This is a genomic window from Streptomyces sp. E11-3 (assembly GCF_046540415.1).
Lineage (GTDB): Bacteria > Actinomycetota > Actinomycetes > Streptomycetales > Streptomycetaceae > Streptomyces.
The window spans coordinates 1646611-1704281 of record NZ_JAZGRL010000001.1 but is presented as its reverse complement, the minus strand read 5'-3'; the positions used below and the strand labels follow the sequence as shown (position 1 = coordinate 1704281).

Sequence of the window (57671 nt, the reverse complement as noted above, 5' to 3'; positions counted from 1 at the left end):
ACTGCGCCTCGGCCGGTCCTTCCTGACCGAGGCCGCCGCCACGGGTCTGCCCCTGGCCTACGAATTCGTCGACCCCGCCCTCGCCCCGTACGTGGCCGACACGGTGTCCTGGGCCGCCATCGGCGCGCGAACCGTCGCCAGCCAGCCCCACCGCCACCTGGCCTCCTGGCTTCCCATGCCGGTCGGCATGAAGAACTGCGTCTCCGGGAGCACCGACACCGCCATCGCCGCCATCCAGGCCGCCGCCCACCCGCACACGCTCCCCGCCGTGTCTTCCGACGGCCGCCTCACGACCCTCCACAGCACCGGAAACCCCGACACCCACCTGGTACTCCGCGGCGGCCCGACCCCCAACTACGACCGGAAGAGCGTCGCGGGCGCCCGCTCGGCCCTCGCGGCAGCCGGTCTCCCCGAGCGCGTCGTCGTCGACGCCTCCCACGGCAACAGCGGCAAGGACCACAACCGTCAACCAGCCGTCATCGCCGACCTGGCCCAGCAGATCACCGACGGAGACCACTCGCTGGCGGGCGTCATGATCGAGTCCTATCTGTCCGACGGCGGACAGGATCCGGCGACGGACACACTCCGCCCCGACCTCAGTGTCACCGACCCCTGCCTCGGCTGGTCCCGCACCGCCCCGCTGCTCGACACCCTCGCCTTGGCATCCCGCCTCAGTACCCGAGTACGTCAGTGAGCGGCAGGCACGGCGGCGGTCGGCACGGCGGCGGTCGGCAGCGTGAACCAGACCGCCTTGCCCGAAGCCGTGGGGCGATGTCCGCATGCCTGGCTCAGGGCGCGGATCAGCAGCAGGCCGCGGCCGTGCTCCTGCCACGGGTCCGGCTCGTCGGCGGGGCCGGGCGCTGACAGATTGCCCGGCGGCGCCGGGTCGGGGTCGTGCACCTCGACCCGGCAGCCGGTCGGGAGGAGTTCGATCACCAGCTCCAGCGGCGTCGCGTCCGCGGTGTGCTCGACGGCGTTCGCCACCAGTTCGGCGGTCAGGAGCTCGGCGGTGTCGCGGTCGGCGGACCCCTCGCACTCGGTGAGTGCGGTGCGCACCAGGCCGCGGGCCACGGGCACGGCGGCCGGGGTGTGGGGGAGCGCGATACGCCAGGAGGCGGGCGCGACGGCGGTGGGGTGCAAGGCGGGTCCGTTCGGGATGCAGGCTGTCCTGCGTTCAACTTTACGAATGGTAAGGCGCCCTCCGTAGAGGCTGTCGTCGGGGTCCCCTGAGGGCCTGTGGCGCCAGGTGGGGACCTCTGGCGGGTTTCACCCGGGTCATCGCGTTATCGCGCACGCGGGTCGGTGCGCACTTGAGTACGCGTGCACTCGGGATATCGCGTGGATGTCGCACGGGTATCGCGTACTCGTGACGGCAGTCACAGACCGGTGATACGTTGCTGTCAGGGGCCGCGGCTCCTGGACGTACAGGTTCGCCCCCGACCCCTTCCCGAAGGGCCGAAGGAGGCCGCACACCATGAGTCCCTTCACCGGCTCCACACCCCGCACCCCGAAGTGGCAGCACATCCGGCTCACCGTCGACGACGCCTCGGTCGCCACCGTGACCCTGGCCAGGCCCGACCGGCTCAACGCGCTGACCTTCGGCGCCTACGCCGATCTGCGCGACCTGCTCGCCGAACTGTCCCGCGAGAAGTCCGTGCGTGCCCTGGTGCTGGCCGGTGAGGGCCGCGGCTTCTGCTCGGGCGGCGACGTGGACGAGATCATCGGCGCGACCCTCGCCATGGACACCTCGCGTCTGCTGGACTTCAACCGGATGACCGGGCAGGTCGTCCGCGCCGTGCGGGAGTGCCCGTTCCCCGTCATCGCCGCTGTGCACGGGGTCGCCGCGGGCGCGGGCGCGGTCCTCGCCCTGGCCGCCGACTTCCGGATCGCCGACCCCTCGGCCCGCTTCAGCTTCCTGTTCACCAAGGTCGGGCTCTCCGGCGGCGACATGGGCGCCGCCTATCTGCTGCCCCGCGTCGTCGGGCTCGGGCACGCCACCCGGCTGCTGATGCTGGGCGAGCCGGTGCGCGCCCTGGAGGCCGAGCGGATCGGCCTGGTCAGTGAGCTGACCGACGAGGGCCGCGCCGACGAGCGGGCCGCCGAGCTGGCCAGCCGCCTCGCCGAAGGCCCGGCGCTCGCCCTTGCGCAGACCAAGGCGCTGCTCACCGCCGAACTGGACATGCCGCTGGCCGCCGCCGTCGAACTGGACGCCGCGACCCAGGCCCTGCTGATGCACGGCGAGGACTACGCGGAGTTCCACGCGGCGTTCACCGAGAAGCGTCCGCCCAAGTGGCAGGGCAGGTAGCCATGAGGGTGGCGGTCATCGGCGGCGGCCCCGGCGGGCTGTACGCGGCGGCGCTCCTCAAGCGCCTGGACCCCGAGCGGGAGATCACCGTCTGGGAGCGGAACGCCCCCGACGACACCTTCGGCTTCGGTGTGGTGCTCTCCGACGAGACGCTCGGCGGCATCGAACACGCCGATCCGGTCGTCTACGCCGCGCTCCAGGACGAGTTCGTACGCTGGGACGACATCGACATCGTGCACCGCGGCCACCGGCACACCTCGGGCGGCCACGGCTTCGCCGCACTCGGTCGCCGCCGCCTGCTGGCGATCCTGCACGAGCGCTGCCGACAGCTCGGCGTCGAGTTGCGCTTCCGTACCGAGGCCCCGCCGGCCGCCGAACTCACCACCACCCACGACCTGGTGATCGCCGCGGACGGCGTGCACAGTGCCACCCGCGAGGCGCACGCCGAGGCCTTCGGGCCGCGCGTCGAGGAACACCGCTGCCGCTATATCTGGCTGGCCGCCGACTTCGCCTTCGACGCCTTCCGCTTCGAGATCGCCGAGACCGAGCACGGCGTGATGCAGCTGCACGGCTATCCGTTCTCCGCCACCGAGTCCACCGTCATCGTCGAGATGCGCGAAGAGGTGTGGCAGGCCGCGGGGTTCGCGGAGCTGGACGAGCGCGAGTCCGTCGAGCGCTGCGCCAAGATCTTCGCCGACGCGCTCGACGGCCGCTCGCTCAGGTCCAACGCCTCCAGCTGGATCACCTTCCGCACGGTCGTCAACGACCGCTGGTCAGACGGTCGTACGGTGCTGATCGGCGACGCCGCGCACACCGCCCACTTCTCCATCGGCTCCGGTACGAAGCTCGCCGTCGAGGACGCCCTGGCCCTGGCCGCCTGCATCGAGGAGCAGCCCACGCTGGCCGACGCACTCACCGCGTACGAGGCCGAGCGTCGCCCCGTGGTCGCCTCGACGCAGCGCGCGGCCCGCGCCAGTCTGCAGTGGTTCGAGGAGATCGCGCGCTACACCGACCAGCCGCCCCGGCAGTTCGCCTTCAACCTGCTCACCCGCAGCCGCCGCGTCACCCACGACAACCTGCGGCTGCGCGACGCCGCGTTCACCGAGGCCGTGGAGCGCGAGTTCGGCTGCCCGGCCGGTACGCCCCCGATGTTCACCCCCTTCCAGCTGCGCGAACTGCGGCTACGCAACCGCGTCGTGGTGTCCCCCATGGACATGTACTCCGCCACCGACGGGGTGCCGGGCGACTTCCACCTCGTGCATCTGGGCGCCCGCGCCCTGGGCGGCGCGGGCCTGGTCATGACCGAGATGGTGTGCGTCAGCGCCGAGGGCCGCATCACGCCGGGCTGCGCCGGGCTCTACACCCCCGAGCAGGCCGACGTCTGGAGCCGTATCGCGGCGTTCGTCCACACCCAGGCGCCGGGCACCGCCATCGGCGTCCAGCTGGGCCACTCGGGGCGCAAGGGCTCCACCCGCCTGATGTGGGACGGCATCGACGAGCCGCTGCCACACGGCAACTGGCCGCTGGCCGCCGCGTCCCCGATCCCGTACCGGCCGACCAGCCAGACACCGCACGAGCTGACCCGCGACGGACTCACCGAGATCCGCGAGCAGTTCGCGGCCGCGGCCTGGCGCGCCGCCCGCTGCGACTTCGACCTCCTCGAACTGCACTGCGCCCACGGCTATCTCCTGTCCGGCTTCCTCTCCCCGCTGACCAACAGGCGCACCGACGGCTACGGAGGCTCCCTCGAAGCCCGGCTGCGCTTCCCGCTGGAGGTCTTCGACGCCGTACGGGCCATCTGGCCGGACCACAAGCCGATGACGGTCCGTATCTCCGCCACCGACTGGGCCGAGGGCGGTACGACGGCCGAGGACGCCGTGGAGATCGCGCGGGCCTTCGCCGTGCACGGCGCCGACGCGATCGATGTCTCGACGGGCCAGGTCGTCGCCGACGAGCAGCCTGCCTACGGCCGTTCGTACCAGACCCCGTTCGCCGACCGGATTCGCAACGAGACCGGCATACCGGTGATCGCGGTCGGCGCGATCTCCTCCTGGGACGACGTCAACTCGCTGATCCTGGCGGGCCGCACCGACCTGTGCGCCCTCGCCAGGCCGCACCTGTACGACCCGCACTGGACCCTGCACGCGGCGGCCGAACAGGGCTACACCGGAGTCGACTGGCCGCGGCCGTACCAGGCAGGGCGCAGGCCCCCGCAGACCGGCCGCACGGACGCCCCGAAGCCGCGCCTCACTCTGGACGGCTCACTGTGAGGTGAGTCGTACGAACTCCGCCCCCGCGTCCCGCAGCCGCTCGTGCAGCCGGGCGAAGACCTCTGCCGAGCGCTCCCCGGGCCACCCCTTGGGCAGCAGCTCGGCAGGCAGCCCCGGGTCGGCGTACGGCAGGTGCCGCCAGGAGTCCAGGGCCAGCAGATAGTCCCGGTAGGCGTCATCAGCCGGGGTGTCATCGCGCGCCTCCCAGGAGCGCAGCACCGGCTCCTGGCGGTCCAGGAACCGCTCGTGCAGCTCGGCGATGGCCGCCAGGTCCCACCAGCGCGCCACCGCGTCCGCGGTCGCCGTGAACCCCAGGTGCGCGCCGAGGAACAGGTCCACATACGGGTCGAGCCGCAGCCGCCGCAGGGTGTGCCGGGTCTCGTCGTACAGCCGGGCGGGCGCGATCCACACGCCGGGTGCCGCCGTGCCGAAGCCGAGCCCGGACAGCCGCGAGCGCAGGATGTGCCGCTTGCTGCGCTCGGACTCGGGCACCGAGAACACGGCGAGCACCCAGCCGTCGTCGAGCCGCGGCCGCGCGTCGGAGTAGATGCGCCGGTCGCCGTCGTCCAGCAGCTGGCGGGCGTCGTCCGACAGCGCGTACCCGGCCGCCCCGCGCTCCGTACGCTCCGGCACCAGCAGCCCGCGCCGCTTGAGCCGGGACACGGACGACCGTACCGACGGCGCGTCCACGCCGACCGCCGCGAGCAGCCGGATCAGCTGGGCCACCGGCACCGGGCCCACCGGCTCGCCGGACGCGGGCGAGCGGCGGCCGTACGCGCCGTAGTAGGTGACGATCAGGGATCGTGGAGTGTGCTGGTCTGCCACGAGATCACTTTAGATCGCCAGGCGCGGACACCCCCGCTCACCTGGACTCGCGTAGCCGGAACCGCTGCAGCTTGCCGGTGGGCGTACGCGGCAGGGCGTCCAGGAACACGATCTCGCGCGGGCACTTGTACGGCACCAGCTCGGCCTTGACGAAATCGCGCAGCACCGCGGCCATGGCGTCGGTCGGCTCCACCGAATCGCGCAGCACCACATGCGCCACCACGATCTGCCCGCGCAGCTCGTCGGCGCGTCCGACCACCGCGGCCTCCCGTACGTCGGGGTGGCGCAGCAGGGCCTCCTCGACCTCGGGTCCTGCGATGTTGTACCCGGCCGAGATGATCATGTCGTCCGCGCGGGCCACATAGCGGAAGTAGCCGTCGGGCTCGCGTACGTAGGTGTCGCCGGTGATGTTCCACCCGTCGCGTACGTACTCCAGCTGCCGCTCGTCGGCGAGGTAGCGGCAGCCGACCGGGCCGCGCACGGCGAGCAGCCCCGGCTCTCCGTCGGGCACCGGCGCGCCCTTGGTGTCCACGATCCGCGCCTGCCAGCCGGGCACCGGAACCCCGGTCGTGCCGGGACGGATCGCGTCGTCGGCGGCGGAGATGAAGATGTGCAGCAGCTCGGTGGCCCCGATGCCGTTGATGATCCGCTGACCGGTCCGTTGCCGCCAAGTCTCCCAGGTGGCGGCGGGCAGGTTCTCGCCCGCGGACACACAGCGCCGCAGACTGGAGACGTCGTACGCGTCGATCTCGTCGAGCATGGTGCGATAGGCGGTCGGCGCGGTGAAGACCACGGAGACCCGGTGCTCGGCGATCGCGGGCAGCAGCTGCTTGGGGCCCGCCTGTTCGAGCAGCAGCGCGGACGCCCCCGCCCGCATCGGGAAGACCACGAGCCCGCCGAGCCCGAAGGTGAAACCCAGCGGCGGACTGCCCGCGAAGACGTCGTCGGGCTCCGGCCGCAGCACATGCCGCGAGAAGGTGTCGGCGATGGCCAGCACATCGCGGTGGAAGTGCATACAGCCCTTGGGCCGACCGGTGGTCCCGCTGGTGAACGCGATCAGCGCGACATCGTCGGCCGCGGTGTCCACGGGCGTGAACGGCTCGGGCCGCCGCGCGGCCAGCTCCCGCAGGTCGTCAGGTCCTTGTCCGCCGAAGGTCGTGACACGCAGCCCTGGCACCGCGGCCTTCGTCAGGTCCCCGACATCGCGTACGTCGCACAGCGCGTGGCTGACCCGCGCGATCTCGCAGACCGTGGCCAGCTCGGCGGCGCGCTGCTGGGCCAGTACGGTGACCGCGACGGCCCCCGCCTTGAGCACGGCCAGCCAGCAGGCCGCCAGCAGCGCCGTGGTCGGCCCGCGCAGCAACACCCGGTTTCCCGGCACCACGCCCAGGTCCGCGGTGAGCACCTGGGCGATCCGGTCGACCTGGCCGCGCAGCCGGCCGTACGTCCACTGTTCGCCGGAGGGGGTGTGGAAGACGGGGCGGTCCGCGCCGAACCGTTCCACGGTGCGGTCCAGGAGCTCCGCGCCGCAGTTCAGCCGGTCCGGATACGCCAGCTCGGGCAGTTCGAAGACGAGCCGGGGCCACTGCTCCGCGGGCGGCAGCTGGTCCCGGGAAAACGTGTCGGCGTGGGCCGAGGTCGTCAGCTCCATGTTCGCCCCTTAGGTGTGGTGGGGTCGCCCATCGAGCGTATCGTGATGGTGACGGCAGTCAACAGTTCGCGATACGGAGGGGGCGTCGATGTCGGCATTCGCGCTGGAACCCAAGGAGCGGGCCTGGTGTGAGGAACTGCGTACCCTGGCCGCCGAGCGCCTGTATCCCCTGGCTGAGCAGGGAGAACCCGGACGGATTAACCGCCCGCTGGTCGAGGCGCTCGGCGAACTGGGCCTGCTGTCAAGGCTTTTCACTTCTCCGTCGCTCGACCTCTGCCTGATGCGGGAGTCCCTCGCCTATGCCTGTACGGAGGCCGAGACCGCCCTCGCCCTCCAGGGGCTCGGTGCGCACCCGGTGTACGCCCACGGCTCACCCGAGCAGCGCGAGCGCTGGCTGCCGGGGGTCACCGCGGGCCGCGCGGTGGCCGCCTTCGCGCTCAGCGAGCCGGGTGCGGGCTCGGACGCGGCGGCCCTGGCGCTGGCGGCGGAGCCGGATGGGGCCTCCGGCTGGCGGCTGACGGGCGACAAGTCCTGGATCTCCAACGCTCCCGAGGCCGACTTCTACACCGTCTTCGCCCGTACGACACCGGGCGCGGGCGCGCGCGGCGTCAGCGCCTTCCTGGTCCCGGCCGACCGCCCGGGACTGACCGGCACCGCGCTCGACATGCTCTCGCCGCACCCCATCGGCACCCTCGCCTTCGACGCGGTCCCGGTCACCCGCGCGGACCTGCTGGGTGAACCCGACCGGGGCTTCCGGGTCGCGATGGGCACCCTCAACCTCTTCCGCCCGAGTGTGGGCGCCTTCGCGGTCGGCATGGCCCAGGCTGCCCTGGACGCGACCCTCTCCCACACCTCTGAACGTCGGGCGTTCGGCGGCCCGTTGAAGGACCTCCAGTCCGTCGCCCACCAGGTCGCGGAGCTCGCCACCCGCACCGAGGCCGCCCGCCTGCTGGTGTACGCCGCGGCCGCCGCGTACGACCGGGGCGAGGAGGACGTACCCAAGCGCGCGGCGATGGCGAAACTCCTGGCCACCGAGACCGCCCAGCAGGTGGTGGACGCGGCCGTCCAACTGCACGGCGCCCGCGCCCTGCAACGTGGCCACCTGCTGGAACACCTCTACCGGGAGGTCAGGGCGCCGCGTATCTACGAGGGCGCCACCGAGGTCCAGCGCACCATCATCGCGAAGGAGTTGTACGCATGAAGGAGTTGTCCGCATGAGCGTGAAGGAGACGTCCGCATGAGCCTGGAGCGCGTGAACCCCACCGAACTCTCCCCGCCCACGGGCTTCTCGCACGCCGTCACGGCCACCGGTTCGCGCCTGGTCTTCCTCGCGGGCCAGACCGCACTCGACCCCGACGGCAAGGTCACCGGCGAGAGCCTCCCCGAGCAGTTCGAGACGGCACTCACCAACCTGCTCACCGCCCTGGCCGCGGCGGGCGGGACCCCGCAGGACCTCGCCCGCGTCACCGTCTACGCCACCGACGTCGCCGACTACCGCACCCACGCCCCCGAACTCGGCCGCATCTGGCGCCGGTTGGCGGGCCGCGACTATCCCGCGATGGCGGTGATCGGCGCGGTCCGCCTGTGGGACACCCAGGCGCTAGTGGAGCTGGACGGGGTGGCGGTACTGGACTGATCCCGCGCGGGGCGTCCGAGCGTCACCTCGTGACCGGCACCCCGGGGTTGGTCAGTCCCCTCCCGCCGGTGACCGTGTTGTCGTCGGTGATGGTGACGGGGCAACTGTCCTCGGCGTAGTTGGTGACGTTGATGGCGTACTGGTCGGGTCCCGAGGCGCCACGGAGGTCGGACCTGTTGCCACGGAAGGTCGCGTTGCAGCCCCAGCCGCGTTGGACCTCATGGGTCTGGAAGCCGTCGTTGGTGGTGTTCTGGCCGGTGTTGTCCGCCACGAGGACGTCGTTGCCCTTGATGTCGACCCACGAGTCGTCGTAATTGGCGCCGCTCAGGCCGCTACCGTCGAAGGTGTTCCCGATGATCCTGGCCCCGGTGGTGCCCTCCTTGATGTCGATGTTCTCGCCGCCGATGTCCGGGCCGAGCGTGTTGTTCTCGATGAGGATGTTGTCGCTGCGGTCGCCCGTTCCGCCCGCGCTGCCGACGTAGACGCCCTCGCCCATCCCGCGGCCGTTGTTGCCGGTGTCGTAGATCGTCGAGTTCGTGAGGGAGCCGTCCGAGCTGGAGTTGCGGAAGTGCACACCCTCCATGTCAAGGCCGTGCACGGTCACCGCCTCGATGTGGACGTGGTCCGCGTCGTCCAGCATGATCCCCTTCTGGCCTCCGGTGACCGTGAACCCGCTGAGGTTCCAGTACGAGGCGCCGTCCAGGTGGAGCCCGTAGCCACCGCTCGCCCTCAGCACGGCACCGGCAGAACCGGTGAGCGTGATGCGCTCCGAACCCCTGCCGGAGACGGTGGCGTCGAAGTTGCCCCGGTAGGTGCCGTCGGCGAGCCGGATGGTGTCGCCTGGCTTCGCGGCGGCCAACGCGTCCTTCAGGTCCGCCGCGTCACTGACGTGGATGACGGCTTCGGTCCGCGCGGGTACGGCCACGGACGCGGGCCCGGCGGCGAAGAGCGCGCCCGCGCCCAGCAGCGCGGCCGCGGAAACGGAGGTGATCCGGTGTCGGTACATGGGACTCCCTGGTCTACGGGTCGGTGATCGGTGATCGTGATCGGGCGGAACGCGGCGGCAGGGGTCGCCGGGTCGCCACGCCGCGTCAACGGGCGGCGTCGGTGACCATGCTGGGCGAGGAGGCCCCGGTCGCGAGCCGACGCGGCGCGCCGGTGCCGTCGGCCGGGACGGACCAGATGTCCGATGAGCCCTTGGCGGCGGTCGGGACGGCGTAGGCGACCGTCGAGTCGTCCAGCCACGCCGCCTGGTCGTCGACGCTGCGGGTCTCGGCCAGCGGAGTGTCGCGCATCGTCTTCAGGTCCAGGACGTGCAACCGCCAGGGATTCTCGGCCCCCGCACGGACACGCTTCTTGTAGGCGATGCGGGTGCCGTCGGGCGAGAGCGAGGGACACTCGACGTTCTCGCGCAGCGTGCGGGCCGACCAGGTCCTCATATCGCCTTCGACCAGGTACGTCTTGCCGCGGGTCGACACGGTCGCGTAGAAGCGGTTGTCGTCCCGACTGAAGGTGATGCCCCAGTAGTTGACGTCGGGGGCGCTGTAACGCTTCTTGCCGATCGAGAGCTGGATGGTCTCCATGTTCTTGATCAGATAGCCGGTCCTGGTGTCGAGGATGCCGCTGCGGGTGGAGAACGAGGAGCCGGCGTACGAGTCGCCGCTGACGAAGACGGTCCAGGAGACCATCCGTCCGGAGGGGGAGACCCGGGCCCGGTCGGGGGTTCCGCCGAAGGTGACGGTGCGTTTCGTCCGCAGTGCGCGGTCGAAGATCACGGCCTGTGTCCTGGGGGGTATGCCCGGTTTGGTGGTGAGGCAGACGGCGCTGCCGCCACTCGCGTAGAAGCGTCGGCACGTCAGGCCGGTCGCCTTGCGCCCCTTCGCCGTCTGGGCGGCGATCGTGCCCTCGGCGGTACGCAGATACAGGCCGGGGGTGCTGTCGAGGGTGAGGCCAGGGGACCTGGGGGCCGCGGACTCCTTCCGGTCGGCGGCGTGGACGGTGTACACGACGGCGATCGTGGCCAGCACGGCGGCGCTGACGGCCACGGCTGTGACGCGGGTGCGCGGGGACAGGGCAGAGGTCATCGGGACTCCGGGAGGGATGCGGGCAGCAGCAGGCAGGCGGTCAACAGGGCGGCGGCGAGGGCGGCGGAGGCGAGCACCAGGGCCGTGTGCATGCTCCAGACCGTCCACGCGGCACCGAACAGGACGGAGGCGAGCAGCCGGCCGATCGCCTGTCCGGACTGCAGCAGCGCCATCCCGCCCGCCCGCTGCTCCTTGGGAATCACCGGGCCGCCGAGCGCCATCAGGACGCCGTCGGTCGCCGCGTAGAACACGCCGTGCAGAAGCAGCACGGACAGGGTCAGCGGCCAGCCGGTGATGGAGGACAGCAGCAGCAAGTACGCGCCCAGCAGGGCCAGATGGCCGAGCAGATACGGGACGCGGCGGCCGATCCGGTCGGCGGCCCGGCCGACGGGTACGGCGAGCAGCAGATAGACGGCCGCGCTGCCGAGCGCCAGGAGCGGGAAGTAGGCAGCGTCCAGGGCGAGTCGCTTCTGCAGGACGAGGTAGAGGAAGCCGTCGCCGACGGACACCAGACCCAACAGGGAGGCCACTGCCAGGATGCGGCGGAAGGCGGGGGTGGCCAGCAGGCGCAGTGTGGACCTCAGGGTGGTGGCCGACCTGCCCGCTGCCGAGGGTGCCGACTCACGGCCCGGGACGAACGCGTACAGGAGCAGCACGCCGAGCAGGCCGAAGCAGAAGCTGACCACGAAGACCGCGTCGTACGCGTCCGCCGTCACCCAGAGCAGGGCGAACGCGATGAGGGGGCCGAGCAGGGCGCCCGTCGTGTCCATCGCGCGGTGCACACCGAAGGCGCGGCCGAGATCGCGTTCGTCGCAGCTGATCGAGATCAACGCATCGCGCGGAGCCGTACGTACGCCCTTGCCGACGCGGTCAGCGGCGAGCGCCGTGGACAGCGCGGGGGTGGAGCCGCCGGCGAGCAGGAGCCCCAGCCTGGAGGCCGCGGACAGGGCGTAGCCCGATCCAGCGACGAGCTTGTGGCGCCGCCAGCGGTCCGCGATATGTCCGCCCGCGAGTCGCACGAAGGCGGTGACGCCGTTGTAGAGCCCGTCGAGGAAGCCGAACTGGAGCGGGCTGAGCCCCAGTCCGAGGACGAGGTAGAGGGGGAGGACGGCGGTGACCATCTCGGAGGAGATGTCGGTGACCAGGCTGACCGCGCCGAGTGCGACGACCGTGGAGGCCACGCGCGTGTGTCCGGTGGTGCGTCCGGGCGACCGGGGCGCGGGCTTACGCGGTGGGCTGCCCCTGCCGGTGGCGAGGTACATGGAGGCTCCTGGTGCGCGTCCACCGGTGTGCCCGCCGCGGCCGCGGCAGGACGCGGACACACCGGTGGACGCTGGTCAGTGGGTCAGTGGGTCAGTGGCAGGAGTAGGTGGGGCTGGTGTCGAGGACGGTTCCGTCCGTCTCGACGAACTGCGACCGGAAGCCGGTGTCGGTGAAGTTGAGCTTCACGACACCGAACTTGTCCCAGATCCGCTTCAGGCTGTTGTCCTGGACGGTGTCGCCGGGACCGTAGAGGTCCTTGCCGCCCGCGCCGCCGAGTACCTGGACGATGCCGTCCGGGTCGGCCGTACCGTCACGGGTCTGTGGGGCGAACCGCTCGTAGTGGTGGTCGTGCCCGTTCAGCACCAGCTCCGCGTCGGCACCTTCGAGGAGGTCCCACACGGGCCTGCTGACCGGGACGTTGCCGTGGCTGCCCGAGCTGAACAGCGGCTCGTGCCAGTAAGCGGCCACGCACTTCTTGCGGTTGGCGGCGAGGTCGGCCCTGAGCCAGTCCAACTGCTCCTTCTCGTCGAAGCGGTTGGAGTTCAGCGCGACGAAGTGCCAGTTGCCGTGGTCGTACGAGTACCACATCTTGCCCTGGGGCGTCGCACGGTCCCCGAAGTACTCCCGGTAGGCCTTCTCGTCCCGGTTCTCCCAGTCGTCGTAGGACTCGTGGTTGCCGGGAACCGGGTGGGTTCTGTCCTTGAAGCGCCCCCAGGACTTGTCGTAGTAGGTGCGGAAGTCCTCGATGTGGGCGTCGTCGTACTGGTTGTCGCCCATCGTGATGTAGAACGCCGGATCGATCGCCTCGGCCCGGGCGGCGGTCTTGAAGTGCTGGCAGCCGGATTCCCCGCGGTCGCACTGGTCGGCGATGTCTCCGGCCCCCACGACGGTGAACGCGCCTACCGGATCCGGCGGGTCGGAGCCGCCCGTGCCGTAGACCTCGACCTCGAACAGCGAGTAGCCGTAGTCGGTGCCGCGCGCGGTGCCGTACACCCGCAGATAGCGGCCGCTGCCGCTGAGGCCGGCCCACTCGTCGGTACCGCCGTCACCGGACGTCTCGTTCGCCAGGCGGGTCCAGTGGGAGCCGTCGGCCGACAACTCGATCCGGTAGTCGGTCGCGTAGGCGGCCTCCCAGGTGAGTTTCACCTTAGAGACGGTGGAACCGGCGCCGAGGTCGATGCGGATCCACTGCGGGTCGGAGCCCTCCGCGCTGGCCCAGCGGGTCGATGGGTCGGCGTCGACGGCCTTGTCGGGTGTCAGGTCTCCGTTCTCGTCGGATGACGAGGACGCGGGCCTGCCCCGCGAGATCAACTCCTCGTCGCCGCCGCCTGGTTCGGTCGGTTCTGGGCCGGGGCTCGGGTCGTCCTCGATGTGGAACCTGTCGCCGTAGACGTGCCAGGTCAGCGGGGTGTCCAGGGCGAGGTTGCCGTTGTTCAGGAAGACCCGCTGGGCGGTGTCGACGCGGCTGGTGTCCTCGTGCGCGGCCTCCTTCTTCATCTCCTCCACCCGCGCGTCGAGGAACGCGTGCAGGTACGCGGTCTCGTCCCCGCCGTCGGCCGGGGTGTCGGCGCTGCCGCGGGCGTCGGCGCGGATCGCGGCGAAGCCCGAATCGCCGTGCATGACCAGGGTGTCGTAGTAGGCGAACTGGCCGAGCTCCCGCAGCCCGTCGCTCTTGGCCCGGGAGACGGCCGGGTCGAAGTAGACGCGGTCGCGCTCGTGTTGCTGTGCCGCCTGGAAGGCGGGGGTCTGCGCGGCCTGCTCCCACGCGTCGGTGAAGCCGGGGTCGAGACCGTCGTGCGAGTCGCTGCCGTCGACCTCGCGCAGGGCGGGCAAGTAGGGGGCGAGCGGGTTGTCCGGTACCTGGTCGGTGTAGTACTCGACGAGTTCGAGCATGTCGTGGGTGCCGGAGCAGAAGCCCACGATCCCGGCCGTGTAGCCGCGGCCGTCGCCGATGTCCTCGATGTAGTCGTACTCACCGCGCCAGTCCAGCGTCGAGTTCTCGGCGCTGGAGACGAGTTGCAGGGCGATCTCCTTCTTCACCGGATCATCGAGACCGGTCGGCTCGGCGGCCTGACTGACCGTCAGCGCCACTACGGCGGGGACGGCGGCGAGCAGCGTCGCCAGGGCGATCCGGAACGGCTTGCGCCGGTGGCGGCGCCGGGGCCGGGACGGTGGGGGGTGCCATCTCAGAGAGGGAAGGGGCATGGTCGTCTCCCGACTGTTAGGAACCTTTCCTTTCTATTGGCGTCTGTGGCGGCACGCAAGAGTCGGGACAGAAGAAACGCGAAGCCCCTGCTGAGCGGCGACTCGGCGGCGTGACGGAAACGAGACCTGACGCTACCTAGCGGTAACAAGCCAGTGCGTGCGAGATTCCGCCATGCCACCGGCCGGCGGCCCGCCCCACGTCCCCACGCCACACCGTCATGGGTCTCTCCGCATGTCCGATTCCGGACCCATGGCGTGGCCGAACAATGGAGTTCGCCGTGTCCGGATTTCGCACCACCCGTATGTCAGGATCCCGCCAGAGACGGGTCCGGCCCAGACGGGCCGCCTGGCGCCGTGCCGCCCTCGGGCTCTCCGTCGCGCTCGCCGCCCTCGGTACGACCGTCACCGGCGCCGGGGCAGGCACCGCCGCCGCGAGCCCCGGGTCCGGGCCCACGGCGATCGTGTCCATGGGCGACAGCTACATCTCCGGTGAGGCCGGCCGCTGGCGGGGCAACAGCCTCACCAACAGCGGCAGCCGGAACGGAACCGACCGGGCGTGGACCGGCAGCACCTACGACGCGAGCCAGGTGTACGGGCCCACCGCGGCCAACGGATGCCACCGCTCCGACTCCGCGGAGGTGCACAGCGCCACCGGGACGACCCAGGCCCTCATCAACATCGCCTGCTCCGGCGCGACCACCCGGAACGTCTTCAGGGCCGCGAGCGGCGGCCAGGCGTACAAGGGCGAGGCTCCGCAGGCGGACCAGCTCGCGAGCATCGCCGCCGCGAACGACGTCAAGGTCATCGCTCTCTCGATCGGCGGCAACGACCTCGGTTTCGCGTCCATCATCGAGAAGTGCGCGAAGGACTACATCATCTGGTGGTCCTACTGCCACGACGACCAGCAGCCGGTGGTCGACGCGAAGATGGACACGGCGATGGCGGATGTCGGCAAGGCCATCGACGAGATCCGCGCGGTGATGTCCGGCGCCGGCTACTCCGCCTCCGCCTACCGCATCGTCCTCCAGTCGTACCCGTCGCCCATCCCGCGCGGCAGCGAGAACCGCTACTCGGAGAGCGGCTGGTCGCGGGTCAGCACCGGCGGCTGCCCGTTCTGGAACAAGGACTCCGACTGGGCCCGGGACTCGCTGGTCCCGCAGATCGCCGACCGCCTGCAGGCGGTGGCCACGGCCAAGGGCGCCCAGTTCCTGGACCTGCGCGACATGCTCCAGGGGCGTGAGGTGTGCGCCACGACAAGCCGCCTGGTGACCGCCGACCAGCCCCCGTCGGCGACGACCAGCGAGTGGGCCCGCTGGATCGACAGCAACGAGACGCAGGGGCCGGTGCAGGCGTCCATGCACCCCAACTACTACGGCCAGCTCGGCCAGGGCCGCTGCCTGTCCCTGATCTACGCCAAGCCGACCGGCGACTACGGCTGCCGCAACACGGCGGGGTCCGGGCCCTCGGGGATGTATCTGACCGCCGTGTCCTGAGCGGTCCAGCGTCCTGAGCGGTCCGGCGTCCTGGGCAGTCCGGCGTCCTGGGCGGTTCGGCGTGTGATGGACATTGGTGTGTGCCACACAGTATTGTGTCTCTCGTGACCGTAGAAGAGCTCACCCTTGGCCAGGCCCAGGAGCTGCGTCGCGGGACGGTCGTACTGGCCTGCCTGGCACTGCTCCGCAGGCCGCAGTACGGCTACGCGCTGCTCGAGACGCTCAACGACGCGGGCGTCACCGTCGACGGCAACACCCTCTACCCCCTGCTGCGCCGACTGGAGAAGCAGGGCTTGCTCACCAGTGAATGGAACACGGACGAATCCCGGCCGCGGAAGTTCTACCGGGTCAGCCCCGACGGCTCCCGGGTGCGCGCCGGCCTGGAGCGCGAGTGGCAGGACCTGGTCGCCTCGATCTCACGACTTACCAAGGAGAAGGAATGAGCACGAGCACCCTGACCGAGCGCTACGTGTACGAGGTCGTCCGGCGGCTCCCGGCCGACCAGCGCGATGACATCGGCGACGAGTTGCGCACCACGATCGCCGACACCGTCGAGGCCAGCGGCTCGGCCGACCCGCGCTCGGCGGAGCGCGAGGTGCTCAGTGAGATGGGCGACCCGGTGCGGTGCGCCGCTCGTTACGCGGACCGGCCGCTCGCGCTGATCGGGCCTGACCTCTACCCGACGTATATCCGCCTGCTGGTGATGCTGCTCAGCTCCGTGCTGCCCGTGATCACCGTGGGGCTTGTGCTGCTCGAGGCCGTTGACTCGGGCGACCTCGGCGCGGCCATCGGCACCGGCGTCGAGACGGTGTTCACGCTCGGCGCCCAGATGTTCGCCGGGCTCACGCTGGTGTTCGCTGTGGCCGAGCGGGTACGCGGCCGGGACGGCATGACCCTGCGGACCCGCCCCTGGACCCCCGACGACCTGCCCGAGATCCGGCGGCCGGACAAGGGCGGCGCGGTGCTGGCCGGTGCCGGGGCGGTGTGGGACGCGCTGCTGTTCGGCCTGATCGTCTGGCAGCACACCGCGAAGCCCTATCGCCTCGACGGCGACGGGGAGCGGATCGAGCTGCTCGACCCGGCCCTGTGGTCGGGCTGGATCTGGCCGGTCCTGTTCGGCCTCGCCGCTCTCGTGGTGGTCCAGCTGGCCCGGGTGGCCCTGCGCGGCTGGACCGTACCGCTGGCGGCCGCGTACACCCTCGCCCAGGCGGTGTTCGCGCTGCCGCTGGCCTGGGTCCTGTACCGGCAGGACTTCCTCAACCCGGAGTTCCTGGCCGACACCAACAAGGACTGGTCGACGCCGGGAGAGGTGGCCACCGCCGCGGCGCTGATCGTCGTCGCCTCCGCGGTGAGCGGAGCGGTCAGGGCGTTCCGCGCGGCGCGCGGCTGAAAGACAGGCCCTTCGTCGTCGGGGTGTTACAGCAGGGAATCCCTGATCCGGTTACGGTCGACCTTGCCCGTGGAGGTCCTGGGCAGCGGCTCGTCCACCGTCTCGAACACGCTGGGGATCGCCGCGCGTACGGTGCGCTCCGCGCAGTACTGGCGCAGCGCCAGCGGATGTACGGAGCCGGGCTCGGCCAGCCGCAGCCGCGCGTGCAGGCGGTGCCCGGCAATCGGGTCGGGGAGCGCGATGACCGCGGCCTCGACGACATCCGGGTGTTCCAGCAGGATGCTCTCGACGCTCTGCGTGCTGATCTGGAAGCCCCGCACCTTCACCATGAAATCGGTGCGCCCGAGCACGCTCAGCGAACCGTCCTCGTGCCGGGTGGCCACGTCGCCGGTGCGGTAGTAGACGAGGCCGGGGACACCGTCCGGATGCGGGCCGAACTTCTCCCCGCTCGGCACGTTCACGTAACCCGCCGTCTGGAACGGGGTGTTGACGAGCAGCTCGCCCTGCCCCGATCCGGTCAGCGCCCGCCCGTCGTCGCCGGTGATCAGCCAGCTCACGCCGGGCAGCGGGCGGCCGATCGGCAGCGGGGCGCGGACCGGCTGGTCGCGGCGTACCTCGTACAGGAAGCTGTTGTTCGTCTCCGTACAGCCGTAGTTGTTGTACCAGCGGGCCTTGGGAACGACCGGCGACAGCGCGTCCATCACCCGCGCGGGCATGCTCTCGCCCGCGAAGATGATGTGCTCGACGGTGTGGAGCGGTCCGCTCTCGGCCGCCGCCTCGGCGAGAAGCTGGAACAGCAGCGGCACGCCCTGGATCACGGACACCGAGTGGCCGACGACCAGGTCACGCAGATACGTGGCGGATGTGCCCCGGTCCGGGTCGGCCAGGACGACGGTGCCGCCGTACGCCAGCGTGCTCCAGACGTCCAGCAGACACAGATCGAAGTTGAGGGGCGCGTAGTTGAGGACGGTGGTGCCCGTCGTGATCTGGAAGGTCTCCGACGCCCACGCGGCGAACCGGGTGACCGCCCCGGACGTCAGCGGAACGATCTTCGGCAGTCCGGTCGAGCCCGATGTGGTGAGCATGAAGCCGGTCGCGTCGTCGGCGACGGCGGCCGGTGCCAGGTGCTCGTCGGCACTCGCGGAAACCGCGGCCGGGTCCACCACCCGGTCGACGAGCGGGCCCTGGTCAAAGCCGAGTACGGCGGCACATCCGGCCTGCTGGTACAGCTCCTTCAGCGGGGTGTCGGGCAGTTCACCGGAGGGCAGCAGGAAGCTGCGCCCGGCCAGCAGGCAGCCCAGGGCCAGGGCCACCGTCTCCGGCGACTTCCGTACGTACAGCCCGACCGGGCGGCTGGCGTCCGGGGCGGCCGACTCCACCTGCGTACGTATCCGGGCGGCCATGGCGGACAACTCGCCGTAGCTGACCGCGCGGTCATCCCAGATGAGTGCGGGCACCGACGGCTGGGCGGCCGCGCGCTCGGCGAACACCGCCGCGAACGAGCGGGTCATGGCTGAGCCCCAACGGCTGCCGCGCGCTCGGCCGTGGCCAAAATCGTGCGCACCGAGCGGAAGTTCCTGCTGGCCAGTTCGCGGTCGGGCAGGACGATGCCGTACTGCTTGGACAGCCAGCCGACGATGTGCAGCACACCGAGGCTGTCGATCACCGCGGTGGCCAGCAGGTCGTACTCCGGGTCGAGGTCGCCGGTGTCGACGCCGGGCAGGAACCGCTCGACGACGAAGCGGGCGATCTCCTCTTCACACAGGGGCGGTGTCGCCGCTGGTGCGGTGTGGGGGCCGTCGGGCATGGTGCTTCCTTCCGCGGGTCCGTGACGTCGCCGCACTCCGATACGCCGTCACACGTCGATACTTCGTCACACTTCGATGAGCGTGCAGAACCAGTGCATACCCGGGGCCGCGACACCCGCGAGTGCCACGAGATCCCCGAGCGCCAGGTCGCCGTCCTCGATGTGCCGCCACAGGCAGATCAGTTGGTCGGCGGCGCCTATGTGGCCGAGTTCGCGGGCCAGTTCGGCATTGGTGCGCTCGATGGGGATGCCGACCGCGTCAGCGGCCTCCCGGATCGCCTGCTGGTTGTCGTTGAGGTAGATGAGACGGGCGAGTTCCGAACGGTCTCGCCCGGCACGGGCCAGCGCCTGGTCCACCACGTCCGCGAGCCGCCCGTTGATCTCCTTCACGAAGCCCTGGAAACGCTCGGGGTCCCGGTCGAAGTGCCGGTAGACCCCGACCATCGGGTCCATGTGCAGATCGCTCTGGCCCGCGGGCGGCACGGGAGCGGCACAACCGCCGAACTCCAGGCGGAACAGATCCGCGAACTCGGGGTTCGTGAAGCGTGCCGACGACAGTCGGCGAAAGCGTGGGTGGCCGCGCCGCAGGACGGCCGCGACGGCGCCGTCACTGGCGACGGCGCCGTTGAAGTCCATCCGGTTGGTGTGTGCCTCGCTGAGCACGTTGACCAGGGTCACCAGCACGGTGTCCACGTCCGGCGAGAGGGCCATGGCACCCGCCGCGTGGTCCAGTGCCATCGCCCAGGCGGCACACGCCTGGGTGAACAGGACGGTGGGTGTGCCGTGTGCGCCCAGCTCTCTGGCCACGGCCGCCGAGGAGTCCCAGCCCAGATACTCCGGAACGTCGGAGTTGCCGACCACGATCAGATCCACGTCGGCGACGGCGAGGTCCGCGTTCTCCAGGGCCTCGCGGGCCGCCTGCGCCGCGAGGCCGGTCGCGGTGACGCCGTCGGCCGCATGGTGATAGGTCTCGTATCCCAGGCCCATGACGACCTCGGGGTCGGGCACATACGTGCCTACCGTCTCGGCGACGCGGCGCCGTTCACCGAAGGCCATGCCCGTCGCGAGGATGCCCATCTCCACTGAGGTGCCCACTTGTCGTCCCTTCACGGCGTGTGGTCCTACGCCGACAGCACTTTCTCCAGGCCCAGCGCCCAGTTGAGCAGTCGCTCGTCGCCGCCGTGCCGGGCCACGCACTGGAGCCCGAGCGGCAGCGCCCCCTGCGGGCGGGCGGTGGGAACGGTCAGGCAGGGCAGTCCCGCGCCGCTCCACGGCAGGGACATCACCGAGTCACCGGCGCTGTCCAGGCCGAGGGGGGCCGGACCGGTGGCCGCCGGGGTGATCCACAGGTCGACGCCGTGCTCGTCGGTGGACGCCGCGAGACGCTCGCAGAACGCGTCACGCTGCTTCAGCGAGCTGGCGTAGTCGGACTCCTGGGCGCCCTGGCCCTGGCGGATCGCCTCCGCGGTGCGCTCGTCGTAGAGCTCCTCGAAGCGGCCGAACCAGTCGGCGTGGGCCCGGGACAGCTCGTAGAGGTTGACCACGAACAGCTCGAAGGCGTCCTGCTCCAGGTTCTCGAACATGGGGACGCGCACGATGTCGTACCCCGCCGTGCGCAGCGCCGCCACCTGCTCGTCGTACGCGGCCTTGGCCTCGGGCTCCGCGAAGCTCAGATAAGGGCCGTCGGGGATGCCGAGCACCGGCCGGCCGGAGACGGCCCGGGACGGCTGCCAGTCGTCGCACAGGGCCGCGGCGGCCAGCGCGGCGTCGGCGACCGTGGCGGTGAGGGTGCCGAGGGTGTCGTAGGTCGGCGATGTGGGGATCACGCCGTCCAGCGGGATACGTCCGTGGCTCGGCTTGAAGCCGACCACTCCGCAGTACGCGGCGGGGCGGATGAGCGATCCGATGGTCTGGGTGCCGATGGCGAGCGGGACCATGCCCGCGGCGACGGCCGCGGCCGACCCGCTGCTCGTGCCGCCCGGGGTGTGCTCGGGGCGGTGCGGGTTGCGGGTCGGGCCGGGCGCGGTGACGGCGAACTCGCTGGTCGCGGTCTTTCCGGCGATCAGCGCCCCGGCCTTCAGCAGCCGGTCCACGACCGTGGCCTGCGGGCCATCGAGTACCTCAGGCGGCAGCTTCGAACCGGCCCTGGTGGGGAGCCCGTCGACCCGCACGATGTCCTTGACGCCGACCGGTACGCCGTACAGCGCGGGGCGGTCATCCGGCTCGGTACCGCGGGCGGAGAGCTCCTTGGCCGCGGTGGACAGCCGGTCCGCGCGGTCGGGCTCGGCCACGAAGGCCCGGACCGTGTCGTCCACCTGGGCGATGCGCTCGTTGGTCTGATCCGCATACGCCTGCGGGTCGGTCGCACCGGAGCGGAGGCCTTCGGACACGCGTACCAAAGACGTGGGCAGAACGAGATCTTCCATGGTTTCCCTCATGTGTGTGCCGATCGGTGAACCGAGGCCGTCACCGCTGCTGATGTCTGTTTCCCATCGCCTTGCTCTTGGTCACGACGGCCCCCCACAGGGCGACACCCTTGATGACGAGGCGCGGGGTGCCCGGCTTCCCTCCTCCGCCGCGGGCGGCGCGCTTCCCGAACAGGCCGAACAGGCCGAAGCCCTTGACCTTCACCTCGATGTCGTCGGGCACGACGATCTCGGTGCCGCCCCACAGGGCCACCGCCCAGAGTTCGGTGTCCTGGTTGCTGAAGCGGGCCTCGGTCAGGTCGAGCCGGCCGCCGCCGAACATCGACCAGGAGAGGAACCTGGGCGGCAGGACCCACTCGCCCTCGCGCTCGTACCCGCCGAACACACCCAGGGCGAAGCGGGAGGTGGGCTCGCGGTCCACCACCAGTGCGTCTCTGGGGCCGGGTTCGGGCAGGCCGCGGCCCGCGATCTCGAGTTCGGCGTGGGTCTTGGACTGGTAGACCTCGGCGATCCGCTGCTCCACCTCGGCCAGCTCGATCCGCCCGTCGGCGGCGGCCGTCCGTACCCGGTCGGCCACCCGGTCGCGGTCGTGGTCGGAGGCCAGCAGCTTGCGCGTGGCAGGCTCGGCGTACTCGGTCATCGGTCTGACTCTCCCGTGTCCCGGTTACTCGCAGCGGCCAACTCACCTGACTGCGTTGATGGTTCGGTGCGGACCTCGTCCGGCGTGCTCTCGGGTGTGCTCTCCGGCACACCTTCCGACACGCTTTCCGACACGCCTTTCGGAACGGCGGTGGACGCGGGCAGCGCCTTGGCGGCCGACGGGGGCGGAAGTTCCTCCACCTCGGTCAGCGGGGTGTCCAGTACGTCGAGGTGGCGCCGGCCGAAGTGCAGTGTGATCGCCAGCAGGGTCATGGCCGCGGCCAGGATCAGTACGGCCTTCTCCACCCCCGCCGCGTCGGCGAGAATGCCCGCCGCCAGCGGACCGATCCACTGCACGCCCTGGAAGCAGAACCGGCTCGTCGCCGCGACCCGGCCCAGGTAGGCGTCCGGGACCAGCCGGACCTCGTACGACTCGGTGACGACGTTCATCGGCACCATGCTGGTCATGCCGACCATCATCACCAGACCGATCTGCCAGGGCTGGGGGACCGCCACCACGACGGCGAAGCTCGCCACGAAGACCCACGAGGAGAGGTGCAGCACCCGCCGCGCGCCCAGCTTCTGCATCAGCCACGGTCCGGCGACGGCTCCGATGACACCGCCGGCGACCGCGAGCGAGGTCGCCATACCGACCGCGGTGGGCCCGCCGCCGCGGTGGTGGATGAGCACGATGAACAGCAGCGTGAAGCCCTGCGCGACGGTGTTGAGGAGAGCTCCCCAGATAATCGTGAACAACAGGTAGTTACTGTTCTTGATCATGCGCAGGCCGTCGCCCATGTCCGAGGCCAGGCTGGGCCGCGGCTCGTCGCCGGTGTGCCGGTCCGGGCCGAGCGGCCGACGGATCAGCAGGGAACTCACGGTGACGAAGAGGAAGGACAGGGCGTCGAAGAGGAACGGAATCCACCGGGCCATGGAGTACAGCAGGCCGCCGAGTGGGGCGCCGATCAGCTGGGCGACCATGTCGCGGCCCATGCTCTGCGCCGTCGCGTTGGCGACCTGCTCCTTGGGCACGACCCGACGCAGCACCGGCATCGAGACGCCGATCTTCATCCCGGCCGCGAGCCCGCTGACCAGGGCCATCGCATCCAGCGCGATGATCGACGGATCGCCTCGGTACACCAGCAGGGCGACCACGCCCATGGCCAGCGCCTCGACCAGCGGAACGCTGCACAGGATGGCCCGGCGGGACACCCGGTCGGCCAGCGCACCGCCCAGCGCGAGGGTGCCGAGCTTGCCGAGCATGTGCAGCACGGTGATGGTGCCGGCCTGCGTCGCCGATCCCGTGGTGTAGAGGATGAGCAGCGGGAAGGCCAGCGTGGACACGCTGGTGCCCAGCGTGGACAGGCCGTTCCCCGACCACCAGTACACGTAGTCGCGATTGCGCCATAGCGACGGGGGCTTCGCCTGAGCGTCTTCCGTCTCCGTGGGACGTGGCTGCGCCATGGCTATCCGATTCCCCGTCCGTTCGTGTGACCGCATCTGTCGGCAAAGGCCTGATCTGTCCAGCCCTTTGCCGTCGACCTCGGATGCATGCTGGTCGATGCGTCACCGGCCGGGCCAGGCAGCGCACCGGCAACTCGCGGCGAGCAAGTTGCCGGGCGCCCTGGTAGGACTCTGGCGTCGGCCACCTGGCAGAGTCCTCCTGGCCGTCGTCAGATCCAGCCCCGCTTGGCGGCCTGGTATCCCGCCTCGAAGCGGCTCTCCGCCTGGAGTCTGGTGCAGAGGTCCGCGACGATCCTGCGCACCGTACGCAGCGAGACGCCCAGCCGTCTGCGGATCACGTCGTCGGTCAGGCCGCGCGCCAGGAGGCGGAGCAACTCTCTTTCTCGTGAGGTGAGTTCGTGCTCGTCAGGCTGGGTGGAGGTACCGAGCGGGAGCGCGCTGTCCCAGACGCCCTCGAAGAGGGCCGTGATGGCCGCCAGTGCGCCGGGCGTCGAGATCTGCATGACGCTGCGCCAGGGGTCGTTCGGGTCCGCGGGCAGCAGGGCCACCGATCTGTCGGCGACGAGCATGTGTACGGGCAGCGACGGCACCGTCCGCACCCGGCAGCCGAGTTCCTCCTGCCACGCGCTCTGGAGTGCTTCCCTGGTGTCGGTGCGGATGCTGTCGGTGAAGACCGTACGGGTCGTCACGCCGCGGTCCTGGACCTGCCGCACCAGCGACAGGGCGGTCTCCAGCCAGCTCACGGACGGGGCGCCGCCCGGGATGAAGGCCAGCCACTCGGTGTCGGCCGCGCCCGCGAGTTCCCGCAGCCGTTCGGTCACGGCCTCCCGGCCGGCCACGAACGAGCTGCCGGGCTCCCCGCATCCCGACGGGAGGTCGGTGTACTGGTCGATGAGGCCCAGGACGGCGGTCCGGTCCTCGTCGAACGCCTTCACCCGGGCATCGATCTCGGATATCTGCTGCAGCAGCAGGGACTGCAGCCCGAGGCGGGGGTCCACCAGCTGGCCGAGCCCGTCGCCGAACGGGCGGAGCAGGTCGAGTTTCTCCAGCTGTTCCAGGGCGGCGAGGATCGCGCCCTCGGGCTGTCCGAGCGCTGCCGCCAGCTCGTCAACACGCTGATGACGGCCGGTGATCAGCGTCTTGTACACCTCGTCGGTAAGGTGGTCGAAACCTAACCTCGCGAGCATCGAGTCACACCCCCGTGTTTACTCTTTCCTCGTGATCTTCGGTGCATCATCTTCACACTCACCCCGCAGCGTGTACAGACTTCCCCCGCAGACGCACAAGCATCCATGGGCACTGGTGCCCCATGGCAAGGAGTTCGGGCGTGATCGCTGACCTGGTGCCCGCCGGGGTCCTTGCCTGTGACGCGTTCGACGACGCGGGCCCGGATGCGGCGGCCCGTCTCTTTTCTGCCGAACGGGCCGTGGTCGCCGGGGTGTTCGACGAACGGCGCAGGGAGTTTACGACGGTACGGGGCTGTGCCCGTAGGGCGCTGGCCGCTCTGGGGACGGCCCCGGTGCCGCTGGTGCCGGGACCGCTGGGTGCGCCGCGCTGGCCCACGGGGGTCGTGGGCAGCATGACCCACTGCCGGGGCTACCGCGCGGCCGCCGTCGCCCGGGCCGCCGAGTTCGCCGCTGTCGGCATCGACGCGGAGCCCCAGGAGCCGCTTCCCGGCATCGTCGCGACACGTACCGTTTCGGACACCGAGTCCGGCTGGCTTGAACAGGACTTCTCCAGGGCTGCCGAGGTGCCGCTCGACCGCTTGCTGTTCTGCGCCAAAGAAGCCTCCTACAAGGCATTCTCGCCATGGCTGGGAACCCGTTTCGGGCTTCGGGACTTCACCGTACGGCTACGCTCCGACGGCACGTTCCATGGCATGTATCCGAGTTCCAGTGGGCCTCTTTCGGCCATTCGGACGGGAGGCTTCTCGGGTCGCTGGGTTGCCCGTTCCGGGTATCTGCTGACCGCCGTGGCCGTTTCGGCGGATCCGCTCACCAGGTAATCCAAGTCTGGACCAGTGCGGTTGCGGACAGAAATGGCAGGAAGGAGCCATGCGGTATTTCCTGCCAACTTCACGGCTCCCGCTCGAATGCCCAGTCGAGTACTGTCCGGTACAGGTCATGCAGGCTCACCCGGCCCACCTGTCATCGGCGACCCGTGGCGTTCCGCACCAATTCATCTCCTTCGGCCGCTCGGTGTCGTAGGCGGGGGCTAAGGTGCCGTACCACGCAGAGGAGGATGACGTCCTCCGATCCGCGTGCTGTGCGGGATATGCATGGTCGGCACACATATCGTTGACACGGGGGAATCTTCACATGGTGATTCCGTATGAGCTCTTCTCATTCGACAGAACAGATATGCATCAGCTGCGCGACTTTCTGCTGAACCAGCGCAGAATCTCCGGGTGGACACAGGAGGAACTCTCCGAGCGCTCCGGCGTCAGTGTCCGTACGATCCGCAATCTGGAGACCGGCTCCAACACCAATCCGCGCCGGACCTCGGTGGCACTCCTGCTCACCGCACTCGGCGCCGCGCCCGCCTCGCTCTCCGAGACGGGCCCCTGGGGCGGCGGCAGCGGCTTGGCGCTGATGCCCCAGCAGCGCTCGGAGTCGCAGCTGGAACGTACGACGACGCTCCCGCCGTGGCGCGGGCCCCGGCCACTCGGCGACCCGCTGGTGGGCCGGTCGGCCGACACCCGCCACATCCTGGCCGCGGCGCAGCGCAGCCGGCTGATCGTCCTCACCGGACCCGGTGGCGTGGGAAAGACGCGTCTCGCGCTCGCGGCGGCCTCCCGGCTGCGCCCGCTGTTCCGGGACGGAGTCGCCGTCGCCGAGCTGCACGACTGCCCGCCCGAACATCTCGAACCCGAGGGCGCACGCGCCGAGTTGACGCGCGTCACGCAGGGTCTGACCAGGGCGGACGACCACCAGCGCGGGAGCGCGCACAGCGGCCGGCAGCTGCTCGTCCTGGACGGCGCCGAGCATGTCGCGCAGCAGACCGCACGCACCGTGCGGCAGCTGCTGGACGAGCACCCCGGGCTCCATCTGCTGGTCACCTCGCGCCGCGCCCTGGCGGTCGGCGCGGCCGAGACCTGGGAGGTCGGGCCGCTGTGCGTCGACGGCCAGGACAGCCGTGACATGACCGTGCCGAGCGCGGTGGAGCTCTTCCTGCACCGGGTGCAGTCCAGTCTGCCGACGCTCGACCTGGGCCGTCACCTGCCACTGGTCAGCCGGTTGTGCCGACTTCTGGACGGGGTGCCGCTGGCCATCGAGATCGCCGCACAGCGGCTGAGGTCGCTGCCGCTCACCTCTCTCCTCGACGAGGAGACGCTCTTCCAGCTGCTCGACCAGGTGGACGCGAGCGGTCTGAGCGTGCACCGCACGCTGTCGGACAGTGTGCGCTGGAGTTACGACCTGCTCCCCGCGCCGCATCGCGAACTGCTGCGCGACCTGGTCGCGTTGCCGGACGGCTTCTCGCTGGACGCGGCGACGACCGTGCCGTCGGGCCGCTCGGGGGCCGTGCGGGTCGCGCATCTGCTGGCCGAGCTCGCGGACGCCTCGCTGATCCAGATCAACCGGGAGCGGCAGTACACGTACCGGATCCACGCGCTGGTACGGCACGTGGTGGGGCAGGTGGAGCGGCCCGGAGGCACCAGTTCCGCCCCGTGGCCGGAGTCGGACCGGCATCCGCCCATGGCAGAGGCTGAGCCCGCCGCCGTCTGACGGCGGGCCACTCCACCCGGTTCAGAGCCTGTCTTTGAACCCCCGCCTGCGCCCCGACGCCCGGCACGCACTCGCGCCGCACGCCGAGAGCACGCACCGGCTGTATCCGACAGCCGCTGCGCGGCGGGCGCTGCGCCCGCGCTCCGCGCGGACGACGGGGGTTCAAAGGCAGGCTCTCAGTCCGCCTCCGCCTGGGCGGCGGACTCCTTGACGGCTCGGAGCGAGAAGTACTCCGGGCCGTCAAGGCTCGCCAGCATCAGTTCCTCGAGCCAGGGCAGCAGGCTCTCGTCCAGCTCGGTCGCGGGCTCAAGGCGCCCCAGCAACCGCTGCAGAACGAGCACCAGCCACCCCGTACCCCCGGCCAGACCGTGCTCCTCATCGAAGGAGTACAGCCAGGTGTACAGGCAGGAGGCGGCCGCGTGGTACACACAGTGCTCGGCGGCCCGGTCCTGACCCTCCGTCGTCCCCGCGTCGAGCGATTCGGCGGCGATGCGCGTGTAGAAGGCCGTCCGACGGGCCGAGAGTTCACCGAGTACCTTGGTGAGCGAGGCGGCCTCGTGCGCCGGGAGGTCACGCTCCGCGACCAGGCAGGCCTCGGCCACGGCCGGGTCCCAGCCCCGGGTGATCTCGTCCTCGCTGGCATTGGTCAGCCGGAGCGCTCTGCCCGACGGATGCCAGACCGGGGCCTCGTCGGACCAGTCGAAGAGCTGCCGCAGTACGGCGTCCCCGCCACGGGACGGACGGTCGGCGACCTGGGCCACGTTGGGCAACTGCGTGGCGATGCTGTGCAGGTTGACATGTGTGGTGCCCTCGAAGATGCTCGCGATCGCATGGTCGCGCTGGAGCTTCTGGAAGGCACCCGATGCGACCCCCTCGCGCAGATAGCTGCGCGCGCCCAGGACCCGGGCGGTCTCCTGCACGACCTCTTCGCCGAGCGTCGGCACCAGGTACTTGACCACGGACGACCACAGGCTGAGCCGGGACGGGGCCACCGAGAGCGAGCGTGCCACCGGCAGCGCCGTGCATTCGGCGATCAGCAGGTCGAGGTGCGCCTGGACCAGGTGCCGCCGGATGACGGGGATGCGATAGATCTCCTCCCCGTACAGCACCCGCTCCTGGGCGTGGCGCAGTGCGATCCGCAGGACCGAGTCCATGGTGCCGATCGAGGTCGCGCCGATCGCGGTACGGGTGATCTGCAGCACCTGCAGAATCCCGACCAGGCCGCCGCCAGAGCGGCCGAGCAGCGCACCGGCGGGCACCTTGGTGTCTTGGAAGGTGATCCCGCTGAGGTCATGGCCGCGCAGGCCCACGGTCCTGACGAAGGGATGGTTGTCCCAACTCCCCTCCTCAAGCTCCTTCTTGTCGAGCAGCAGCAGCGACGAGCCGCTGCCTTCGACGGCCGCGTAGACGGTGACGAAGCGGCCCCGGGTGGCGTTGCCGACCGGCCACTTCTCACCGGTGAGGACGAATCCGTCACCCTCCGGTACGGCCTGGGTCTCGTTGGTGCCCAGATCGCTGCCGTGGTCCGGTTCGGATACCGCGAAGCACGCGAGGTCGCCGTCGAGGATGCCCCGCGCGACGAGCGCGCGCTGCTTCTCGTCGCCCCACAGCCACACCGGGTTGACGCCGAGCATCGCCGAGCCGAACATCACCCCGATCGTCAGATTGCGGCGCGACAGCGAACGGGTCAGCAAGAAGAGCTGCTCCAGGTTCCGCAGCCGGCCGCCGAAGTCCTCGGGCACCAGGTACCGCGCGAACCCCCACGACCGGACGAGGTCCACCGCCCCGGGAGGCAGGGCGTTGTTCTCCTCGTGCTCGACCGTCTCGGTGTAGCTGAACGGACCGCTCTCCGCCGCCGGATCGCCGAGCGCCCGCTCGAAGTCCGCGGCCAGTGCGTAGGAAGGGCGGTCGAACGCGCGCCGGGTCATGCCGCGGGGCTGTCGACGCCGTAGCGGGCGAACAGGTCGGCGACGTCCGCGCTGTCCGGCAGTTGCGCCCGGCCCTCGGCCAGCTCGCCGCTGACGAACGCGATCACGTCGCTGACCCGCTCCAGCTTCATGGCCTCCTCGGGGTTCAGCGACCGGAGGCCGTACAGGTCCTCCAGGTTGTAGCCGAGTTCCGCGAGTACGAGGGAGTGGAAGCCGAGGTCGCCGACGAGGCGGTGGTCCGGTGCGACCTGGGCGAGCTTGCGCGGAGCGATCAGCCGGACCATACCGCTCACCACGGGAACGACGGCTTCGGTGCCGATGGCGGCAGGGGTGTCAGTCATGCGGCCGACGATAGGCCGCACGGCACACCCGTCCCAGGCAACGAGCCCGGCAAGCACACGGCAACTCGGCGCCACCCAGGCAAGATCCGCCGGGCAGGCCTAGTAGTGCTTCGTTAGGAGTGCCGATCTTGGCTGGTCGGGGGCATGCTGCGGGGTATGAGGCTCGGGGAGGTGGAACGGCTCCGGGGTGAGTTGGCGGAGTTCGTTGCCGAGGTGTTCGGTTCGCTGCCGCGGCGGGATCAGCGCCGGTGGGGCGAGTGTTATCTGCGTGGTCTGATGCTGGACGGTCGGCGTAAGTCGATCCAGCCGATGGCAGATCGGTTGCCAGACGGCAATATGCAGGCCCTGCAGCAGTTCGTGAACCAGTCGCCGTGGGACTGGTCCCCGGTGCGCCGACGGATCGCCGAACGGCTCGTCGAGGTGGTGCGGCCTGAGGTGTGGGTCATCGATGACGTGTCGTTTCCCAAGTGCGGGAAGGCGTCGGCGGGGGTGGCCCGGCAGTACTGCGGGGCGGTTGGCAAGCGGGCCAACTGTCAGGTCGCGGTCAGTGTGCATGCGGCCACCGATATGGCGTCCTGCCCGCTGGAGTGGGAGTTGTTCCTGCCCGAGGAATGGGCCGCGGACGATCCTCGGCGCAGGTCCGCCCAGATTCCCGACGAGGTCGGCCACGTCCCCAAGTCCCGTCTGGCTCTGGGCCTGTTGGACCGGCTGGCGTCCTGGTGGCTGGATGTCCCGGTGATCGTCGCCGATTCCGGCTATGGCCGCAGCGTCAGCTTCCGGCTGGCCCTGGAAGCCCGCGCTTGGACTTATGTGATGGCTGTCCAGCCCAAGGAGATCGCCCGACCGGCCGATGCTGAGCCGTGTCTGGCGGCCTACGGCGGGCTGGGACCGCCCACCCTGCCCCGCTATCGGGCAGCGGCCCGGCCGCTGCCCGACCTCATTGCTGCGGACACTTTGTTCGAGGAGGTCGCATGGCGTAAGGGCAGCAAAGGGGAGATGGCCTCGTACTTTGCCGTCCTTGAGGTCAGGCCCTCCGGCAAGGAAGCCTCCCGCACCGCCCAGGAACAAGGCGGCGGCCGCAACCGGTGGGACGGAGTACTCCCGCTGCGAACCCTGCTGGTCGAACGGGCCGACCCGGGCCAGGAACCGACCAATTACTGGATCTCCAACCTGCCCGCCACCACCCCGATCGCGCACCTGGTGAGGCTCGCCAAAATGCGCTGGCGGATCGAACACGACTACCGCGAACTCAAACACGGCCTGGGTCTCGATCACTTCGAAGGCCGCACCTGGCGCGGCTGGCACCACCACGTCACCCTCGTCACCGCCGCCCAGGCCTTCCTCACCCTGAGGCGGCTCGACCCAAAAGCCCGCACACCGGCCTGACCCTCTACCAGACCCTCGACGCCCTCCAGAACCTACTCCGCTGCTGGACCGGAACCTGCACCACCTGCGGCAAACCCCTAACACGAGCCAGAACCTAACGAAGCACTACTAGGGTCTGTCCGGCGGATCAGGCCGACTTTGGCGGTGGGTGCGTTCTCGCTGCTGGTGAGCGGTGGTCTGGTGCGTGCAGCTGCAAGGCGGAGGATTGAGGCATCGCGAATGGGGTCTCCCCTGCTCGAGCGAAGCCGAGAGCTTGGGGAAGATGGTGATTGACGACAACGCCGCAGATGCGCGTGCCAGGGCGCCGCGTCCCAGGCAAGATCCGCCGGGCAGGCCCTAAGCTGCCGCCGGGGCTGCCTGGTCATGGCGGCGGACCGCGGTAAGGCTGGCCGCCATGAGCGCGATTGATGCCTTCACACCGCGAACCGACTGGATCAGCGGCCGGTTCAGCGTCGGACAGCCCAGGCTGAGGCTGCTGTGTCTGCCACCCGCCGGAGGAGGCGCCGGAGCCTTCGGTGCCTGGCGGCCGTACGTACCCGAGGGAGTCGAGCTGGCTCCGGTGGAACTGCCAGGCCGCGGCTCGCGCATGGACGAGCCCCTGCCGGACCGTCTCGAGCCGCTGCTCGACGCTCTGCTGGCGGGCCTGCGCGCCGAGTTGACCACGCCGTACGCGTTCTTCGGGCACAGCTTCGGCGCGGTACTGGCGTACGAACTGACGCTCCGGATCGAGCGGGACGGGCTGCGGCCGCCGAGCGCCCTGCTGGCCTCGGCGTCACGCGCTCCGCATCTGCCGCTCAGCCGGGCGGCCGTCGCGGACGCCGACGACAGCGAACTCATCGGCTGGCTGCGGCGCAACGGCGGACTGCCGCCCGCGCTTCTGGCGTACCCGGACTTCCTGCGGGACCTGCTGCGTCCGGTGCGCAGCGACATGTTCCTCGCCGAGCGCTATCTCATCCCGGAGCCGGTCGCGGTCGGCTGCCCGCTGTTCGCCTTCGCCGGTGCGCAGGACGAGGCGGCCACCGAGGCCCAGGTCGAGCCCTGGGCCCAGTACACCTCGGCCGCGCACCGGCTGCGGATTCTCCCCGGTGGCCACGCCTACCCGCAGACGCACCCCCAGGAGACGGTGTCAGCCGTGCTCGGAGCCCTGGAGGAGACCGGCGCGGTCGGCGGAGTCGGCGGACGACTCCGGGGAGAGGGTCACCGGCAGGGCTGAAAAGCCGCTGAGGAAGTTCGAGTACACGTACTGCGAGGGGCCCGCGGGCTCGGCCACGGCGACCAGGTCGCGCAGGCTCTCCAGCAGGGCCGTCAGCTCGGCGCGGGCCAGGAACGCGCCGAGGCAGAAGTGCGACCCGTGGGCGAACGACAGATGCTTGTTGGGGGTGCGGGCCAGGTCGAAGTCGTCGGGCCGATCGAACACCCGCTCATCGCGGTTGGCCGAGGCCAGCCAGGTGGTGACGACGTCGCCCTCCTCGACGAACTGGTCGCCGAAGAAAACGTCCTGGGTCGCGGTCCGCCCGCTGTGCAGGGCCGGTGTCGTCCAGCGCAGTACCTCCTCGACCGCCGAAGCCATGTCCACCTGACCGGACTTGAGCGCCTTCCACTGGTCGGGGCGGTCCATCAGCGCCTGCAGCCCGCCGACCATGGCGAAGCGGGTCGTCTCGTGGCCGCCCATGATGATGCTGTAGCAGTTGAAGACGATCTCCTCGTGCGTCAGCGGCCGCCCGTTGATCTCCTTGGTCACCAGCAGGCTGACCACGTCGTCGTACGGCTTCTTCACGCGCGAGCTGGCCAGCTCCGAGAAGTAGAGCAGCAGGCCGTTCCGCGACGACCAGGTCGCCTCCTCGTCGGGTATGCCGTCCGCCGACGACAGCGCCTTGGAGGTGAGGTCGATGATGTGCTGCCGGTCGGCGGCCGGCACGCCGAGCAGGTCGCAGATCGCGGCAAGCGGGATATGCGCGGCGACATCGGCGGCGAAGTCCACCGTGCCCCGCTCCACCGCCTCCTCGACCAGCCGCCGGGTGCCGCGCCGCACACTCTCGACCACGACGTCGAGGGACCGCGGCGAGAACGGCTTCAGCAGGGCGCTGCGCAGCGCCTTGTGTGGTCGGCCGTCGGTGACGGCCAGCATCCGGCCGGCCGCCGAGTCGCCGCCCGCCAGCAGGGTGTCGAGCACATTGCCCTGCTCAGAGGTGAAGGTCTCGCTGTCGTTGAGCACCGAGACGACGTCGGCGTGGCCGGTCACCACCCAGAAACCGGCACCGCGGGCCGTCTCGGGCTGCCAGTGCACCGGGGCTTCGGTACGCAGGCGCCGCCACAGCGGCCCCAGGTCGTGGTGGGCGTGCAGCAGCGGATCGGCGAGATCGATGGCGTCGAGCGGTCCCGGGGCGAGCGCGGGGCGGGTATCCATAAGTGTGCTTCCTCGAACTCGGGTGNGAGGAGATGGGGATGGGGATGGGGCGGGGACGGGGCGTGGCTCAGACGATGACGCGGTGGTGTCCCAGCGCGTAACCACTGGCGTTGCGCCGCAGGTTGCGGCTGACGGTGAGCTTCTTCAGCCAGCGGTCGGTTCCGTCGTACCGCGCGGTGAACGGGCGACGGCCGTGCACCGCGCGGTAGTTGTCCACGATCAGCAGCGAGCCGGGGCCCACCACGACGTCCTGCTGCGCGCGCTGCAGCTCGTCCATCAGCCGGTCGAGCGCGGCCTCGGCCTCGGTGTCACCGGGGCGTACGTACATGAAGGGCCGGTCGATACGGAGGTACGGGTTGAGCCGGTCGCCGAACAGGACGGCGGTGGGAACCGGCCGGTCCGCCATCTCGTGCAGCTTCTCGAGCGCGGGATGGCCGGGAGCCTGCGCCTCGAGCTGCCGGATGTGCTCGGTGTCCGGCACGATGTGGAAGCGGTCGTCGGCGAGCACCGCGCGGTCGGTGTCACTCAGCCGTATGTCCCGGACGGACGCGACGATGGTCGGCACCCGGTCGCGGTTGCGCAGGCCGAGTAGCAGCAGGTAGTCGCAGCGGTTCGGGTGGAAGCCGTCCTCGGTGTGGAACTCCAGCAGACTCTCGCTGCCGTAGCCGCTCTGCCGCATCTCGTCGCCGCGTACCGGCAGGATGTTCTGGATGATGCGGCCCTCCTGGAGGGTCACCCAGCCGAACGGGTCGCCGAGCACCATTCCGCACAGGGCCAGCCACAGCTCCTGCTCCCTCGCCGCCTTGCTGTCGATGGCCTCGCGCCAGTGCCCCGGCGTGGGGCCGAGCTGTGTGTCATCGACCGGGAAGCCGTGCACCAGGCAGGCGGCCCTGCGCTCGGTCCGGCGGTAGGAGAGGAGGAAACCGCGAAGGCCGGAGGGCAGCAGTTCCTCGGCCGCGTGGTCCTGGTCGTAGAAGTCCGGCAGGTCGGGTGCGTCGTGAGAGTCACCGAACTGCGCGGCTACAGAACGCAGTTGGGCGACCTCGTCGGCGTCGAGGTGGTACTCGAAGGGGGTGTCGAGACGGTCGGGGCCCCGGTCGGCCACGTCCGGGTGGGGGGTGTCAACAGCGGGATAGGTGCTCGTCATGTCGGTGGTCCTCACCAGGTCGTGACCGCTCGGGTCGTCCGTCGTTCGGTCCTGTGCGGTCCGCGCATCGCTGCCGGGCCGCGTGGTGGTGCCGCACTGGACCGGCCGAGCAGGGTCCCGGCCGGGGTGGTCCAGTGGTGGTGCGGGTGGTGCGGGTGGTGCGGGTGGTGCGCGTAGTGCAGGTAGTGCGGGTGGTGTGCGTGGTTCGGTGGTGGTGCGGGTGCTCAGACCGGCTCGGCTACTCCTGCCAGTCCTGGGCGAACTCGTCGAACTCGTCCGGGTCCAGGGTGATCAGCGGCTCTTCCTCCCCGGCCGCCGCGTCGGCGTCCGGCGCCGGAGCGAGTTGCTTCGCCGCCTCGGCGAGCGCGGCCACCGTCTCGTGGCTGAACACGTCACGCGGGGAGATGTCCAGGCCCTCGGCGTGGGCCAGAGTGACCAGCCGGATGGAGACGATCGAGTCGCCGCCGAGTGCGAAGAAGCTGTCGTCGATGCCGACCCGCTCCGCCCCGAGCGCCTTGGCGAACAGCGCGCACAACTGCTCCTCGCGCGCGGTACGGGGTGCCCTGCTGGCGCGGGCGCCGGAGAACTCCGGTGCGGGCAGGGCGCCTCGGTCGAGCTTGCCGCTCGGGGTGACCGGCAGCCGGTCGAGTACGACGACGGCCGCGGGCACCATGTAGTCGGGCAGGGCCGTGGCGACCCGCTCGCGCAGGGCCGCGGGCTCCGGCTGGGCGCCGGCCGCGGGGGCCGCGGGGGCCGCGTACGCCACCAGCCGCCGCTGGCCCTGCTGGTCCTCTCGGACCACCACGGCCGCCTGCGCGACCGAGGGATCGTCCGCCAGTACGGCCTCGATCTCACCCGGCTCGATCCGGAAACCCCGCACCTTGACCTGCTGGTCCGCACGGCCCAGATACTCCAGAGTGCCGTGCGGCGTACGACGTGCCACATCGCCCGAGCGGTACATCCGGGACCCGGCCGGACCGAACGGGTCGGCCACGAAGCGCTCCGCGGTGAGCCCGGCCCGGCGCAGATAGCCGCGCGCGAGGCCGTCACCCGCCAGGTACAGCTCACCCGGCGCCCCCACCGGTACCGGTCGCAGGGCGCTGTCCAGCAGATACACCCGGGCTCCCAGCACCGGCTCGCCGAGCGGCGGGCTGGTACGGCCCGCGAGCGGGCGGCTCATCGTCGCCATGATGGTCGCCTCGGTCGGGCCGTAGGCGTTGACCATCCGGCGTCCCACCGACCAGCGCTCCACCAGGTCGGGCGGGCAGGCCTCGCCGCCCACCACCAGGGTGACGCCGGCCGGCAGCGCGTCGTCGGGCAGCACGGCGAGCGAGGACGGCGGGAGCAGCAGCGCGGTCACGCCGTGCCGCGCCACGGTCGCCGCCAGGGCCGGACCCGGCAGCAGTTCGTCGGCGGTCGCGGTGACCGCGCTCGCCCCGGTCAGCAGGGCGGTGGCCAGCTCCCACACCGAGGCGTCGAAGCTCGGCGAGGCGAACAGCAGCACCCGCTCGTCCGCGCGCAGCGCGAGCCCGTCGCGCTGCTGGGCGATCAGGGCCGCGATGCCGAGATGGGGCACCAGCACGCCCTTGGGACGACCGGTCGACCCGGAGGTGTAGATCAGATAGGCGGTGCTCTCGGGCCTGAGCGGCGCCGTCCGGTCGTCGTCGGTCAGGTCGGCGCCGGAGCGTCCGGCGGTCAACTCGGCCGCGCTGCCCAGGAGTTCCGACAGGTCGGCGGCGCCCGCGCCGGGACCGTCCAGGCACAGCGTCCGCTCGGCGCCCACATCGGCGAGCAGCCCGGCCGCCTCACTGGTGGTGAGGACGAGGTCGGGCCGCGCGTCGCCGATGACCCAGCGCAGCCGCTCCGTCGGGTACCCGAGGTCCAGCGGCAGATAGGCGGCGCCGGTCTTGAGGACGGCCAGGATCGCGAGCAGAGACCGGGCGGACTTCTCCATCGCGACCGCGACGATGCCCTCGGGCCCGATGCCCCGGGCCACCAGCGCCCGGGCCAGCTGGTTGGCCTGCGCGTTGAGTGCGCCGTACGTGACGGTCAGCTCGCCCTCGTACACCGCGACGGCCTCGGGCCGTGCCCGTACCTGCTCCTCGAAGAGCCGCGGGAATGTCGACCGCGCCCGTTCACGGGCCGGGCCTTCGGCGGCCGTGAGCAGCTGCTCGCGCTCTTCGGCCGCGAGCAGGTCGATCCGGCCGAGCGGCGCGGCCGGGCGGGATACGAAGCTGTCGAGCACCCTGCGCACCCGGGTGAGGATCGCGGCGCCGGCCTCGGCGGTGAAGAGGTCGTCCCGGTAGCTGAGTTGCAGGCTCAGCTCCTCGCCGGGCACGACGACCAGGCTGAGCGGATAGTGCGACGCACCGGGCACCGGCTCCTCGTCGACGGACAGCCGCAGGCCAGGCACCTGCTCCTGGATGGCCTCCGCGTCGACCGGTGTGTTCTGGAACCCGACGACGGTGTCGAAGAGTTCGCCGAGCCCGAGGAGCCGCTGCACCTCGGTGAGACCCAGATGGTGGTACGGGTGCAGTTCGGCCTGCTGGGACTGGAGGTCGGCGAGTACCCGGTTGAGTGGCCGCGCCGGGTCGAGCCGCACCCGGACCGTGAGGGTGTTCATGAGCAGGCCGACGATGTCCTCGGAGCCCGGGAGCTCGGGCGGACGCCCGGCGGTGGTCGCACCGAACACGACGTCGTCGCGGCCGAGCAGCTGGCCGAGCGCCACGCCCCAGGCCCCCTGGATCAGGGTGTTGAGGGTCAGGCCCGCGTCGCGTGCCGCGGCGGTCAGGGCCGTGGTCTGTTCGGCGTCGAGGGCCGAGGTGACGAGGTGGGGCACGGTCGCGGCAGCGGCCTCGGCGTCGGGGGAGACGAGCGTCGGCTCGTCGAATCCGGCCAGTGCCTCGGTCCAGGCCTTCGCCGCCAGTTCCTCGTCCTGGCCGCCGAGCCAGCCGAGGAAGTCGGCGAACTGCACCGGCGGGGTGCCGCCGTCGCTGCCGCCGCGGGCGTAGAGGGCGAACAGGTCGCGGAACACCAGCGGCAGCGACCAGCCGTCCAGCAGCGCGTGATGGTGCGTCACCAGCAGCTGATGCTCGTCGTCCGCGAGCCGGGCCAGGGTGACACGCACCAGCGGCGGCTGCGCCATGTCGAAGGATTCCCGGCGGTCCTCGTCGACCAACTGCACGAGGCGGGCACGGCGTTCGTCCTCGCCGAGACCGGAGAGGTCCAGCTCGCGCCACGGCACCCGTACGTCGTGGTGGACGACCTGGACCGAACGGCCCGACCTCAGCAGCCTGAAGGAGACCCGCAGTGCGGTGTGCCGGGCGACGAGCGCGTCAACGGCCTTGCGCAGCACGGCGGGGGAGAGCGCCCCGGACAGCCGCACCGGCGCCTGTGCGGTGTAGGCGTCGACGCCGTCCGCGGCCAGCATCGCGTGGAAGTACATGCCCTGCTGCAGCGGCGTCAGGGGCAGTACGTCGGCTTCCTGGTGTCCGTCCGCGGCGAGTTCCGCCCGCTCGGCGTCGCTGAGCGTGATCAGCGGCTCGGTGACGGGTGCGGGCGCGGTGCCGGTGCCCTGGGCCTCGGTCTCCTGGGCCACTTGGGCGAGCCGGGCGATGGTCTTGTGGACGAAGACGTCCTTGGTCCTGGGCCACTTGGGCGAGCCGGGCGATGGTCTTGTGGACGAAGACGTCCTTGGTGGACAGGGCCAGTCCGGCCCGGTGGGCCCGGGCCGCCAGCTGCATCGAGATGATCGAGTCGCCGCCGAGGTCGAAGAAGCTGTCGTCGACGCCGATGCGCTGCTGGCCGAGTACGTCGGTGAACACCTCGTGCAGCAGCCGCTCGCGCTCCGTGCCCGGCTCCCGGTACGCGGCTGCCGCCTGGAACTCCGGGTCCGGCAGCGCACGTTGGTCGATCTTGCCGTTCGGGGTGAGCGGGAAGGCGTCGACCGCCATCACCAGGGCCGGAACCATGTAGTCCGGCAGCTTCCGGGCCACCAGCTCCCGCAGGGCGTCCGGTGGGACTCGGGCGCCGGGCGCCTGGTGGACGTAGGCCACGATCCGCTGGGCGCCCGCGCTGTCGGTGGACACCACCGCCACGGCCTGGTCCACGGACGCGTCCGCCGCCAGTGCGGCCTCGATCTCACCCAGCTCGATGCGGTGGCCCCGTATCTTGACCTGGAAGTCCGACCGCCCGCAGTACTCCACGACCCCGTCCGGCCGACGGCGCCCCAGGTCACCGGTGCGGTACATCCGGCCGCCCGCAGGACCGAACACATCGGCCACGAACCGCTCCGCCGTCAGGTCCGGGCGGCCCAGATAGCCGCGGGCGACCCCGTCCCCCGCGATGTACAGCTCACCGACCACCCCGTCCGGCACCGGCCGCAGGAAGGCGTCCAGGAGATACACCCGGGCGTTGTCTGCGGGGACACCGATGGAGGGCCGGGTGGAGCCGTCGCCGTGGCAGAGCATCGCGTCGATCGTGCACTCGGCGGGACCGTAGAGGTTATACACGGACAGGCCCGGCACGCCCAGCAGTTCGGCCCACAGGTCGTCCCCGACCTCCTCGCCGCCGAGTGCGACGACACCCACGTGGTGCCGCTCCGCCGAGGCGTCGAACATGCCCGCCGCCAGCATCTGCCGCGCCACCGACGGGGTGGTGTCGATGACATCGATCGCCGCGCCGACCGCGTAGTCGACGAGTGCCAGGGAGTCCTTGCGGACCGTGTCGTCGACGATGTGCAGTTCATGCCCGGCCACCATCCACAGCAGCTGGCTCCACGAGGCGTCGAAGCCCAGCGAGTTGGTGAGTGCCGCGCGCAGCGGGCGGCCGTCCCCCTTCGCCCGCTCCGGCTCGAAGAAGTTCGCCCGGTGGCTGTGGAACATGTTGGCCAGGTTGCGGTGCTCGACGGCGACCCCCTTGGGGCGGCCGGTGGAGCCGGACGTGTAGATCACATAGGCCAGATGGGACGGGAGCAGGGCATCGGTGCGCTCGTCGTCCCCGAGGTCCCCGGCGTCATCGGGCAGCGTGGCCGTGTCGACCAGCAGCGCCGGAGCCGTGCCGGGCAGGGCGGTCGCGGTCGCCGCGGTGGCCAGGACGAGGTCCGGTGCCGCCTCCGCGCAGATCGCCGCGATCCGCTCCGCGGGGTGCTCGGCGTCGATCGGCAGGTATCCGGCGCCCGACTTCAGGACGGCCAGGATCGCCACCACCGCGTCGGTGGTACGGGGCAGGGCGACGCCGACGAGACGGCCCGGTCCCGCGCCCTGGGCGACGAGCAGCCGGGCGAGCCGGTTGGCGTCGGCGTTGAGACGGTCGAAGGACAGCCGGGTCGTACCGTCGACGACGGCGACCGCTTCGGGCGTCGCGCGGACCTGCGCCTCGAACAGTCCGGGCAGGGTCTGGGCCGGGTGGGCGACCGCCTTGCCGCTCGACGCGCGCAGGATCTCCTGCCGCTCGGCAGCCGAGTGCGACGGCAGCCGCGCCGCCGGGAGTTCAGGCCGCTCGGCGATGTCCCGCAGGAGGTCACCCAGGCGCCGCAGGACATCGGCCGCCGCCTCGGCGGTGAAGACGTCGTCGCGGTAGTTGAGTTCGAAGCGGAGCCGGTCGCCGGGGTGGACGGCCAGGCTCAGCGGATAGTGCGTGCCCTCGAAGGCGTCATCGACCGCGTCCCGCAGGATGCCGATGGCCAGGCCGGAGACCGCGGAGCCGCGTACGGCCTGTTCCACCGGGACGTTCTCGAAGGCGATGGTCGTGTCGAAGAGTTCCGCGATGCCGACGGCACGGTGGATGTCGGAGAGACCGAGGTACTCGTGCCCCATCAGGGCCGTCTGCTCTCGCTGGATACGGGCGAGCAGGTCCGCCACCGGCTCGGCCGGGTCGATCCGTATCCGCGCGGGCACCGTGTTCATCATCAGGCCCACCATGCGGTCGCTGTCCGGGAGTTCCGGCGGGCGGCCCGCGACGGTGTTGCCGAAGACGACGTCCTCCCGTCCGGTCAGCACCGTCAGCAGCAGCGCCCACGCGCCCTGGACCAGGGTGTTGGTGGTGAGCTCGCGGCCGCGGGCCGCGGCGGTGAGGCGCCCCGTGTCGGCCTCGGACAGCTCCGCGACGACGCGCTGCTGGCCGTGCTCGGACGTCCCCGTACCGGTACCCGCACCCTCGGCCACCAGCGTCGCGCCGTCGACACCGGCCAGCGCGGCCCGCCAGGCCCGCTCCGCCTCGCCGCGGTCCTGGTCCGACAGCCAGCCCAGGTAGTCCTGGAACGGCACCGCCGGCTCCAGGCCCGCTGCCGTACCGCCGTCCCGGTACATCCGGAACAGGTCGCTGAGGATCAGCGGCAGCGACCAGCCGTCAAGGAGGATGTGGTGGTTGGTGAGGACCAGGATGTGCCGGTCGGCTTCGAGTCGCACCAGCGTGAACCGCAGCAGCGGCGGCTTCGCCATGTCGAAGCGCCGGGAGCGGTCGTCGGCCAGCAGCCGGGCCAGTCGCACCTGGCGCTCGTCCGGGCCGAAGCCGGACAGGTCGATCTCCTCCCACGACGGCTCGACCGCCTTGGCGATGGCCTGGACGGCCTCGCCCGAACGGCGCCGCAGGAACCCGGCCCGCAGGCTCCCGTGCCGGGCCGGCAGCGCCCGGCAGGACGCCCGCAGCACCTCGGTGTCGAGCGCCCCGACCAGCTCCAGGGGCGTTTGTACGGTGTAGAAGTCGACGCGCTCGCCATCGACATCTCCCTCGTCGAAGAGGGCATGGAAGAGGATGCCCTGCTGCAACGGCGAGAGCGGCAGTACCGCTTCCAGGGATGTCTGTCTCACAGTGCTGTCTCCCACTGGGCTTCGAGCTCGTCGAGTTCTTCCGCGTCGATCCGCACCAGGGACCCGGTACGGGACTCGGTACGGGTCGCTGAGGCTTCCGGGTCGGTTTCCTGGGCCACTTGGGCGAGCCGGGCGATGGTCTTGTGGACGAAGACGTCCTTGGTCCTGGGCCACTTGGGCGAGCCGGGCGATGGTCTTGTGGACGAAGACGTCCTTGGCGGTCAGCGCGAGTCCGGCCCGGTGGGCCCCGGCCGCCAGCTGCACCGAGGTGATCGAGTCGCCGCCGAGGTCGAAGAAGCTGTCGTCGACGCCGATCCGCGGCTGGCCGAGTACCTCCGTGAACACCTTGTGCAGCAGCCGCTCCCGGTCCGATGACGGGGCCCGGTACTCGGCCGCGGCCTGGAACCGGGGAACCGGCAGCGCACGCCGGTCGATCTTGCCGTTCGGGGTGCGCGGGAACGCGTCGACCACCATCACCGTCGCCGGGACCATGTACTCCGGCAGCCGCTCCGCCGTGAACTCGCGCAACGCGGCCGCGGTGGGCAGGCCTCCCGCCGCGTCACCGCACTCCGAGGCGGAGGCCGAGGCGGTGTCGGAGCCAGGGGCGGGGACGACGTAGGCGACCAGCTGCCGTATCCCCGGCCGGTCCTCACGGACGACCGCGGTGACCTGGCCGACGCCGGGCGCCTGCGCGAGGGCGCTCTCGACCTCGCCCAGTTCGATGCGGAAGCCCCGCACCTTGACCTGGCTGTCGGCGCGGCCCAGATAGGTCAGTTCGCCGTCCGCGGTCCACCGGGCCATGTCGCCCGTCCGGTACATCCGCGTACCGGGCGCGCCGAAGAGGTCGGCGACGAACCGGTCCGCGGTGCTCCCGGGGCGGCCGAGGTAGCCGCGGGCGAGCCCGTCACCGCTCAGGTACACCTCGCCCGCGACACCGGGCGGCACGGGGCGCAGCGCGGTGTCGAGGAGCCGGACCCGGGTGCCGGGGACCATCCGCCCCATCGGCGGGACGATCCGGCCGGACAGCGGTCCGGTCTGGGTGGCGATGACCGTCGATTCGGATGGCCCGTAGGCGTTGACCATATGCCGGCCCGGAGACCAGCGCGCGACCAGATCAGGCGAGCAGGCCTCGGCGCCGACGACCAGGTTGATGCCCTCGGGCAGCCCGTCCGGTGGCATGGCCGCGAGCGCGGACGGCGCGAGCAGCAGGCAGTTGACGCCCAGTTCGGCCACCAGCTCGGCCAACGGGGGCCCGGGCGCCAGCTGTTCGGCCGGGGCGACGACCGCGGCGGAACCGGTGAGCAGCGCCACGCACAGTTCCCATACCGACGCGTCGAAGCTGGGCGAGGCGAACTGCAGCACCCGGGTGTCCGGCGTGATGCGCAGGAGGTCGGTCTGCTGCCGCAGCAGCGCGGCCAGACCCGTGTGCGTGACGACGACGCCCTTGGGGCGGCCGGTCGATCCTGAGGTGTAGATCACGTACGCCGGATGCCCGGGCCTGAGCGGCGCCCGGCGGTCACGGTCGTCGAGGTCGGTGCCGGGCAGCCCTGCCGCGGGGGAGTCGGCGGGGCTGCCCGAGTCGTCCAGGTACAGCCGCGGTACCTGTGGGGCCAGTGTCCGGTCGTCTGCCTCGCGGGTCGTCAGCAGGAGCAGCGGGCCGGTGTCGTCGAGCATGTCGGTGACCCGCGAGCGCGGGTAGTCGAGGTCGACCGGGAGATAGGCCGCGCCCGACTTCAGTACCGCGACCACGGCCGTCAGCGCGGCCACGCCGCGCGGCAGGGCGACGGCCACCAGCTGCTCGGGCCCCGCGCCCCGCTCGACCAGGGTCCTGGCCAGTCGGTTGGCCCGGGTGTTGAGCCCGGCGTAGTCCAGGGAAGTGGCGGTGGAGAGCACCGCGGGGGCGTGCGGTGTCCTGCGGACCTGCTCCTCGAACAGCTCCGGGAAGACCCGCGGCACGATGGGTTCGGTCCGCTGCGGGGTGGCACCCGCGGCGAGCACCCGCGTGCGCTCGGCCGCGGTCAGGACCTCCACGCGGGCCAGCGGGAGGTCCGGCGGGGCGGCCAGGAACCGGGCGAGGAAGTCCGTGAACCGGCCCTGGTGCGCGGCCAGTTCCCCAGCGCTGTAGCGCTCGGGGTTGGCCTCGAACTCGATACGCATCCCCCGGCCGTCAGGGCCGGGGTGACAGGTGAGGTTGAGATCGGACACCGGTCCGCCGGACAGCGTGGTCAGCACCGCGTCACGTCCGGTGAACGGCGTCTCGGAGCCCGACGGCATGATGTTGACGAGCACCCCGAACAACTGCTCGTTCGTGCCGAGCAGCCGCAGGTCGCGCCGGAGTTCGTCGTACGGGTAGCGCTGGTGCGTGAGCAGCTCGCCGAGCCGCCGCGCGGTGTGCCGTACCAGCTCGGTGCGGCCCGCGGCCGGATCGACCGTGAGCCGCAGCGGCAGCGTGTTCGCCAGCATGCCGGGCACGTTCTGGGACTGGGCGCCCAGCCGTGCGGTGACCGGAACGCCGATCGTCAGGTCGTGCGCCCCGGTCATCCCGTGCAGATAGGCGGCGACCGCCGCCAGCATCGGCACCGTCCACGGGGTGCGGGCGTCCCGTCCCGCGGTGTGCAGCGCCCGCAGCTCGGGCTGCGCCAGTTCCGTCGTCGCGGCGATCGCCACATCAGCGGCGTTCGCCGGCACCCCCGGTGCCAGGCTGGCCGTTTCGGGCCGGTCGGTGAACGCCTGGGTCCAGTACGCCTGGTCCGCGGTGTAGTCATCCGACGCGCGGTACTCCGCCTCGTCCGCCAGCAGCGCCTGGAGCCGTCCCAGCGGCTCGCCCTCGGGTTCCGTCCCGTTGGACAAGGCCTCGTACACGGCGGCGATCCGGCGCGAGTGCAGCATCGAGCCGAAGCCGTCGGACAGGATGTGGTGGCTGCGCTGGTACCAGAGGTAGTGGTCGACACCGACGCGCATGAGGATATGCCCGGACAGCGTGTCCCTGAGCAGGTCGAGCGGGGTGGTGCGATCGTGGTCGATCACCGCCCGGGCGGCCGCGACCGGGTCCCGCTCGTCGCTGAAGTCGTACTCCTGCCACGTCGACACGCCTGGCGCGACCGGCAGCTGGTAGGTGCCGTCCGGCCGCTCCACGAGTTCGACGTCGAAGCTTCCGCTCTCGCCCTCCGCCTGGCGGATGGCGCGCCGCAGGTACCCCGCGTCCACCTGCCCACGGATCTCCATGACGACCACGGTGTTGTAGGCCGGGTTGCCAGGGTCGAGCTGCTGCGCGAAGAACACCCCCCGCTGGGCAGCTGTCAGTGGAAGCAGGCCGCTCTCGGCATCGCATGATGTCATCAAGTTCGTAACCGCTCTCGCGCACTCCGACGGACCAGAAGCCTGAGTTTTATTCGATGCTGCGCCGCCCGCGGGTCCGGCCACCAGGCAACCGACCGGCAATCGGTGTTGCTGGTCGAACTGCCGCCCCACCGGACGAGTTACCGGCTCCTTGCCTGGTACGGCCGGGGCCTCAGGCCGATGCTGCTGAAGCGGCCGGGCACGCGGCCGCGCCCCCTGTTGCGCACCGGACGTGCCGCGTTGCGCACCGGACGTGCCGTGCACATCCTGGAGAGGACGAGGACGTTGGGAATCCCGGACCGGGGCCTGCTCGACTGGCTGGACGAGGCGTCCACCGAGCGTGGCCTGTACTACGCGAACCGCAACGACGGCTGGGACTTCTGGTCCTACCAGGCCCTGGGCGAACTGGTGTTGAAGACCGCCGCCGCACTGCGCGCCGACGGTGTCGGGCAGGGCGACGTGGTGGGTCTGGTACAGCGCTCCAGCCCGGGCTTCGTCGCGGGGTTCTTCGGCGCGCTGGCCGCCGGTGCCACGCCGTGCTCCATCGCCCCGCCGTTCGCCTTCCAGCGCGCCGACGACTACGAGAAGCACGCGGGCCGGCTGTTCGAGACCGCCGGGCCCCGGTTCACCATCTGCGACGACGACTCGCTGGAGCGCATCCGCAAGCTCTCCGCCGAACTGGGGCTCCGCGAGCCGGTGGTCTTCGACGAACTCATCGCGGACGTCGAGCCGTTGGAGCACCCGCTGGAGCTGCCGGAGATCGCGCTGCTGCAGTTCACCTCGGGGTCCAGCGGCTACTCGCGCGGGGTGCGGATCTCCACCGACGCCCTGCGGACCAACCTCACCGGCATGCGCCGCTGGGTGGACTGGAAGCCGGAGTACCCCGGGATCAGCTGGCTGCCGGTCCACCACGACATGGGTCTGGTCGGCTATCTGCTGAACGCCGTCGTCACCGGCTGCGACGGCTGGATGATGCAGCCGGACGATTTCATCCGCTCGCCGCTGCGGTATCTGCGCGGCATCAGCGAGCAGGGCGCCGCCATGTCGGCCATGCCCAACTTCGGCCTCGCGTACATCCTGCGCCGGGTCAAGCCGGCCGATCTGGAAGGGCTGCGCTTCGACTCGATGCGGACCCTGATCATCGGCGCGGAGCGGGTCGACCCGCGGGTACTCGAGGAGTTCCACGCGCTCCTGGGACCGTACGGCTTCGACCGCAACGCCCTGATGCCCGCGTACGGCGGAGCGGAGGCGACCCTCGCGGTGACCGGACTGCCCCTCGGCGAAGGCTGGTCGACCGAGGCCCCGGACGACGGTGACGCCGCGTCGCTCGCCGGAACAGCGGTGGTCGGCTGCGGCCGGCCGCTGGAGGGCCGGACGGTGACGATCGTGTCCGAGGACGGCGAGGAACTGCCGGAAGGCCAGGTCGGCGAGATCGTCGTCACCGGCGTCTCGATCGCGAGCGGATACGTCGGCGACCCCGACTCCGTCTCCGGTACCAGCCTCGGTGAACAGGGGCTCACCACCGGTGACGCGGGATTCCTGCGGGACGGGCAGCTGTTCGTGATCGGCCGGCTCGGCGACGGACTCAAGGTGAGCGGCAAGATGGTCTTCGCCGAGAGCCTGGAGACCCTGCTGCACCAACGCGGCATCCCCGACCGCCGCGTGGCGGTCCTGCTGGGTGTACGGGACGGCGCGCCGACCGGAGCGGTGGTCTTCGGGGGAGTCCAGCCCGGCTGGCGGCAGATCGCCCACGAGGTGCTGTCCGAGTGGCTCGGCGACGCGGCACTGGTGGCCGTCGAGGTGTCCCGGGGCGGTATCGAGGTCACCTCCAGCGGCAAGCCGCGGCGCCGGGTCATCTGGAAGGCCCTGTGCGCGGGAGAGTTCTCCGATGTGGTGCGGCCGCTGACAGCGGACTGACCGGACGGACACAGACCCACGGCTGCCCGGCGCGCGATCCGCGCCGGGCAGCCGTGGGTCTGTGTCCGTGTCTGTGTCCGTACAGCAACACATCGGCCCGGGAGCTCAGCGAGCCCCCGGGCCGATGTGCGGGTCAGTGGGGAAGCGGATCAGCGAATCAGCATGGTCTCCGGACGCACCAGATTCTCCGCGAGCAGCAGTTGCTTCACCTTGTCCGACAGCATGCCCAGCTGCCGCAGCACATGGATCACCTGCTGGAACAGCATCTGCCGATAGGTGGACATCATCGGGTTGGTACGGGCGAAGTGCAGCCCCTTGGCCACGTCGAGGTCCATCCGCTCCCAGACCTCGCGCAGCATGAACCGGCGGGACATCAGCTGGATCGCCTCCAGCAGGAACTCCTCGCGCTCCCGCAGCTCGGCCGAGGTGACCTCCTGGTACATGCCGGTGAGCGCGGTGACCCCGAAGGCGATGTGCCGGGCCTCGTCGTTCGCGACCATCTTGGTGATCTGGCGGATCACCGGGTCGCCGAAGCCGCTGCTCGCGAGCCGGAGCCCGGTGATCGCCAGGCCCTCCACGACCACCTGCATCCCGAGGTAGACGATGTCCCACCGGGACTCCGACAGCAGATCGTGCAGCAGCGTCTGGAGCCCGGGGTTGATCGGGTAGACGGTGCCCAGCTTCTCGTCGACATAGCGCGCGAACGCCTCGACGTGCCGCGCCTCGTCGGCGACCTGGGACGCGGCGTAGGTCTTGGCGTCCATGTCCGGCACGGTCTCGACCAGCCGGGCCGTGGTCACCAGCGCGCCCTGCTCACCGTGCAGGAACTGGCTGCACATCCAGGCCTGGTACTCCCAGCGGAACTGGGTGAGCAGTTCACGCGGTACCGGGCTGCCCTCGCCGACGACGAAGGACGCGAGCTTCGAGCCGTTCTCCTCCGACAACTCGGACCCGAACCGGACGTCGTGGTCCCAGTCGATGTCGGTGGTGGCGTTCCACTGCGAGACCTTGTTCTTCTCGTAGAGGCTCCACACGCGACTGTCGCGGTCTCCGTAATTCCAGTTGAGGCAGGCCTTGAAGACCGCGTCGACCTCCATCAGATCCGCCGTGACGGCATCCAGAGTGAAGAATGTCGCGTCGGACGCCATATCAGGAGCAGCGGTCATCGGATTGCGATTCCCCTCGGGCGTAGAAACTCGGGTTCACAGGCAGAACTCTCGCCACGATCGTCGCCGCACCCCGCACCACTCTCCAGGCAGCGGCAGGGCAACACGGCGGCAGAAGGGTTGCCGGTCGCTGTGCCTGGTCCGGTCGGCGCAGGGCCCCGATGATCGGCGCAGGCTATCGCCCCGGATGAACACCGGCCGACGAAAGGAGCGGAATGCGATCCCCTGCCGCCGCCGCACAGCTCTCCTCCCCCGAGTGCGCGCCGCCGCGCGGCGTGGACCGTCCGTGGATCGTCGGCCGGGTGACCGCGCCCAGCCCCCGCCTGCGGCTGCTCTGCCTGCCGCAGGCGGGTGGCAGCGCGAGCTCGTACGCCCCTTGGCGCCTCACCCCGCCGCCTGGCATCGAACTGGCGACGGTGGAACTGCCCGGCCGCGGGGTGCGCAGCGCGGAGTCTCTGCCGGACACCCTCGAAGAGCTCGCCGACGCCGTGATCGACGGCATCTCCGACGAGTTCGACATGCCCTACGCGCTCTTCGGGCACAGCTTCGGCGCGCTGCTCGGCTATGAGATCGCGGTCCGTATCGGCCGCCGTGGCCTGACCCCGCCCCGTGCGCTGCTCGCCTCCGCGGCCCGGGCTCCGCACACACCGGTACGGAAGCGGATCGCGGACCGGGACGATGAGGGGCTGCTCGACTGGCTGTACGGGTTCGGCGGCTTCCCTCCCGAACTGCGGAACTATCCGGCCTACTTGCGCTACGCACTGGGCGCCGTCCGCCGCGACCTCGCGCTCATCGAGCGGTACCAGGCCACTGCGCCGGTGCCGGTCGACTGCCCGCTGTACGCCTTCGGCGGCGGTGACGACCCACTGGTGAGCGAGGCGCAGCTGGAGCGCTGGCGCGACTGCGCGGCGGCCGGATTCAGGCTCCAGCTGCTGCCCGGCGGGCACGACTACCTCTTCACCGGTGCTACGGCCGCGCTGGACGCCGTAGCGGCGGCGCTTACGGACCCCATCCCAGGGAGTTGTGAAGGTTGAACGATCTGACTGGCATCACCGTGGTCGAAGCGGACGGCGCGGACCTGGAGTCCTTCGTACGCAAGCAGGCCAAGGCGATCGACGCGGGTGTCGCCGCGAACGGCGCCACGCTGATCAGCGGAGCCGCCGCCGAAGGCGTGGACGACTTCCAACGGGCCCTGGACGTCCTGGGGTTCGCACCCCTGGAGTACACCGAGCGCTCCACACCGCGCAGCGAGGTGAGCGACGGCGTCTTCACCTCCACCGAGTACCCGGCACGCGAGGTGATCCCACAGCACTGCGAGTCGTCGTACGCGGGCGCCTGGCCCGGACGGCTGGCGTTCTTCTGCGCCACACCGGCGGAAACCGGCGGCGCGACCCCGATCACCGACGTCACGAAGGTACTCGAGTCCATCCCCTCCGAGGTGATCGAGGCGGTGGAGCGGCGCGGCCTGCGCTATGTACGGAACTACGGCAGCGGAGTCGGCCTCGACTGGCGCGACGCCTTCCAGACCGACAGCCGCGAGGAGGTGGACCGGTTCTGCGCGGCAGGCGGCCTGGAGCGCGAGTGGCTGGAGGACGACTGCCTGCGTACGGTGCGCAGGGCTCCGGCGCTCGCGGTGCACCCCCGTACCGGACGGCGGCTCTGGTTCAACCACCTGGTGCTGTTCCACCAGTCCTCGCTGCCTGGCGGCCTGCGCGAGGACCTGACGGCCGTGTTCGGCGAGGACGGGCTGCCCAACGACGTCCTGTTCGGCGACGGAACACCGATCCCGGATGACCTGGTCGCCGCGGTCCGCTCGGCGTTCGAACGCCGCCAGCAGCGCTTCGACTGGCAGCGGCACGACCTTCTGGTCATCGACAACATGCGCTGGTCGCATGGCCGGGAAGCGTTCACCGGGGAGCGCCGGGTGCTGGTCTCCATGTCGGACCTGATCACCCGGTCCTGACCAGGCAAGGAAGCTGCCGGTCGGCTGCCTGGCCCGGGCGGCGGCCCCGCGAAACCATCGCCAGACAGGCTGAAAACGCCCACTGCCCGTTCCGCTGACTCGCCGCCCGCCTCTGTCCGCGCGGCCGACCGCTTCTGGGGAAGACTCCACAGTGAACGAAGTGACACCGTCGCCGATCGAGTCCGTGCTGCCGCTCACACCGCTGCAGGAGGGCATGCTCTTCCACGCGCTGTACGACTCCGAGGCCACGGATGTCTACAGCATCCAGGCCCCCTTCGAGCTGGTCGGCGACATCCAGGCCGATGCGCTGCGCGCGGCCTGCGCCGCCACGCTCGCCCGCCATGGTGTCCTGCGGGCCGGCTTCCGCCAGCGCGGGAACGGGCAGCCGGTGCAACTGATCCGGCGTACCGTGCAGACGCCGTGGACGGAGCTCGACCTGTCCGCGGACACCGAGTCCGTACGCCGGAAGCGGCTGCTGTCCTTCCTCGAAGAGGAGCGGCTGCGCCGCTTCGACATGACGGCGCCTCCGCTGATGCGGTTCGCCCTCGTCCGCCTGGCCGAAGGCCGGTACGCGTTCATCCTGACGTACCATCACATCCTCCTTGACGGCTGGTCCTTGCCGCTCGTACTGCGGGACCTGTTCACGCTGTACGGCCGTGCGGTCGACGGGGACGGTGACGGGGCGGGGCACGGCGAGCTCGCGCCCGTCACACCCTTCTCCGACTTCCTCCGCTGGCTCTCCCGACAGGACCGCCCCGCCGCGGAACAGGCCTGGCAAGACGCCCTGCAGGGCCTTCAGGGGCCGACGCTCGTCGCGCCCGGCGCGCAGGAGCCGGGCGCCGACGCGATGCCCGGGCTGACCCATGTGACGCTTCCCGAAGACGCGACCGAGGCACTGACGGCGACCGCACGGAAGCACGGCCTCACCCTCAACACCGTGGTGCAGGGGGTCTGGTCACTGGTGCTCTCGCTGCTGACCGGCCGGGAGGACGTGGTCTTCGGGCAGACGGTGCACGGCCGCCCACCCCAACTGCCGGGCGTCGACTCGGTGGTGGGCCTGCTCATGAACGCGATTCCGGTACGGGTGCGGCTCGACCCCGCGGAGTCACTGGCCGGCCTGTTCGCCCGCATCCAGGACGAGCAGCTGGCGCTCGACCCGCATCAGCACCTCGGGCTGGCCGAGGTGCGGCGCCTGTCGGGGCTCGACACGCTCTTCGACACCTCGACCGGTTTCGGCAACGCGCCCTTCGACTGGGCATCCGTGCGCGACAGCGTGCCAGGGCTGCGGATAGCTCCCCTCGCTGACGAAGCCGATGAGGCCGATGAGGCCGACGACGCTCATGGCACCGAGGGTGCGGGAGCGGAGGGCGCGGAGGCCGCAGGCCAGCAGGAGATCACCGGAGCCACCCACTACCCCCTGAGTGTCGTCGCCGTCCCCGGCCCCCGGCTGCTGCTCCAAGTCAGCTACCGCACCGACCTGTTCGACAGCGCACGCCTGGAACTGATCAGCTCCCGCCTGCGGTTGCTCCTCGACACGTTCACCCAGGCCCCCACGACGCCCGTCGCACATCTCTCCCTGCTGACCGGCGACGAGCGCGACCAGGTACTCCGGGCCTGGGGCCGCTGCCCCGACGCCCAGTCGCTCGAGGCCCAGTCACCCGCGGCCCACGAACGCCATCAGGCGACGCTCACCCAGCGGTTCGAATCGCAGGCACGCGAGACCCCGGACGCACCTGCCGTGGCCGACGCGCAGCGGAGGATGACGTACCGCCAACTTGAACAGGCCGCCAACCAGATGGCCCGGCTGCTGCTGAACCGGGGGGTGCGGCCCGGTGACTTCGTCGCCGTGGCGCTGCCACGCGGTACCGACCTGATCGTCGCCCTGCTGGGCGCACTGAAGGCCGGGGCCGGCTATCTGCCGGTCGACCTCGGCTACCCCGTGGAACGCGTCTCGTTCATGCTCGACGACGCCGCCCCGTCGGCCGTAGTCTGCGCCGACCCCGGCCACCCGGCACTCTCCGGGCATCCGTCGGTCGTCCCGCTCGGCGATCCAGCCGTACGGGCCGAGCTTGCGGCGCAGCCGGACCACGAGGTGGACGACGCCGAGCGCGGCCTGCCGGTACGGCTCGCCGACGCCGCCTACGTCATCTACACCTCCGGGTCGACCGGCCGCCCCAAGGGCGTCGTGGTGGAGCACCGTACGGTCGACAACTATCTCGCCTTCGCCCGCACGGCCTACCCCGGCCTCGCAGGCCATGCGCTGGTGCACTCGCCGCCGTCCTTCGACCTCACCGTCACCGGCATCTTCGGCCCGCTGACATCCGGCGGCCTGGTGCGCGTCGTCGACCTGGACGACTTCGACGCCCCGGCCGGTGCGGAGAGCCACCCGCCCACGTTCGTCAAGGCCACCCCCAGCCATCTGCCCGTGCTGGTCGCGTCCGCCGACTGGTACTCACCGACCGGCGAACTCGTCCTGGGCGGCGAGCAGTTGACCGGCGAGGCGCTGGCGGTGTGGCGCGCCCGTCACCCGGGCGTCACGGTCGTGAACGAGTACGGCCCCACCGAGGCGACCGTGGGCTGCATGGAGTACCGGCTCGAACCGGGGGAGCCCCTGCCGCGGGGTGCGGTACCGATCGGCCGACCCGCCCCCGACGCCCGGATCTACGTCCTGGACGGCTACCTGCGCCCGGTCCCGGCAGGCGTACCCGGCGAGCTGTACATCGGCGGCGAGGTACTCGCCCGCGGCTACGTCGGCAGGCCGGGGCTCTCGGCGGCCCGGTTCGTCGCCGACCCCTTCGGCGCGCCCGGTGCACGGATGTACCGCACCGGCGACATCGGCTGGTGGCAGCCCGACGGCATCCTGGTGTACGGCGGCCGGAACGACGACCAGGTCAAGGTCCGCGGCTTCCGGATCGAACTGGGCGAGGTCGAGACCGTGGTGGCGGCCGACCCCGCCGTGGCACAGGCCGCCGCGGTGGTACGCGAGGACCGGCGCGGGGAGCCGCGACTGGTGGCGTACGTCGTGACGGCCCCAGGCAAGGACGCCGAACTCGCCACGCTGGCGGAGCGGGTCGCATCGAGGCTGCCCGCGTACATGGTGCCGTCGGCGTTCGTGACGCTGCCCGCCCTTCCGCTGACACCCAACGGCAAGGTGGACCGGGCCGCGCTGCCCGAGCCGGAAGCGGCACAAGAGGCGGAGCGCGAGCAGCGGGCCCAGGACGCGCGGCAGACCCAGGACGCGCAGCAGACCCGGAATGCCGTGGACGACATAGCGGCGGTACTGGCCGGGCTGGTGGCGCAGGTGTTGAGGATGGACAGTGCCGGGGTCGGGGATGACTTCTTCGGGCTCGGTGGTGATTCGATCACGGCGATTCAGCTGGTGGCGCGGGCGCGTAAGGAGGGTCTGCGGATCACTCCGAAGCACGTCTTCACGCATCGTACGGCCGCCGCTCTCGCCGCCTTCCTCCAGCAGGACACCAAGCGGAAGTCCGAGCCCGAGCCTCAGCCTCAGCCTCAGCCGAAGGCGACCCCGACCCCGGCTCCGCCCCAGACCCCGACCCCGGCGGGCGCCGCTCGCGCCGGTGCCGAGGCGTCGGTCGTGGTCCCCGGCACGCCGATCATGCACTGGCTCGCGGAGCGCGGCGGCACGGTCGACGCGTTCCACCAGGCGACGCTGCTCCGGGTGCCGCCCGGACTCGGCACCGACCGGCTCACCGTCGCCGTGCGCGCTGTCGTGGAGCGGCACCAGTCGTTGCGCGGACGTCTGCGCGAGGGCCGGTCACTCGCCGTGGACCCGGTGGACCCGGGAAGCCTGCGGGACAGGGTGCGGCGGGTCGACATCTCCGGCCTCGATCCCGACGCCGTACGCCGCCGGATCGCCGCCAGTGCCAGGGAAGACGCCGACGCGCTCGCCCCCCAGGACGGCGCGATGCTGCGGGTCACCTGGTTCGACGCCGGAGCTGGCCACCAGGGGCGGCTGCTCGTCACCGTCCACCACCTGGCCGTCGACGCGGTCTCCTGGGACATCCTGCTGACCGACCTGTACACCGCCTGGGAGAGCGCGGCGGCGGGCGCCGCCCCGGCCCTTGAACCGGTACCCCTCCCGCTGCGGGACTGGAGCCGACGTCTGCACGCGGCGGCGAGCACACCGGCCGTGCGGGACGAACTCCCCTTCTGGCACCGGGTCCTGGGCGGGAGCAGCATCGCTCTCACCGACACCCGGCTCTCGCCGTCCCGGGACATCTACGCGACGGCCGGCGAACTCACCCTCACCCTCCCCGCCGAACTGACCGCGCCGTTGCTCACCACGGTGCCGACCGCCTTCGGCACCCACACCAATGAGGTCCTCCTCACCGGCCTGGCCCTCGCCGTGGCCGCCTGGCGGCGCGCCAAACCCGGCGACAGCACGGCCGTCCTGGTCGATGTGGAGGGGCACGGCCGCGAGCAGCTCTCCGATGACGTCGACCTGTCGGGTACGGTCGGCTGGCTCACCTCGCTGTATCCGGTGCGGATCGACGCCGGGGCCGGGGGCTGGGCCGCGGACGCCGATCCGGCGGACGCGCGCCTCGGCGAGGCGCTGCGCCGGGTCACGGCCCAGCTCCGGGAGATCCCCCAGCACGGCATCGGCTTCGGCCTGCTGCGCCATCTGAACCGGGACACGGCCGCCGAACTCTCGACGTACGAGGAACCGCAGATCGGCTTCAACTACCTCGGCAGGCAAGGCGGTTCGGGGGAGTCGGACTGGAGCGTCGCACCCGAGTCGGACACGCTGTCGCTCGGGCCCGACCCCCGGATGCCGATGCCGCACGCCGTCGAGCTGAACGCCGTGGTCCAGGACGGCCCGGACGGCCCGCGGCTGACCGCCCACTGGCTGTGGGCCCGTCTCGTCCTGCCCGAGGACGAGGTCGGCGAACTGGCTCAGCTCTGGTTCGAGGCCCTGCGCGCGCTCGTGGCGCACGCCGCGCGAGCACCGGAACCAGGCGGGTCCGGGGAGCACGGCGAGGGGGAGGTGGCCAGGCTCAGTTCCCGGATCGGCATGCCCGTCGCAGAGGTCCTGCGGATGACACCGCTGCAGGAGGGACTGCTCTTCCACGCCCGGTACGACAGCCGGGACCTCGACGTCTACAACGTGCAGCTCGCCCTTGAGGTGCAGGGCCACTTCGACGCCGAGCGGTTCCGCGACGCCTGCGACGCGCTGCTGCGGCGCCACCCCATGCTGCGCGCCGGCTTCCTCCAGCGGACCTCGGGGGAACCGGTCCAGGTCATTCCGGAGCGGACCCGGATGCCCTGGCACGCCCACGACTTGACGGGCCTCGACCCGCGGGAGCGGGCCACGCGGCTGGCGGCGCTGCTGGACGCCGACCGGCGCCGGCGCTTCGACCCGGCCCGGCCGCCGCTGATGCGCTGCACCCTGGTCACTCTGGCCGATGACCGCAAGATGCTGGTGCTGAGCATGCACCACCTCCTCGTGGACGGCTGGACCACATCGCTGCTGCTGCGCGACCTGCTCGCGCTGTTCGACTACGGCGCCGACGCGGGCGTGCTGCCGGCCCCCGGCCACTACCCCGACTACCTGCGGTGGCTGGCCGCGCAGGACCGTGACGAGGCGCGCACCGCCTGGCGCGACGCCCTGGCCGACCTGAAGGAACCCACGCTGCTCTGCGGCGACCAGGACACGGCACGGATACGTGCCCTCCCGGAGCGCATCACCGTAGACCTCTCCGAGGCGGATACCACCGCCCTGCTGGAAGTGCAGCGCCAGTGCGGTGTCACCCTCAACACCCTGGTCCGGGTGGCGTGGGCGCTGTGCCTCTACCGGCAGACCGGGCAGCGGGACGTCACCTTCGGCGCCACGGTCTCGGGCCGGGTGGCCGAACTGCCTGACGTCGAGCAGATGGTGGGACAGTTCATCAACACCGTGCCGGTACGGGTGCGCTTCGACCCCGTCCAATCGGTGGCCGGGCTGATCGAGGGGCTGCAGAACGAACACGCCGAACTCCTCCCGTACCACTACCTGGCCCTGACGGACATTCAGCGAGTGGCGGGCCTGGGCCCGCTGTTCGACAGCTGCGTCGTCTTCGAGAACTTCCCCAACGCCGAGAGCCTGCCCAGCGATCCGGATGACGACGGCCTGCGACTGGTCGGTATCACCGGCTGGGACGCCTACCACTATCCGCTGAAGCTGATGGCCGCACCCGGCCCGCGGCTGCACCTGGAGGTCAGCTACCGCCCCGACCTGCTCGACGCTGAGACCGGGCGGCAGGTGGCCGCGGACCTGCGGGAGCTGCTGGCCGCACTGCCCGGTGCCCTGGCCGATCCGACGGAACGCTTCCTCACCGAGGTACCGGCACCGACCGCCGGGCCCGCGCGGCGCCAGCTGTGCGAGCTGATCGCCGAGGTGCTGGGAGTCGAGCCCGTCGGGGCCGACGACGACGTGTTCGCCCTCGGCTGCGACTCGCTGACGGCGCTGCGCCTGGCCGGCCGGATCGAGGCGTCGCTGGGACGGACCGTAGACGTGGCGACCATCTTCCGCTGCCGTACGGCGCGGGCCATCGGAGACGCACTCGCCTGAGGATTCTGAGGTTCCTGAGGATCCCCCCCACCGCAACCCCACCACCGGCGGACAGCCGGCCCCGAGACAGGAAGCAGGAAGGAAGGCCATGACCAACCCCTTCGACAATGAGGACGGCACCTTCCACGTGCTCGTCAACGAGGAACGCCAGTACTGCCTGTGGCCCGAGTTCGCCCAGGTGCCGCCCGGCTGGGACGTCGCCCTGTCCGCGACCGACCGGCCCGGCTGCCTCGACTACATCGAGAAGAACTGGACCGACATGCGTCCCGCCAGCCTCGTCGACGCGGCTGACGCGGCATAACCCTCCCCCACGCACAGATAGGTGGCTGCACGCATGCAGAACGATTCCCTGGTCGTCAACTCATGGAACGAGTGGGACCCGCTGCAGGAGATGGTGGTCGGCTCCGCAGACAACGCCTGCTTCGAGCCGACCGAGCCGGGCAGCCGGCCCGCGATCCGCAACGCCCCCGACACGCCGTTCCCGACCGGCCCGAAGTCCAAGGAGGCCATCGACCTGGCCAACGAGGAACTCGCCAATCTCGCGGCCGTGCTGGAGTCCCAGGGCGTCACCGTGCGTCGCCCCGAGCCGCATGACTTCTCCGCCCCGGTCCGCACCCCCGACTTCGAGGTGGAGAACCAGTACTGCGCGGTCTGCCCGCGCGACGTGATGATCACGATGGGCAACGAGATCATCGAGGCCACCATGTCGCGCCGGGCCCGCTACTTCGAGTACCAGCCCTACCGCAAGCTGGTGTACGAGTACTGGAACGCCGACCCGCGCGTCCAGTGGACGACCGCGCCCAAGCCGTCGATGACCGACGGCATGTACCGCGAGGAGTTCTGGGACTGGCCGCTGGAGCAGCGGCACGAGCGGATGCACGACTTCGAGTTCTGCATCAACCAGGACGAAGTGATCTTCGACGCCGCCGACATGAGCCGACTGGGGCGCGACATCCTGGTCCAGGAGTCGATGACCACCAACCGGGCGGGCATCCAGTGGCTCAGGCGGCATCTGGAGCCGCGCGGCTTCCGCGTCCACACGGTGCACTTCCCGCTGGACTTCTTCCCCTCGCACATCGACTGCACCTTCGTGCCGCTGCGCCCGGGCCTGGTCCTCACCAATCCGGACCGGCCGCTGCGCGAAGGCGAGGAGAAGATGTTCCTCGCCAACGACTGGGAGCTGATCGACGTTCCCGAGCCCGTCCTCGGCAACGACGAGATGCCGCAGTACTGTCAGTCCTCCAAGTGGCTCTCGATGAACGTGCTCAGCATTTCGCCGACCAAGGTCATCTGCGAGGAGCAGGAGAAGCCACTCCAGGACCTGCTCACCAAGCTCGGCTTCGAGGTCTTCACCGTCCCGTTCCGCAATGTGTTCGAGTACGGCGGTTCCCTGCACTGCGCCACCTGGGACATACGCCGCGAGGGCACCAGGGAGGACTACTTCCCCAACCTCTAGCTCTGGTGGACACCCCCGACCGGCAGCCGCGGCCGACCTGACCGGCCGCGGCTGCCCC

The 57671-nt window shown here is 71.0% G+C and carries 39 protein-coding genes and 1 pseudogene (1 of these 40 running past the window's edge); 18 read left to right on the top strand and 22 right to left on the bottom strand.

Going from position 1 to position 57671, the window contains the following annotated elements; translation table 11 throughout:
• Positions 1-694, top strand: partial view of a 3-deoxy-7-phosphoheptulonate synthase gene (locus tag U9R90_RS07730; protein WP_411055645.1) — the 3' portion only. It extends 512 nt beyond the left edge of the window; 694 of the gene's 1206 nt are visible here — the last part of the coding sequence; its start codon lies off the left edge, out of view; it ends in the stop codon at positions 692-694.
• Here the strand turns inward: U9R90_RS07730 and U9R90_RS07725 are convergent.
• Positions 688-1140, bottom strand: a complete 453-nt coding sequence (locus U9R90_RS07725; RefSeq protein WP_411055644.1) for an ATP-binding protein — start codon at positions 1138-1140, stop codon at positions 688-690. The two genes, U9R90_RS07730 and U9R90_RS07725, sit on opposite strands and share 7 nt — an antisense overlap.
• Before the next feature lie 334 nt (positions 1141-1474).
• Here U9R90_RS07725 and U9R90_RS07720 point away from each other — a divergent pair, with 334 nt between their 5' ends.
• Positions 1475-2305 (top strand): enoyl-CoA hydratase family protein, encoded by an 831-nt coding sequence (locus tag U9R90_RS07720; protein ID WP_411055643.1) that lies wholly within the window; start codon positions 1475-1477, stop codon positions 2303-2305.
• A 2-nt stretch (positions 2306-2307) separates the two neighbouring features.
• On the top strand, positions 2308-4575 hold the full coding sequence (locus tag U9R90_RS07715; RefSeq protein ID WP_411057672.1) for a bifunctional salicylyl-CoA 5-hydroxylase/oxidoreductase: 2268 nt from the start codon (positions 2308-2310) through the stop codon (positions 4573-4575).
• On the opposite strand, the gene U9R90_RS07710 is transcribed toward U9R90_RS07715, so the two are convergent.
• Positions 4567-5400 carry a PaaX family transcriptional regulator C-terminal domain-containing protein gene (locus U9R90_RS07710; protein ID WP_411055642.1) on the bottom strand — a complete coding sequence of 278 codons (834 nt, stop codon included), beginning with the start codon at positions 5398-5400 and terminating at the stop codon, positions 4567-4569. The two genes, U9R90_RS07715 and U9R90_RS07710, sit on opposite strands and share 9 nt — an antisense overlap.
• Before the next feature lie 37 nt (positions 5401-5437).
• Positions 5438-7051, bottom strand: a complete 1614-nt coding sequence (locus U9R90_RS07705; protein ID WP_411055641.1) for an AMP-binding protein — start codon at positions 7049-7051, stop codon at positions 5438-5440.
• Between the two features lie 88 nt (positions 7052-7139).
• Here U9R90_RS07705 and U9R90_RS07700 point away from each other — a divergent pair, with 88 nt between their 5' ends.
• Together U9R90_RS07700 and U9R90_RS07695 are read left to right on the top strand one after the other, a co-directional pair.
• Entirely contained in the window at positions 7140-8252 is a 1113-nt protein-coding gene (locus U9R90_RS07700; protein WP_411055640.1) for an acyl-CoA dehydrogenase family protein, read from the top strand.
• Positions 8253-8288: 36 nt separating this feature from the next.
• Positions 8289-8687, top strand: coding sequence for a RidA family protein (locus tag U9R90_RS07695; RefSeq protein WP_411055639.1), 399 nt, complete (start codon positions 8289-8291; stop codon positions 8685-8687).
• 22 nt (positions 8688-8709) lie between these two features.
• On the opposite strand, the gene U9R90_RS07690 is transcribed toward U9R90_RS07695, so the two are convergent.
• From U9R90_RS07690 to U9R90_RS07670, 5 genes and pseudogenes are all read right to left on the bottom strand, one after another.
• Positions 8710-9693: a right-handed parallel beta-helix repeat-containing protein gene (locus U9R90_RS07690; RefSeq protein WP_411055638.1), complete on the bottom strand. Its 984-nt coding sequence runs from the start codon at positions 9691-9693 to the stop codon at positions 8710-8712.
• Between the two features lie 85 nt (positions 9694-9778).
• On the bottom strand, positions 9779-10771 hold the full coding sequence (locus U9R90_RS07685; RefSeq protein WP_411055637.1) for a TolB family protein: 993 nt from the start codon (positions 10769-10771) through the stop codon (positions 9779-9781).
• Positions 10768-12033 (bottom strand): MFS transporter, encoded by a 1266-nt coding sequence (locus U9R90_RS07680; protein WP_411055636.1) that lies wholly within the window; start codon positions 12031-12033, stop codon positions 10768-10770. The genes U9R90_RS07685 and U9R90_RS07680 overlap by 4 nt, the downstream gene beginning before the upstream one ends.
• A gap of 91 nt (positions 12034-12124) precedes the next feature.
• A complete protein-coding gene (locus U9R90_RS07675) occupies positions 12125-13345 on the bottom strand; it encodes a discoidin domain-containing protein (RefSeq protein WP_411057671.1) in 1221 nt (406 codons plus the stop codon).
• Positions 13346-13402: 57 nt separating this feature from the next.
• A pseudogene (locus tag U9R90_RS07670) lies at positions 13403-14239 on the bottom strand (chitosanase); the annotation flags it as partial.
• 278 nt (positions 14240-14517) lie between these two features.
• Between U9R90_RS07670 and U9R90_RS07665 the strand changes: the two are divergent.
• The 3 genes from U9R90_RS07665 (at position 14518) to U9R90_RS07655 (ending at position 17122) form a co-directional block, all read left to right on the top strand.
• Positions 14518-15732, top strand: coding sequence for a GDSL-type esterase/lipase family protein (locus tag U9R90_RS07665; RefSeq protein ID WP_411055635.1), 1215 nt, complete (start codon positions 14518-14520; stop codon positions 15730-15732).
• 104 nt (positions 15733-15836) lie between these two features.
• A complete protein-coding gene (locus U9R90_RS07660) occupies positions 15837-16175 on the top strand; it encodes a PadR family transcriptional regulator (RefSeq protein WP_411055634.1) in 339 nt (112 codons plus the stop codon).
• Entirely contained in the window at positions 16172-17122 is a 951-nt protein-coding gene (locus U9R90_RS07655) for an HAAS signaling domain-containing protein (protein WP_411055633.1), read from the top strand. The genes U9R90_RS07660 and U9R90_RS07655 overlap by 4 nt, the downstream gene beginning before the upstream one ends.
• Positions 17123-17148: 26 nt before the next feature.
• Here the strand turns inward: U9R90_RS07655 and U9R90_RS07650 are convergent, their stop codons facing one another.
• The 7 genes from U9R90_RS07650 to U9R90_RS07620 form a co-directional block, all read right to left on the bottom strand.
• Positions 17149-18633: an AMP-binding protein gene (locus U9R90_RS07650; RefSeq protein WP_411055632.1), complete on the bottom strand. Its 1485-nt coding sequence runs from the start codon at positions 18631-18633 to the stop codon at positions 17149-17151.
• Positions 18630-18929 (bottom strand): acyl carrier protein, encoded by a 300-nt coding sequence (locus U9R90_RS07645; RefSeq protein WP_411055631.1) that lies wholly within the window; start codon positions 18927-18929, stop codon positions 18630-18632. Before U9R90_RS07645 ends, U9R90_RS07650 begins: the two co-directional genes overlap by 4 nt.
• Before the next feature lie 66 nt (positions 18930-18995).
• Entirely contained in the window at positions 18996-20024 is a 1029-nt protein-coding gene (locus U9R90_RS07640; RefSeq protein ID WP_411055630.1) for a 3-oxoacyl-ACP synthase III family protein, read from the bottom strand.
• A gap of 26 nt (positions 20025-20050) precedes the next feature.
• Positions 20051-21355, bottom strand: coding sequence for an amidase (locus tag U9R90_RS07635; protein ID WP_411055629.1), 1305 nt, complete (start codon positions 21353-21355; stop codon positions 20051-20053).
• Between the two features lie 40 nt (positions 21356-21395).
• Positions 21396-21995: a DUF1707 domain-containing protein gene (locus U9R90_RS07630; RefSeq protein ID WP_411055628.1), complete on the bottom strand. Its 600-nt coding sequence runs from the start codon at positions 21993-21995 to the stop codon at positions 21396-21398.
• Positions 21992-23458, bottom strand: coding sequence for an MFS transporter (locus U9R90_RS07625; protein ID WP_411055627.1), 1467 nt, complete (start codon positions 23456-23458; stop codon positions 21992-21994). Before U9R90_RS07625 ends, U9R90_RS07630 begins: the two co-directional genes overlap by 4 nt.
• A gap of 209 nt (positions 23459-23667) precedes the next feature.
• Entirely contained in the window at positions 23668-24645 is a 978-nt protein-coding gene (locus tag U9R90_RS07620) for a LuxR C-terminal-related transcriptional regulator (RefSeq protein ID WP_411055626.1), read from the bottom strand.
• A 140-nt stretch (positions 24646-24785) separates the two neighbouring features.
• On the opposite strand from U9R90_RS07620, the gene U9R90_RS07615 reads away from it, so the two are divergent.
• Both U9R90_RS07615 and U9R90_RS07610 read left to right on the top strand, forming a co-directional pair.
• Positions 24786-25463, top strand: a complete 678-nt coding sequence (locus U9R90_RS07615) for a 4'-phosphopantetheinyl transferase family protein (protein ID WP_411055625.1) — start codon at positions 24786-24788, stop codon at positions 25461-25463.
• Positions 25464-25818: 355 nt separating this feature from the next.
• On the top strand, positions 25819-27183 hold the full coding sequence (locus tag U9R90_RS07610; RefSeq protein ID WP_411055624.1) for a helix-turn-helix domain-containing protein: 1365 nt from the start codon (positions 25819-25821) through the stop codon (positions 27181-27183).
• 176 nt (positions 27184-27359) lie between these two features.
• Here U9R90_RS07610 and U9R90_RS07605 read toward each other — a convergent pair whose 3' ends face one another.
• Together U9R90_RS07605 and U9R90_RS07600 are read right to left on the bottom strand one after the other, a co-directional pair.
• Positions 27360-29111 carry an acyl-CoA dehydrogenase family protein gene (locus U9R90_RS07605; RefSeq protein ID WP_411055623.1) on the bottom strand — a complete coding sequence of 584 codons (1752 nt, stop codon included), beginning with the start codon at positions 29109-29111 and terminating at the stop codon, positions 27360-27362.
• Positions 29108-29452: an acyl carrier protein gene (locus U9R90_RS07600; protein WP_411055622.1), complete on the bottom strand. Its 345-nt coding sequence runs from the start codon at positions 29450-29452 to the stop codon at positions 29108-29110. Before U9R90_RS07600 ends, U9R90_RS07605 begins: the two co-directional genes overlap by 4 nt.
• A gap of 156 nt (positions 29453-29608) precedes the next feature.
• Here U9R90_RS07600 and U9R90_RS07595 point away from each other — a divergent pair, with 156 nt between their 5' ends.
• Together U9R90_RS07595 and U9R90_RS07590 are read left to right on the top strand one after the other, a co-directional pair.
• Positions 29609-30838 carry an IS701 family transposase gene (locus U9R90_RS07595; protein WP_411055621.1) on the top strand — a complete coding sequence of 410 codons (1230 nt, stop codon included), beginning with the start codon at positions 29609-29611 and terminating at the stop codon, positions 30836-30838.
• 394 nt (positions 30839-31232) lie between these two features.
• Complete coding sequence (locus U9R90_RS07590; RefSeq protein ID WP_411055620.1) at positions 31233-32051, top strand: thioesterase II family protein; 819 nt, start codon at positions 31233-31235, stop codon at positions 32049-32051.
• On the opposite strand, the gene U9R90_RS07585 is transcribed toward U9R90_RS07590, so the two are convergent.
• The 4 genes from U9R90_RS07585 to U9R90_RS07570 form a co-directional block, all read right to left on the bottom strand.
• Positions 31965-33245 carry a cytochrome P450 gene (locus tag U9R90_RS07585; RefSeq protein WP_411055619.1) on the bottom strand — a complete coding sequence of 427 codons (1281 nt, stop codon included), beginning with the start codon at positions 33243-33245 and terminating at the stop codon, positions 31965-31967. The two genes, U9R90_RS07590 and U9R90_RS07585, sit on opposite strands and share 87 nt — an antisense overlap.
• Positions 33246-33312: 67 nt before the next feature.
• The gene (gene gntD / locus U9R90_RS07580; protein WP_411055618.1) at positions 33313-34392 is read right to left on the bottom strand and encodes a guanitoxin biosynthesis L-enduracididine beta-hydroxylase GntD; all 1080 of its coding nucleotides are present in this window, start codon (positions 34390-34392) and stop codon (positions 33313-33315) included.
• A 238-nt stretch (positions 34393-34630) separates the two neighbouring features.
• Positions 34631-37822, bottom strand: coding sequence for a non-ribosomal peptide synthetase (locus U9R90_RS07575; protein ID WP_411057670.1), 3192 nt, complete (start codon positions 37820-37822; stop codon positions 34631-34633).
• Entirely contained in the window at positions 37728-44540 is a 6813-nt protein-coding gene (locus U9R90_RS07570; RefSeq protein ID WP_411055617.1) for an amino acid adenylation domain-containing protein, read from the bottom strand. Before U9R90_RS07570 ends, U9R90_RS07575 begins: the two co-directional genes overlap by 95 nt.
• A 285-nt stretch (positions 44541-44825) precedes the next feature.
• On the opposite strand from U9R90_RS07570, the gene U9R90_RS07565 reads away from it, so the two are divergent.
• The gene (locus U9R90_RS07565) at positions 44826-46457 is read left to right on the top strand and encodes an AMP-binding protein (RefSeq protein WP_411055616.1); all 1632 of its coding nucleotides are present in this window, start codon (positions 44826-44828) and stop codon (positions 46455-46457) included.
• Between the two features lie 149 nt (positions 46458-46606).
• Here U9R90_RS07565 and U9R90_RS07560 read toward each other — a convergent pair whose 3' ends face one another.
• Positions 46607-47623 carry a diiron oxygenase gene (locus tag U9R90_RS07560; protein ID WP_411055615.1) on the bottom strand — a complete coding sequence of 339 codons (1017 nt, stop codon included), beginning with the start codon at positions 47621-47623 and terminating at the stop codon, positions 46607-46609.
• Positions 47624-47838: 215 nt separating this feature from the next.
• Here U9R90_RS07560 and U9R90_RS07555 point away from each other — a divergent pair, with 215 nt between their 5' ends.
• From U9R90_RS07555 to U9R90_RS07535, 5 genes are all read left to right on the top strand, one after another.
• Entirely contained in the window at positions 47839-48657 is an 819-nt protein-coding gene (locus U9R90_RS07555) for a thioesterase II family protein (protein WP_411055614.1), read from the top strand.
• Positions 48654-49586 (top strand): TauD/TfdA family dioxygenase, encoded by a 933-nt coding sequence (locus U9R90_RS07550; protein ID WP_411055613.1) that lies wholly within the window; start codon positions 48654-48656, stop codon positions 49584-49586. The genes U9R90_RS07555 and U9R90_RS07550 overlap by 4 nt, the downstream gene beginning before the upstream one ends.
• A gap of 160 nt (positions 49587-49746) precedes the next feature.
• Positions 49747-56157: an amino acid adenylation domain-containing protein gene (locus U9R90_RS07545; protein ID WP_411055612.1), complete on the top strand. Its 6411-nt coding sequence runs from the start codon at positions 49747-49749 to the stop codon at positions 56155-56157.
• Between the two features lie 88 nt (positions 56158-56245).
• Entirely contained in the window at positions 56246-56458 is a 213-nt protein-coding gene (locus U9R90_RS07540; protein ID WP_411055611.1) for an MbtH family protein, read from the top strand.
• A 33-nt stretch (positions 56459-56491) separates the two neighbouring features.
• Positions 56492-57613: a glycine amidinotransferase gene (locus tag U9R90_RS07535; RefSeq protein WP_411055610.1), complete on the top strand. Its 1122-nt coding sequence runs from the start codon at positions 56492-56494 to the stop codon at positions 57611-57613.
• Positions 57614-57671: the final 58 nt, after the last annotated feature.

Bases quoted from the DNA above. Each gene is read 5' to 3' on its own strand.
- U9R90_RS07575 (WP_411057670.1), bottom strand. From the start codon at position 37,822: ATGCTGGCCGCGGACGGCGTCGACGCCTACACCGCACAGGCGCCGGTG.
- U9R90_RS07685 (WP_411055637.1), bottom strand. From the start codon at position 10,771: ATGACCTCTGCCCTGTCCCCGCGCACCCGCGTCACAGCCGTGGCCGTC.
- U9R90_RS07600 (WP_411055622.1), bottom strand. From the start codon at position 29,452: ATGACTGACACCCCTGCCGCCATCGGCACCGAAGCCGTCGTTCCCGTG.
- U9R90_RS07695 (WP_411055639.1), top strand. From the start codon at position 8,289: ATGAGCCTGGAGCGCGTGAACCCCACCGAACTCTCCCCGCCCACGGGC.
- U9R90_RS07690 (WP_411055638.1), bottom strand. From the start codon at position 9,693: ATGTACCGACACCGGATCACCTCCGTTTCCGCGGCCGCGCTGCTGGGC.
- U9R90_RS07620 (WP_411055626.1), bottom strand. From the start codon at position 24,645: ATGCTCGCGAGGTTAGGTTTCGACCACCTTACCGACGAGGTGTACAAG.
- U9R90_RS07585 (WP_411055619.1), bottom strand. From the start codon at position 33,245: ATGGATACCCGCCCCGCGCTCGCCCCGGGACCGCTCGACGCCATCGAT.
- U9R90_RS07655 (WP_411055633.1), top strand. From the start codon at position 16,172: ATGAGCACGAGCACCCTGACCGAGCGCTACGTGTACGAGGTCGTCCGG.
- U9R90_RS07625 (WP_411055627.1), bottom strand. From the start codon at position 23,458: ATGGCGCAGCCACGTCCCACGGAGACGGAAGACGCTCAGGCGAAGCCC.
- U9R90_RS07540 (WP_411055611.1), top strand. From the start codon at position 56,246: ATGACCAACCCCTTCGACAATGAGGACGGCACCTTCCACGTGCTCGTC.
- U9R90_RS07680 (WP_411055636.1), bottom strand. From the start codon at position 12,033: ATGTACCTCGCCACCGGCAGGGGCAGCCCACCGCGTAAGCCCGCGCCC.
- U9R90_RS07570 (WP_411055617.1), bottom strand. From the start codon at position 44,540: ATGACATCATGCGATGCCGAGAGCGGCCTGCTTCCACTGACAGCTGCC.
- U9R90_RS07720 (WP_411055643.1), top strand. From the start codon at position 1,475: ATGAGTCCCTTCACCGGCTCCACACCCCGCACCCCGAAGTGGCAGCAC.
- U9R90_RS07560 (WP_411055615.1), bottom strand. From the start codon at position 47,623: ATGACCGCTGCTCCTGATATGGCGTCCGACGCGACATTCTTCACTCTG.
- U9R90_RS07650 (WP_411055632.1), bottom strand. From the start codon at position 18,633: ATGACCCGCTCGTTCGCGGCGGTGTTCGCCGAGCGCGCGGCCGCCCAG.
- U9R90_RS07555 (WP_411055614.1), top strand. From the start codon at position 47,839: ATGCGATCCCCTGCCGCCGCCGCACAGCTCTCCTCCCCCGAGTGCGCG.
- U9R90_RS07635 (WP_411055629.1), bottom strand. From the start codon at position 21,355: ATGGAAGATCTCGTTCTGCCCACGTCTTTGGTACGCGTGTCCGAAGGC.
- gntD (WP_411055618.1), bottom strand. From the start codon at position 34,392: ATGACGAGCACCTATCCCGCTGTTGACACCCCCCACCCGGACGTGGCC.
- U9R90_RS07610 (WP_411055624.1), top strand. From the start codon at position 25,819: ATGCATCAGCTGCGCGACTTTCTGCTGAACCAGCGCAGAATCTCCGGG.
- U9R90_RS07700 (WP_411055640.1), top strand. From the start codon at position 7,140: ATGTCGGCATTCGCGCTGGAACCCAAGGAGCGGGCCTGGTGTGAGGAA.
- U9R90_RS07705 (WP_411055641.1), bottom strand. From the start codon at position 7,051: ATGGAGCTGACGACCTCGGCCCACGCCGACACGTTTTCCCGGGACCAG.
- U9R90_RS07630 (WP_411055628.1), bottom strand. From the start codon at position 21,995: ATGACCGAGTACGCCGAGCCTGCCACGCGCAAGCTGCTGGCCTCCGAC.
- U9R90_RS07715 (WP_411057672.1), top strand. From the start codon at position 2,308: ATGAGGGTGGCGGTCATCGGCGGCGGCCCCGGCGGGCTGTACGCGGCG.
- U9R90_RS07595 (WP_411055621.1), top strand. From the start codon at position 29,609: ATGAGGCTCGGGGAGGTGGAACGGCTCCGGGGTGAGTTGGCGGAGTTC.
- U9R90_RS07605 (WP_411055623.1), bottom strand. From the start codon at position 29,111: ATGACCCGGCGCGCGTTCGACCGCCCTTCCTACGCACTGGCCGCGGAC.
- U9R90_RS07535 (WP_411055610.1), top strand. From the start codon at position 56,492: ATGCAGAACGATTCCCTGGTCGTCAACTCATGGAACGAGTGGGACCCG.
- U9R90_RS07645 (WP_411055631.1), bottom strand. From the start codon at position 18,929: ATGCCCGACGGCCCCCACACCGCACCAGCGGCGACACCGCCCCTGTGT.
- U9R90_RS07590 (WP_411055620.1), top strand. From the start codon at position 31,233: ATGAGCGCGATTGATGCCTTCACACCGCGAACCGACTGGATCAGCGGC.